The organism is Curtobacterium sp. Csp1 (genome assembly GCF_013347185.1).
Genome location: NZ_CP054594.1, coordinates 1,619,021 through 1,676,691, shown reverse-complemented (window position 1 = coordinate 1,676,691; position 57,671 = coordinate 1,619,021). Strand labels below are relative to the sequence as shown.

General features: G+C 72.8%; 53 protein-coding genes and 1 tRNA gene (1 of these 54 cut by a window edge). 38 read left to right on the top strand and 16 right to left on the bottom strand.

Annotation, left to right across the window (positions count from 1 at the left end; genetic code table 11):
- Both HUN58_RS08060 and HUN58_RS08055 read left to right on the top strand, forming a co-directional pair.
- Positions 1-206: the end of a sensor histidine kinase gene (locus HUN58_RS08060; RefSeq protein ID WP_180225614.1), read on the top strand. It extends 1,087 nt beyond the left edge of the window; 206 of the gene's 1,293 nt are visible here — the last part of the coding sequence; its start codon lies off the left edge, out of view; the stop codon is at positions 204-206.
- Positions 203-964, top strand: a complete 762-nt coding sequence (locus HUN58_RS08055) for a response regulator transcription factor (RefSeq protein ID WP_114848884.1) — start codon at positions 203-205, stop codon at positions 962-964. The genes HUN58_RS08060 and HUN58_RS08055 overlap by 4 nt, the downstream gene beginning before the upstream one ends.
- Before the next feature lie 28 nt (positions 965-992).
- Here HUN58_RS08055 and HUN58_RS08050 read toward each other — a convergent pair whose 3' ends face one another.
- The 3 genes from HUN58_RS08050 to HUN58_RS08040 are packed head-to-tail and all read right to left on the bottom strand — an operon-like array spanning position 993 to position 4,230.
- Positions 993-1,667, bottom strand: coding sequence for a class I SAM-dependent methyltransferase (locus HUN58_RS08050; protein ID WP_180225613.1), 675 nt, complete (start codon positions 1,665-1,667; stop codon positions 993-995).
- 50 nt (positions 1,668-1,717) lie between these two features.
- On the bottom strand, positions 1,718-3,157 hold the full coding sequence (gene uxaC / locus HUN58_RS08045) for a glucuronate isomerase (protein WP_180225612.1): 1,440 nt from the start codon (positions 3,155-3,157) through the stop codon (positions 1,718-1,720).
- An 11-nt stretch (positions 3,158-3,168) separates the two neighbouring features.
- Complete coding sequence (locus tag HUN58_RS08040) at positions 3,169-4,230, bottom strand: LacI family DNA-binding transcriptional regulator (RefSeq protein ID WP_180225611.1); 1,062 nt, start codon at positions 4,228-4,230, stop codon at positions 3,169-3,171.
- Positions 4,231-4,374: 144 nt separating this feature from the next.
- Between HUN58_RS08040 and HUN58_RS08035 the strand changes: the two genes are divergently transcribed.
- The 17 genes from HUN58_RS08035 to mfd all read left to right on the top strand — a co-directional run bounded on the left by HUN58_RS08035 (position 4,375) and on the right by mfd (position 24,137).
- The gene (locus tag HUN58_RS08035) at positions 4,375-5,727 is read left to right on the top strand and encodes an ABC transporter substrate-binding protein (RefSeq protein ID WP_141860480.1); all 1,353 of its coding nucleotides are present in this window, start codon (positions 4,375-4,377) and stop codon (positions 5,725-5,727) included.
- On the top strand, positions 5,727-6,713 hold the full coding sequence (locus tag HUN58_RS08030; protein ID WP_180225610.1) for a carbohydrate ABC transporter permease: 987 nt from the start codon (positions 5,727-5,729) through the stop codon (positions 6,711-6,713). Before HUN58_RS08035 ends, HUN58_RS08030 begins: the two co-directional genes overlap by 1 nt.
- Entirely contained in the window at positions 6,710-7,660 is a 951-nt protein-coding gene (locus HUN58_RS08025) for a carbohydrate ABC transporter permease (protein WP_058742280.1), read from the top strand. Before HUN58_RS08030 ends, HUN58_RS08025 begins: the two co-directional genes overlap by 4 nt.
- 80 nt (positions 7,661-7,740) lie before the next feature.
- Positions 7,741-8,580, top strand: coding sequence for a sugar phosphate isomerase/epimerase (locus HUN58_RS08020; RefSeq protein ID WP_180225609.1), 840 nt, complete (start codon positions 7,741-7,743; stop codon positions 8,578-8,580).
- Complete coding sequence (locus HUN58_RS08015; protein ID WP_254631462.1) at positions 8,577-9,806, top strand: Gfo/Idh/MocA family protein; 1,230 nt, start codon at positions 8,577-8,579, stop codon at positions 9,804-9,806. Before HUN58_RS08020 ends, HUN58_RS08015 begins: the two co-directional genes overlap by 4 nt.
- Positions 9,803-10,675, top strand: a complete 873-nt coding sequence (locus tag HUN58_RS08010) for a sugar phosphate isomerase/epimerase (RefSeq protein WP_114848891.1) — start codon at positions 9,803-9,805, stop codon at positions 10,673-10,675. The genes HUN58_RS08015 and HUN58_RS08010 overlap by 4 nt, the downstream gene beginning before the upstream one ends.
- The gene (locus HUN58_RS08005; RefSeq protein ID WP_180225608.1) at positions 10,672-11,955 is read left to right on the top strand and encodes a mannitol dehydrogenase family protein; all 1,284 of its coding nucleotides are present in this window, start codon (positions 10,672-10,674) and stop codon (positions 11,953-11,955) included. The genes HUN58_RS08010 and HUN58_RS08005 overlap by 4 nt, the downstream gene beginning before the upstream one ends.
- Positions 11,952-13,304, top strand: a complete 1,353-nt coding sequence (manD, locus tag HUN58_RS08000; protein WP_229666765.1) for a D-mannonate dehydratase ManD — start codon at positions 11,952-11,954, stop codon at positions 13,302-13,304. The genes HUN58_RS08005 and manD overlap by 4 nt, the downstream gene beginning before the upstream one ends.
- A 31-nt stretch (positions 13,305-13,335) precedes the next feature.
- Complete coding sequence (locus HUN58_RS07995) at positions 13,336-14,256, top strand: hypothetical protein (protein WP_180225607.1); 921 nt, start codon at positions 13,336-13,338, stop codon at positions 14,254-14,256.
- A 96-nt stretch (positions 14,257-14,352) separates the two neighbouring features.
- A complete protein-coding gene (locus HUN58_RS07990; protein ID WP_180225606.1) occupies positions 14,353-15,555 on the top strand; it encodes a sensor histidine kinase in 1,203 nt (400 codons plus the stop codon).
- On the top strand, positions 15,552-16,208 hold the full coding sequence (locus HUN58_RS07985) for a response regulator transcription factor (protein WP_114848895.1): 657 nt from the start codon (positions 15,552-15,554) through the stop codon (positions 16,206-16,208). The genes HUN58_RS07990 and HUN58_RS07985 overlap by 4 nt, the downstream gene beginning before the upstream one ends.
- A 9-nt stretch (positions 16,209-16,217) precedes the next feature.
- Complete coding sequence (locus tag HUN58_RS07980) at positions 16,218-17,174, top strand: hypothetical protein (RefSeq protein ID WP_180225605.1); 957 nt, start codon at positions 16,218-16,220, stop codon at positions 17,172-17,174.
- A gap of 355 nt (positions 17,175-17,529) precedes the next feature.
- Positions 17,530-18,171, top strand: coding sequence for a 50S ribosomal protein L25/general stress protein Ctc (locus HUN58_RS07975; protein WP_114848897.1), 642 nt, complete (start codon positions 17,530-17,532; stop codon positions 18,169-18,171).
- Positions 18,172-18,202: 31 nt separating this feature from the next.
- The gene (gene pth, locus HUN58_RS07970; protein WP_058742290.1) at positions 18,203-18,787 is read left to right on the top strand and encodes an aminoacyl-tRNA hydrolase; all 585 of its coding nucleotides are present in this window, start codon (positions 18,203-18,205) and stop codon (positions 18,785-18,787) included.
- Positions 18,784-18,966 (top strand): hypothetical protein, encoded by a 183-nt coding sequence (locus HUN58_RS07965; RefSeq protein ID WP_114848898.1) that lies wholly within the window; start codon positions 18,784-18,786, stop codon positions 18,964-18,966. The genes pth and HUN58_RS07965 overlap by 4 nt, the downstream gene beginning before the upstream one ends.
- A 95-nt stretch (positions 18,967-19,061) precedes the next feature.
- A complete protein-coding gene (locus HUN58_RS07960; protein ID WP_180225604.1) occupies positions 19,062-20,426 on the top strand; it encodes a hypothetical protein in 1,365 nt (454 codons plus the stop codon).
- Between the two features lie 99 nt (positions 20,427-20,525).
- A complete protein-coding gene (gene mfd / locus HUN58_RS07955; protein ID WP_180225603.1) occupies positions 20,526-24,137 on the top strand; it encodes a transcription-repair coupling factor in 3,612 nt (1,203 codons plus the stop codon).
- 149 nt (positions 24,138-24,286) lie between these two features.
- Here the strand turns inward: mfd and nhaA are convergent, their stop codons facing one another.
- Positions 24,287-25,465, bottom strand: a complete 1,179-nt coding sequence (gene nhaA / locus HUN58_RS07950; protein ID WP_180225602.1) for a Na+/H+ antiporter NhaA — start codon at positions 25,463-25,465, stop codon at positions 24,287-24,289.
- A 99-nt stretch (positions 25,466-25,564) separates the two neighbouring features.
- Here nhaA and HUN58_RS07945 point away from each other — a divergent pair, with 99 nt between their 5' ends.
- The 8 genes from HUN58_RS07945 to HUN58_RS07910 all read left to right on the top strand — a co-directional run bounded on the left by HUN58_RS07945 (position 25,565) and on the right by HUN58_RS07910 (position 33,840).
- Positions 25,565-26,212, top strand: a complete 648-nt coding sequence (locus HUN58_RS07945; RefSeq protein WP_167510017.1) for a MazG family protein — start codon at positions 25,565-25,567, stop codon at positions 26,210-26,212.
- Between the two features lie 412 nt (positions 26,213-26,624).
- Positions 26,625-27,869 carry a histidine--tRNA ligase gene (gene hisS, locus HUN58_RS07940; protein ID WP_141860492.1) on the top strand — a complete coding sequence of 415 codons (1,245 nt, stop codon included), beginning with the start codon at positions 26,625-26,627 and terminating at the stop codon, positions 27,867-27,869.
- A gap of 79 nt (positions 27,870-27,948) precedes the next feature.
- On the top strand, positions 27,949-29,232 hold the full coding sequence (eno, locus tag HUN58_RS07935) for a phosphopyruvate hydratase (protein WP_058728084.1): 1,284 nt from the start codon (positions 27,949-27,951) through the stop codon (positions 29,230-29,232).
- 396 nt (positions 29,233-29,628) lie between these two features.
- Positions 29,629-30,186: a septum formation initiator family protein gene (locus HUN58_RS07930; RefSeq protein WP_058743366.1), complete on the top strand. Its 558-nt coding sequence runs from the start codon at positions 29,629-29,631 to the stop codon at positions 30,184-30,186.
- Between the two features lie 35 nt (positions 30,187-30,221).
- Complete coding sequence (locus HUN58_RS07925) at positions 30,222-30,770, top strand: DUF501 domain-containing protein (protein WP_058743368.1); 549 nt, start codon at positions 30,222-30,224, stop codon at positions 30,768-30,770.
- A 43-nt stretch (positions 30,771-30,813) separates the two neighbouring features.
- Positions 30,814-32,289 carry an NAD(P)/FAD-dependent oxidoreductase gene (locus tag HUN58_RS07920; protein ID WP_114848905.1) on the top strand — a complete coding sequence of 492 codons (1,476 nt, stop codon included), beginning with the start codon at positions 30,814-30,816 and terminating at the stop codon, positions 32,287-32,289.
- A gap of 87 nt (positions 32,290-32,376) precedes the next feature.
- Positions 32,377-32,450 (top strand) — tRNA-Leu (locus HUN58_RS07915).
- A gap of 40 nt (positions 32,451-32,490) precedes the next feature.
- Positions 32,491-33,840, top strand: a complete 1,350-nt coding sequence (locus HUN58_RS07910) for a threonine/serine exporter family protein (RefSeq protein WP_141860496.1) — start codon at positions 32,491-32,493, stop codon at positions 33,838-33,840.
- A gap of 106 nt (positions 33,841-33,946) precedes the next feature.
- Here HUN58_RS07910 and HUN58_RS07905 read toward each other — a convergent pair whose 3' ends face one another.
- Positions 33,947-36,421 carry an Ig-like domain-containing protein gene (locus tag HUN58_RS07905; RefSeq protein ID WP_208745455.1) on the bottom strand — a complete coding sequence of 825 codons (2,475 nt, stop codon included), beginning with the start codon at positions 36,419-36,421 and terminating at the stop codon, positions 33,947-33,949.
- Positions 36,422-36,663: 242 nt separating this feature from the next.
- On the opposite strand from HUN58_RS07905, the gene HUN58_RS07900 reads away from it, so the two are divergent.
- Positions 36,664-37,245 carry a LemA family protein gene (locus HUN58_RS07900; protein WP_174778750.1) on the top strand — a complete coding sequence of 194 codons (582 nt, stop codon included), beginning with the start codon at positions 36,664-36,666 and terminating at the stop codon, positions 37,243-37,245.
- A 41-nt stretch (positions 37,246-37,286) separates the two neighbouring features.
- Here the strand turns inward: HUN58_RS07900 and HUN58_RS07895 are convergent, their stop codons facing one another.
- Positions 37,287-38,552: a winged helix-turn-helix domain-containing protein gene (locus HUN58_RS07895; RefSeq protein ID WP_208745454.1), complete on the bottom strand. Its 1,266-nt coding sequence runs from the start codon at positions 38,550-38,552 to the stop codon at positions 37,287-37,289.
- Positions 38,553-38,645: 93 nt separating this feature from the next.
- On the opposite strand from HUN58_RS07895, the gene HUN58_RS07890 reads away from it, so the two are divergent.
- The 3 genes from HUN58_RS07890 to HUN58_RS07880 all read left to right on the top strand — a co-directional run bounded on the left by HUN58_RS07890 (position 38,646) and on the right by HUN58_RS07880 (position 41,794).
- Complete coding sequence (locus HUN58_RS07890; RefSeq protein WP_114848908.1) at positions 38,646-39,884, top strand: AI-2E family transporter; 1,239 nt, start codon at positions 38,646-38,648, stop codon at positions 39,882-39,884.
- Between the two features lie 63 nt (positions 39,885-39,947).
- On the top strand, positions 39,948-41,207 hold the full coding sequence (ilvA, locus tag HUN58_RS07885; RefSeq protein ID WP_180225600.1) for a threonine ammonia-lyase: 1,260 nt from the start codon (positions 39,948-39,950) through the stop codon (positions 41,205-41,207).
- A 95-nt stretch (positions 41,208-41,302) separates the two neighbouring features.
- Entirely contained in the window at positions 41,303-41,794 is a 492-nt protein-coding gene (locus tag HUN58_RS07880) for a hypothetical protein (RefSeq protein ID WP_058742778.1), read from the top strand.
- 152 nt (positions 41,795-41,946) lie between these two features.
- Here the strand turns inward: HUN58_RS07880 and greA are convergent, their stop codons facing one another.
- On the bottom strand, positions 41,947-42,435 hold the full coding sequence (gene greA / locus HUN58_RS07875; RefSeq protein WP_058742779.1) for a transcription elongation factor GreA: 489 nt from the start codon (positions 42,433-42,435) through the stop codon (positions 41,947-41,949).
- Positions 42,436-42,502: 67 nt separating this feature from the next.
- Entirely contained in the window at positions 42,503-42,826 is a 324-nt protein-coding gene (locus HUN58_RS07870) for a DUF4307 domain-containing protein (protein WP_167510018.1), read from the bottom strand.
- Between the two features lie 224 nt (positions 42,827-43,050).
- On the opposite strand from HUN58_RS07870, the gene mca reads away from it, so the two are divergent.
- Positions 43,051-43,941, top strand: a complete 891-nt coding sequence (gene mca, locus HUN58_RS07865; protein ID WP_180225599.1) for a mycothiol conjugate amidase Mca — start codon at positions 43,051-43,053, stop codon at positions 43,939-43,941.
- On the top strand, positions 43,938-44,234 hold the full coding sequence (locus HUN58_RS07860; protein ID WP_141860508.1) for a hypothetical protein: 297 nt from the start codon (positions 43,938-43,940) through the stop codon (positions 44,232-44,234). The genes mca and HUN58_RS07860 overlap by 4 nt, the downstream gene beginning before the upstream one ends.
- Before the next feature lie 136 nt (positions 44,235-44,370).
- Here the strand turns inward: HUN58_RS07860 and HUN58_RS07855 are convergent, their stop codons facing one another.
- Complete coding sequence (locus HUN58_RS07855; protein ID WP_114848913.1) at positions 44,371-45,066, bottom strand: hemolysin III family protein; 696 nt, start codon at positions 45,064-45,066, stop codon at positions 44,371-44,373.
- Between the two features lie 69 nt (positions 45,067-45,135).
- On the opposite strand from HUN58_RS07855, the gene HUN58_RS07850 reads away from it, so the two are divergent.
- From HUN58_RS07850 to HUN58_RS07840, 3 genes are all read left to right on the top strand, one after another.
- Positions 45,136-45,921: an isoprenyl transferase gene (locus tag HUN58_RS07850; RefSeq protein WP_254631646.1), complete on the top strand. Its 786-nt coding sequence runs from the start codon at positions 45,136-45,138 to the stop codon at positions 45,919-45,921.
- Positions 45,922-46,051: 130 nt separating this feature from the next.
- A complete protein-coding gene (locus HUN58_RS07845; RefSeq protein WP_114848915.1) occupies positions 46,052-47,161 on the top strand; it encodes an aminotransferase class V-fold PLP-dependent enzyme in 1,110 nt (369 codons plus the stop codon).
- 255 nt (positions 47,162-47,416) lie between these two features.
- Positions 47,417-48,778: a PhoH family protein gene (locus HUN58_RS07840; protein ID WP_174778742.1), complete on the top strand. Its 1,362-nt coding sequence runs from the start codon at positions 47,417-47,419 to the stop codon at positions 48,776-48,778.
- An 86-nt stretch (positions 48,779-48,864) separates the two neighbouring features.
- Here the strand turns inward: HUN58_RS07840 and HUN58_RS07835 are convergent, their stop codons facing one another.
- The 5 genes from HUN58_RS07835 to xseA form a co-directional block, all read right to left on the bottom strand.
- Positions 48,865-50,259, bottom strand: coding sequence for an aspartate ammonia-lyase (locus HUN58_RS07835; protein ID WP_180226047.1), 1,395 nt, complete (start codon positions 50,257-50,259; stop codon positions 48,865-48,867).
- 131 nt (positions 50,260-50,390) lie between these two features.
- Positions 50,391-51,005, bottom strand: a complete 615-nt coding sequence (locus tag HUN58_RS07830) for a carbonic anhydrase (protein WP_141860512.1) — start codon at positions 51,003-51,005, stop codon at positions 50,391-50,393.
- 38 nt (positions 51,006-51,043) lie between these two features.
- The gene (locus tag HUN58_RS07825) at positions 51,044-51,682 is read right to left on the bottom strand and encodes a DUF4245 domain-containing protein (RefSeq protein WP_180225598.1); all 639 of its coding nucleotides are present in this window, start codon (positions 51,680-51,682) and stop codon (positions 51,044-51,046) included.
- Positions 51,679-51,948: an exodeoxyribonuclease VII small subunit gene (locus HUN58_RS07820; RefSeq protein ID WP_114849169.1), complete on the bottom strand. Its 270-nt coding sequence runs from the start codon at positions 51,946-51,948 to the stop codon at positions 51,679-51,681. The genes HUN58_RS07825 and HUN58_RS07820 overlap by 4 nt, the downstream gene beginning before the upstream one ends.
- Positions 51,949-52,076: 128 nt before the next feature.
- Positions 52,077-53,318, bottom strand: coding sequence for an exodeoxyribonuclease VII large subunit (xseA, locus tag HUN58_RS07815; RefSeq protein WP_141860518.1), 1,242 nt, complete (start codon positions 53,316-53,318; stop codon positions 52,077-52,079).
- 148 nt (positions 53,319-53,466) lie between these two features.
- Here xseA and HUN58_RS07810 point away from each other — a divergent pair, with 148 nt between their 5' ends.
- Positions 53,467-54,531, top strand: coding sequence for a 4-hydroxy-3-methylbut-2-enyl diphosphate reductase (locus HUN58_RS07810; protein WP_180225597.1), 1,065 nt, complete (start codon positions 53,467-53,469; stop codon positions 54,529-54,531).
- Entirely contained in the window at positions 54,528-55,196 is a 669-nt protein-coding gene (locus HUN58_RS07805) for a DUF6264 family protein (protein WP_058741755.1), read from the top strand. Before HUN58_RS07810 ends, HUN58_RS07805 begins: the two co-directional genes overlap by 4 nt.
- Positions 55,197-55,225: 29 nt before the next feature.
- Here the strand turns inward: HUN58_RS07805 and HUN58_RS07800 are convergent, their stop codons facing one another.
- Positions 55,226-56,482, bottom strand: coding sequence for a M18 family aminopeptidase (locus tag HUN58_RS07800; protein ID WP_180225596.1), 1,257 nt, complete (start codon positions 56,480-56,482; stop codon positions 55,226-55,228).
- Between the two features lie 104 nt (positions 56,483-56,586).
- Entirely contained in the window at positions 56,587-57,615 is a 1,029-nt protein-coding gene (fbaA, locus tag HUN58_RS07795; RefSeq protein ID WP_114849170.1) for a class II fructose-bisphosphate aldolase, read from the bottom strand.
- Positions 57,616-57,671 lie beyond the last annotated feature (56 nt).

The following is a 57,671-nucleotide window of genomic DNA, read 5'->3' as shown; positions in this document are numbered from 1 at the left end:
TCCAGGACCACCCGCTGCCCGGAGCCGTCCAGCGGTCGACCCGGCTCGGGGAGTCGGGCAACGGGCTCATCGGGATGCGCGAGCGCGCCGACGCGGTGGGCGGCACGATGACGGCCGGACCGACCCCGGACGGCGGGTGGCGGGTGGCCGCGCGCCTGCCCGTGCCGACGAACCGGCCACCAGACCGATCCGAGGAGCCAGCATGACCGACCCGAGCCCCGCAGGCCCGAGCCCCGCAGGCCCGACTTCCGCAGGTTCGACCTCCGCAGGCCCGACCCCTGCCGACGATGGGGGCGAGCAGATCCGCGTCCTGCTCGTCGACGACCAGGTGCTCGTCCGGGCTGGGCTCCGCGCGCTCGTCGACGCCGAACCGGGCATGACGGTGGTCGGCGACGCGGGCGACGGCGACGCCGCGGTCGACGCCGTCCGTCGGGAGCGTCCGGACGTGGTCCTCATGGACATCCGCATGCCGGGCTCCGACGGCCTCGAGGCGACGAGACGCATCGCCGCGGACCCGGAGCTCGACAGCGTTCACGTCGTCGTCCTCACCACCTTCGAGGAGGACGCCTACGTGTTCGAGGCGATCCGCGGTGGTGCCGCCGGCTTCCTCGTGAAGGACACCGAGCCTGCGGAGCTCCTCCGGGCGATCCGCACCGTGCAGGCGGGGGAGTCCCTGCTGTCCCCGGGGGCGACCCGGTCCCTCGTCGCCGCCTACGCCGCGCACGCGAAGCCGAGCGCCCTCGCCCCGTCGCTCGACGTGCTGACGGAGCGGGAACGCGAGGTCATGCAGCTCGTCGCCCTCGGACTCACCAACACCGAGATCGCCGAGCGCCTGTTCGTCAGCCCGATGACCACGAAGACCCATGTGTCCCGCGCGATGATCAAGCTCGGCGCCCGCGACCGCGCTCAGCTCGTCGTCTTCGCCTACGAGACCGGCCTGGCCACCCCCGGCTGGCAGCCCTGACGACCACCTGCCGCGACGGCGGGCGACATCACCCCGCCCGCACCGCGCTGACCGCCAGGTGCGGCCGCACCCCCTCGTCCTCGCGCTCCCGCACGTCGACGACGGTGAACCCCGCGTCCTCGACCGCCGCGACCAGGCGCTCCTCCGGCCACCGCCACGCCGTCGTCACCGCGTGGTCGAACGGCTCCAGGACGGCACCGGCGAAGGCGCCGACGAGCAGCCCGCCACCGGCGTCGAGCACCCGGTGGAACTCCGCGAGGGCGACCGGGACGGCATCCGGCTCGTGGTGCACGAGCGAGTACCACGAGAGCACCCCGCCCACGCTCCCGGCCGGCAGCCCGGTCGACTCGAGCGTGGCCCGGCGCACCTCCACGCCCGGTGCCGTCCGCCGTGCGATCGCGACGAACTCCGGGACCACGTCGAGCCCGACGACCCGGTGTCCGAGCCCGGCCAGGTGTGCGGTCCAGTGCCCGGGCCCGCATCCGGCGTCGACCACGACGCCGTGGCAGCCGGCCGCCCACTGCTCGACGTGGGTCCGGTCCGCCACGTGCACGGCCTCCATCGACCCGAGCACGGCCGCGTACTCGTCCGCCCGGGCGGCGTACGCCCGCTGCACCCGCTCGTCCGCCCGCTGCACCCGCTCGTCCGCCCGCTGCACCCGCTCGTCCGCCCGCTGCACCCGCGAAGCCGCCCGCTCGACCATCCGACGACCGTACCCGTCGGCCGCCGGATCGGCCGGCGACGAGCACCGGGTCAGAGCTTGAACGTCGCCCGCGGGATGTCCGACACGATCCGGTGGGCGGTGCGCACCGCGTCCTCCTCGCTGAGCTGGTGCGACACGACGAGCGAGGCCAGGTACGCCGCGTCCGCCCGCCGCGCCATGTCGTGCCGCGCCGGGATCGAGCAGTAGGCCCGGGTGTCGTCGATGAACCCGGACGTCTTCGTGAACGACGCCGAGTCGGTGACCGCGGCGCGGTACCGGCCGATCGCCGCCGGGGTGTCGATGAACCACCACGGCGCTCCGGCGTAGACGGCCGGGTAGAAGCCGGCGAGCGGCCCGATCTCGCGCGAGAACACCGTCTCGTCGACCGTGAAGAGCACGAGGTGGAACCCGGGGGCGGTGCCGAAGGCCTCGAGGAGCGGCCGGAGCGGCTCGGTGAAGGACCCGACCGCGGGCAGGTCGTGCCCGGTGTCCGGCCCGAAGCGCTCGAGCGTCGGCCGGTGGTGGTTTCGGTGCACGCCGGGGTGCAGCTGCATGACCAGCCCGTCCTCGACGCTCATCTCCGCCCAGCGGTAGAGCATGTCGTGCCGGTAGGCGACGGCGTCCGCCTCGGTCAGGGACGCCGGGCCGAGCAGCGCCGTGGTGTGGATGCGCTCCCGTGCCGCCGTGGAGAGCGGGGTCGAACCCGCGTCGAGCACGCCGGTGTCCGTCGCGGTCGCGCCGTGCTCGATGAAGTACCGCCGTCGCGCGCGCAGCGCGGCGAGCAGGCCCGCGTGGGTGCCCGTGTCGATGCCCGCGGCCTGACCGATGGACGTGACCACGTGCCTCCAGTCCGGTCGGGACGGGTCGAAGACCGCGTCCGCGCGGAAGGTGGGCAGCACCCGTCCACGGAAGGACGGGTCGGCGGCGAGCCGCGCGTGCGCGGCGAGGTCCGCGGTCGGGTCGTCGGTGGTGGCGAGGACCTCGATGCGGAAGGTGTCGAAGAGCGCCCGCGGACGGAACGCGGGCGTGGTCAGCAGCTCCGCCAGGTGGTCGTACTGCGCGTCGGCGTTCTCGGCCGACGGCTGCTCCGTCAGACCGAAGACGTCGTGCAGCTCCGTCTCGAACCAGTACCGGACGGGCGTGCCGGCGAAGTCGTCCCAGTGCGCGGCCAGCCGGTGCCAGATCTGTCGACCGTCGGGGACGGACCCGTCGCCGGAGCGGTCCGGTCGTCCCAGTTCGTCGAGGCCGACGCCGTTGGCGTGGAGCAGCCGCAGCACGTAGTGGTCGGGCGTGACGAGCAGCGACGCGGGGTCGGCGAACGGCTGGTCGTCCGCGATCAGGGCCGCGTCGACGTGCCCGTGGGGGGAGATGATCGGCGCGTCCGCGACGGCCTGGTACACGGTCCGGGCGACGGTCCGCGCGGCGGGGTCGGCGGCGAACAGCCGGTCGGGGTGCGGGGCGAGCGGGGTGGCGGTGCTGGTCCGGGTCATCGTCGACTCCTTCAGGACGGACGGCGGGCGGTGGCCGGTGCGGGGCCGGTGGACTCCCGCACGGTCAGGTGGGTGGGCAGGGCGACGGCGCTCGCCGGGTGGTCGCCGACCGGGTCGCCGAGCGGATCGTCGGACGGGGACGCGCCGAGCCGACCGAGCAGCATCCGGATGGCGACCTGTCCGGCACGCTCGATCGGCGACGTCATCGTGGTGAGCGGTGGGTTGCAGAAGTCGGCACCGAAGATGTCGTCGCACCCGACGACGGACATGTCGTCCGGGACGCGGACGCCGCGCTCCCGCAGTCGGGTGAGCATGCCGATGGCGATGAGGTCGTTGAACGCGACGCAGGCCGTCGCGCCCGCGTGGACGGCGGCGTCGGCAGCGGCGGCACCGGAGTCGACGAACGGCGCGTGCGGGCCGATCCGTGCGACCCGGACACCCAGGCGCTTCCCCACGCGGACGAGCGCCCGCCAGCGGCGTTCGTTCGACCACGAGCTGTCCGGACCGGCGACGTACAGCACGTCCCGGTGACCGAGCGACACGAGGTGCTGCACGGCCTGCTCGACCCCGCCGGGGGTGTCGATGAGCACCGAGGGGACCCCCGCCGGTCGGCGGTTCACGACGACGAGCGGCGTCCGCTCCGCGAACCGGGCGATCTGCGCGTCGGACAGGCGGGACGCGGTGAGCACCGCGCCGTCGGCCTTCGTCGCGATCGCGCTCAGGGCCGCGAGCTCCGCCTCGGCCGACTCCTCGGTGTCGACGAGCAGCTGCGTCCACCCGGCGGCGGCGAGCTGGTGCTGCGTGCCACGGATGACGTCGAAGTAGAAGGGGTTCGTGATGTCCGAGACGAGCACGGCGACGGCCCGGGTGCGACCGGACGTCAGGGCCCGTGCCTGCTGGTTCGGGACGTAGCCGAGCTCCCGCGCCGCGTCCTGGATCCGCTGCTGCGTGGCGCGGTTCACCCGGTCGGGCAGGGACAGTGCACGGGACACCGTCGACGGGGCCACACCGGTCGCGTCGGCGATGTCCCGGATCGTCACCCGCCGAGCGGTGTCGGTGTCTGCGCTGCTCACGGTGGTGACGCTAAGCCGCCGTGGCAACAAGTGGCAACCGGTTGCCGCATGTTGCCACGGAGCGGGACAGTGGGGCGCACAGCCGGCAGCGCCGCCGGTCGGCCGGGCTCAGCCCGGTGGAGGCTTCGAGGAGGAAACCCCCGCATGAGCACAGGAAGACGCAGGACCCGCGCCCTCGTCGGTGCCGCCGTCGTCGCAGTCGCCGCCCTCACGCTCCAGGGCTGCGCGATCGTGAACGGCAGCGGCGACGACCCGAACACCCTCCGCGTGATGATGGGCGCGGACACCACCTACCCCAAGGAGCGCAAGCAGTGGCAGCAGGAGACCGCTGCCGAGTTCGAGCGCACCACGGGCGCCCGGATCCAGTGGGAGACGTACTCCTCCGCGCAGGAGGAGCTGACCGCCATCCAGACGAGCGTCATCTCCGGACAGGGCCCCGACGTCTACGCGATCGGCACGACGTTCACCCCCACCGCGTACGCCACCGGCGCCTTCGTCGAGATGGGCAGCAAGGAGTGGCGGGCGGTCGGCGGCAAGGACCAGTTCGACGCCGCCTCGCTCGGCATCTCCGGGCCGAGCGCGTCGAAGCAGATCGGCATCCCGTTCGCCAGCCGGCCGTTCGTGATGGCGGTCAACAAGGACCTGCTCGCCCAGGCGGGCATCACCGACCTGCCGACCACCTGGGACGAGCTCACCGCGGACGCGAAGGCGACCACCCGTGACGGCCACTTCGGCATGGCGATCGCCTACGCCGACGGGTTCGACCCGTGGAAGTTCGTCTGGGGCATGGCGCAGAACGCCGGCAACACGATCGTCGACGGCTCGAAGGCGGAGATCTCCGCGGACGCCGTCGAGAACGCCTACCGCACCTACTTCGACTGGGTGACGAAGGACGGCGTCGTCGACCAGGCCGCGATCGGCTGGAACAACGCCCAGGCCCTCGCCCAGTTCGCGGACGGCAAGGCCGCGTTCTTCCCGATGACGACCACGACGTCGCTGAACACCCTCAAGGGCTCGGCGGTCGACGGCAAGTACGAGTACGCGCTCCTGCCGACGGTGCCCCCTGGTGCGACCGAGCGTCCGGCCGACGGGATCGAGGCGGCGAGCATCCTGTCCGGCGACAACCTCGTCGTCGCCGACTACGGCAAGAAGCAGGACCTGTCCTTCGACTTCGTCAAGCAGGTCTCGTCACCGGCGGCCCAGGAGCGCTACTTCGAGCTGTTCGGGCAGCTGCCGACCAACACGCAGGCCGCGCAGACCATCGCGCAGGAGAACCCCGACCTCGCTCCGATCGTCCAGGCCGGCAAGCTCTCGAAGCCCACCGCCTTCACCGGCGCGTGGTCCGACATCCAGCTCTCGCTCGTCGACGTCGTCGTGCAGTCCATCCCGTCGCTGAAGAGCGGCGAGGTGACCGACGACCAGCTCCGGAAGCGGCTCGACGCCGCACAACGGGACGCCCAGGCAACCCTGGACCGGCAGAAGAACGGAGGCCTGTGATGACGCAGGTCCGGCCACACGGCAAGACACCCCTCTACAAGCGCGAGCGCCCCCTGTGGATGCTCCTGCCCGGCGGTGTCCTCATGCTCGTCGTCATCGTCGTGCCGCTCCTGGTGGGCGTGTACATCGCGATGCTCGACCTCGACCAGTACACCCTCCGCGAGTGGTTCAGCGCCCCGTTCGTCGGCCTCGCCAACTTCGCCGAGGCGTTCACGGACTCGCCGCTCCTGCACTCGGTCTGGATCTCGGTGTCGCTGTCCGTGCTCGTCACGGCCGTCACCGTCCCGATCGGCGTCGCCGCGGCGATCTCCACGCAGAACCGGTTCCCCGGACGCGGACTCGTCCGCTCGGTCTACCTCATCCCGTACGTGCTCCCGGCCTTCGTCGTCGGCACGTTCTTCCGCACGATGCTCCAACCGCAGGGCGTCGTGAACACGGTGCTCGGCACGGACGTGCTGTGGCTGAACGGCTCGGCGTCCTACTGGGCCCTGGCCGGCGTGATGATCTGGACGAGCTGGCCCTTCGTCTACCTGCTCTCGCTCGCGGGGCTGCAGGCGGTCGACAACGAGGTGCACGAGGCCGCGGCACTCGACGGCGTCACGTGGTGGGCGAAGCTGCGGTACATCGTCTTCCCGTACCTCCGCGGACCGCTCAGCCTCGCGGTGATCATCTCGATCCTCCACAACATCAACAACTTCACGCTGCCGTTCGTGCTGTTCGGCATCCCGCTGCCCTCGAGCGTCGAGGTCATGCCCGTCCTGACGTACATCGCGAGCTTCCAGTCGTTCCGCTTCGGGCTCTCCGCGGCGATGGCGATCTGCTCGCTCGTGATCGTCGCCATCCCGCTGTTCGTGTACCTGCGGGCCGTCAAGCTCGACACCGGTGACGACGCCGACCCCAGCCGCAAGCAGCGCCGCAGCGACCGGCTGACCCTCGCAGCAGCGACCCCGGCCGCCGCCGCCGACCTCGACGGAGCCCGCGCATGAGCGCCTTCAGCACCACCCGCACCCGGCCCACCGCGACGCTCACCGAGAGCATCACCACCGGGGGCGCCCGGAAGCGCACCAAGCGCCCGTACGACACCGACGTCACCCGGCTCCTGCCCCGGTGGCTCCTGGTCGTCGTGATCGCCGTCATCATCGCGTTCATCGCCGCGCCGGTGCTCTACATCCTGTTCGGCTCGGTCAACTCGGACGTCGCGGTCGCCCGCGGCGAGTACTTCCCGTCCGAGTTCACGCTGGCGAACTACGTCGAGATCTGGAACACCGTCGCCCTCGGCCAGGGGCTGGTGAACTCGCTCCTGACCGCCGGGGCCGTGGCCGTCGCGAGCGCCGCGCTCGCCGTGTCGACCGCCTACGTCCTGGTCCGGTTCCGGTTCCTCGGCCGGCTCACGATCCTGCGCGGGCTCCTCGCCCTGCAGTCCATCCCCGGGACCCTCCTGCTCCTGCCGGTGTTCGTCGTCTTCGCGAACATCGCGAGCGCGACCGGTGTGCAGGTCATCGGCACCCGCTGGGGCCTCTTCGTCACCTACCTGACGTTCGCGCTGCCGTTCTCGACGTGGGTCATGGTGACCTACCTCCGCGGTCTGCCGAAGGAACTCGAAGAGGCGGCGCGCATCGACGGCGCCTCGAGCGGACGCATCCTGCGGAGCGTCGTCCTGCCGCTGTCGTGGCCCGGGATCGTCGTGTCGGCGATCTTCGCCTTCCTGCTCGGCTGGAACGACGTGCTGTTCAGCACGATCATGACGACCCCGAACACCCGCACCGTCGCGGTCGTCCTGCAGGTGCTCGGCACCACGCAGGAGGGCGGCGCCGTCCCGATCTACGGCCAGATGATGGCCGCCTCGATCGTGTGCGCCGTGCCGGTCGTCGCGCTCTACCTGATCTTCCAGCGCTACCTGGTCGGCGGCCTGACGGCCGGCTCCGTCAAGTAGCGAACGCAACCAGACGACGGACAGGAGGCGCGGTGCCAGCCCGCCCCGCGCCTCCCGTCCGGTCTCACGAAGGGAACGCAATGACCGACCAACCAACGTGGGAGCTCTCCGGCTTCGGCGACGAGATCGACGCCGACCCCACGATCCAGGTCGCCGTGCTGCAGGCGCTCGGCGCCTCCGCGATCGAGGTGCGGAGCGCCTGGGGGGTGAACGTCGTCGACCTCGACGAGGACCAGCTCGCCGGCCTGCACCGCCTGTTCCACGAGCGCGGTCAGACCGTCTCCGCCATCGCCTCACCGATCGGCAAGGTCGCCGTCGACGAACCCGTCGAGCACGAGGTGGGCCGGCTCGGCCGGGCGATCGCCGCCGCGCACGCCCTCGGCACGACGAACGTCCGGATCTTCTCGTTCTACTTCCCGGACCGTGCACCGGAGGACGTCCGCGACGACGTCCTCGTCCGGATGCGGGCGCTCGCCGACCTCGCCGAGCGCGAGGGCGTCACGCTCCTGCACGAGAACGAGAAGGACATCTACGGCGACGTGCCCGACCGTGTGCTCGACGTCGTCGAGAGCGTCGCGTCACCCGCGCTGCGGCTCGCCTGGGACAACGCGAACTACGTGCAGTGCGGGGTCCGCCCGTTCACCGACGGGTGGGCGCAGCTCGCCCCGTACGTCGACTACCTGCAGGTCAAGGACGCGCTCGCCGCGGACGCGTCCGTGCTCCCCGCGGGTGAGGGCGATGGCGAACTGCTCGACACCCTGACCGCACTCCGCGACGCCGGGTACGCCGGCTACGCGTCGCTCGAACCGCACCTCAGCGACTTCACCCACCTCGGCGGGTTCTCCGGCCCCGCGGCCTTCGGTCGCGCCGGTCGCGCCTTCCGCACCCTCACCGAGCAGATCGGAGTCACCCTGCGATGACCACACCACTCAAGCTGGCAGTCGTCGGTGCCGGCGTCATCGGTCGCCACCACGCCCGCGTCGCCGTCCAGCACCCGGACCTGCAGGTCGTGGCGCTCGTCGACGCCGTCCCCGCCGCGGCCACGAGCGCCGCCGACGAACTCGAGTCGACGGGAGCCACCCGTCCGATCACGACGTCCACGATCGAGGAGGCCATCGAACAGACCGACATCGACGTCGTCGCGATCTGCTCGCCGTCGGGCATGCACGTGCAGCTGGCCGAGGCGGCCCTCGCCGCGGGCAAGCACGTCGTCATCGAGAAGCCCCTCGACACGACCATGCCGCGAGCCCGGCAGATCGCGGCGCTCGCCGCGGACGCTCGCGAGCGCGGACTCGTCACGAGCGTCATCAGCCAGCACCGGTTCGACCCGGCGTCGGTCGCCGTCGCCGGTGCGGCACATGGCGGCGACTTCGGGACCGTGACCTCGGGGGTCGCGAGCGTGGCGTGGTACCGGTCGCAGGGGTACTACGACTCGGGCGACTGGCGGGGCACCTGGGAGCTCGACGGCGGCGGCGCCGTGATGAACCAGGGCGTGCACACCGTCGACCTGCTCGTGTGGGCCCTCGGTCGTCCGGAGGAGATCTCCGCCCAGGTCGGGCTGCTCGCGCACGACCGCATCGAGGTCGAGGACACCGCCGTCGCCACCGTCCGGTTCCGCGGCGGGGCGCTCGGCGTGGTCCACTGCACGACGGCCGCCTACCCGGGCCTCTCCGCGCGCTGGGCCGTGTACGGCACGCACGGTTCCGCGATCGTCGACGACGACCGGCTCGCGTACTTCCACGTCGCCCCCGACACCGCGACGCTCGAGTCCGCGGCGACGACGGCGAACACCACCGCGGTGGCCGACGCCGCCGACCAGAAGGACCGGGTCGTCCCGCCCGAGCACGTCGTCGGCGGGCCGGTCGAGCCGGACCACTTCGCCGCCGGGCACGCCCGGCAGTACACCGACATCGTCGCCGCGATCCGCGAGGGCCGGGACCCCGGCGTCACGGTCGACGCCGCCCTCGTCTCGCTCGCGACCGTCCGCGGGCTGTACGTCAGCGCCACGCTCGGCAAGCCGGTCCGGATCGACGACGTGATCGAAGGCCTGTACGACGACGTCGTGCCGGTCGTCGGAGCGCCGTCCCGCACCGTCGCCACCGCCACCACCGCCACCACCGCCGCCAGTGAAGGAGCAGGCCTATGAAGTTCTCCGTGTTCACGGCGTCCACCCCGGACTGGACCCCGTCGCAGGCCGCCGAGACCCTCGCCGAGCAGGGCTGGGACGGCATCGAGTGGCGCATCGTCGACGACCGCACCGAGGACGGCTCGTCCGGCTTCTGGGCCGGCAACCGGTCGACCTGGCAGTACAGCGGCATCACCGAGCAGGTCGGCGAGATCGCCCGGACCACCGACGCCGCCGGGCTCGAGTACTCGGGCATCGGCGGGTACCAGCCCGTGTCCGACCGTGCCGGCGTCGAGACGATGCTCCGGGTGACGAGCGAACTCGGAGCCCGTCAGGTCCGCGTCACGATGCCCTGGTACCGGCGCGAGCGCGAGCGCACGCACGAGACGTACGGGCAGATGTTCGACCGCACCCGGGCCGACCTCGAGTGGACGGCCGGTCGCGCGGCGGAGCTCGGGGTGAAGGCCCTGGTTGAGCTGCATCACATGACGATCACCCCGTCGGCCTCGGCGGCCCTGCGACTCGTCGACGGCCTCGACCCCGCGCACGTCGGTGTCATCCACGACCTCGGCAACCTGGTCATCGAGGGACACGAGGACCACCTCGCGGCCTTCGAGCTCCTCGGCCCGTACCTCGCCCACGCGCACGTCAAGAACGCCCGGTGGGTCGACACCGGCGACACCCGTGCCGACGGCAGCCGGGTCTGGCAGCACGAGTGGGCGCCGCTGCGTGACGGGCAGGCGTCCGTGTCCGAGTACCTCGATGCGCTCCGCCAGGTCGGCTACGACGGCTGGGTCACGATCGAGGACTTCTCGACCGACCTCCCGCTCGCCGAGCGCACCGCGGACAACCTCGCCTACCTCCGCTCCCTGGTCCCGGTGGCGGCATGACCGACCGTCGACCCGGCATCGTGCACCTGGGGGTGGGTGCGTTCGCCCGCGCACACCTCGCCTGGTACACGCAGCACGCCACCGGCGAACCGTGGGGGATCACCGCCTTCACGGGACGCTCGCCCGCGGCCGCCGACGCGCTCGCCGCGCAGGACTGTCGGTACACCCTGGTCACGCGGGCAGCGGACGGCGACGTCGCCGAGGTGGTCGACACGATCGTGGCCGCTCACCCCGGCACCGACGACACGGCCTGGAGGCGCGCGGTCGCGTCCCCGACGACGAGCATCGTCACGCTGACGGTCACCGAGGCCGGGTACCGCGCCGGTTCCGACGTCCCCGCCCGGTTGGTCGACGGGCTCGCCGCCCGGCGGGCGGCGGACGGCGGACGGATCGCCCTGGTGTCGCTCGACAACCTGACGCACAACGGCGACGTCCTCCGGGACGCCGTGCACGCCGCGACGGCGGACCCCGACCTCCGAGCCTGGATCGACGACCACGTGACCTTCCCATCGTCGATGGTCGACCGGATCACCCCGGCGACGACCGACGACGACGTGGCCGGGCTCGCCGACCTGCCGGGCGCCCTGCCCGGCGACCGTGTCCCCGTCGTCGCCGAGCCCTTCGTCGAGTGGGTGCTCGAGGACGCCTTCGACGGGGTCGACCGCCCCGCGTGGGAGACCGCCGGGGTGCGCCTCGTGCCCGACGTCACCCCGTTCGAGCAGCGGAAGCTCTGGCTCCTCAACGGTTCGCACTCGCTCCTGGCGTCCCTCGGACTCCTGCTCGGGCACGAGACCGTCGCCGAGGCGATGGCCGACCCCCGCTGCCGCGCAGCGGTCGAGCAGCTCTGGGACGAGGCCGCCGCCGAGCTCCCGCTGCCCGCTGCCGAGGTCGACGACGCCCGGGCCGCCCTCGTCGAACGCTTCGCGAACCCGCGGATCCGCCACACCCTGCGGCAGATCGTCGCCGGGAGCGCGGCGAAGCTGCCGGTCCGGGTGGTCGACGTCCTGCGCCGACGACTCGACCGCGACCCGGCCGCCGGCGTCGGACCCGGCGCCGCGACCGCCCTCGCGGCCTGGTGGCTGCACTGCACCGAGCAACCGGAGCTGGTGGACGACCCCGGGGCGCCCGGGCCAGACTCGGACGTGCACGACGTCCTCGCCGTGGTCGCGCCCGACCTCGACACCACCCCCGTGGTCGACGCCGTCACCGCGGCGGCCGACCGCATCCGCACCGCCGCGGCACCTGCTCGCGGCACCGTCGACGAAGGAGTCCTCCGATGAGCACGAGCACCACGAACCCGGCCGCGCCCGTGCCCGGCGCCGGCGACGGGGGAGCGGCGACCGACCCGACCGCCGGCCGCCCGGACACCTGGGCCTCGGCCGACCGCGGGCAGCTCATCGACCGGGCCGAGGTCGTCGTCACGAGTCCGAACCGCAACTTCGTCACGCTGAAGCTCACCACCGCCGACGGTGTCACGGGGCTCGGGGACGCGACGCTGAACGGCCGTGAGCTCGCCGTCGCCGCGTACCTGACCGAGCACGTCGTCCCGCTGCTCGTCGGACGGGACGCGAGCCGCATCGAGGACGCCTGGCAGTTCCTCTACCGCTCGTCCTACTGGCGCCGCGGCCCGGTGACGATGGCCGCGATCGCCGCCGTCGACATGGCACTCTGGGACATCAAGGGCAAGGTCGCGGGGATGCCCGTCTACCAGCTGCTCGGCGGTGCTTCGCGGACCGGGCTCATGGCGTACGGGCACGCTTCGGGCAAGGAGCTCCCGGAGCTGTTCGACTCCATCCGCGAGCACCAGGAGGAGGGCTACCGGTCGATCCGCGTCCAGACGGGGGTCCCCGGACTCGAGAGCATCTACGGCATCGCGTCGAACAAGACCACCGAGGGCAACGCCGGCGTCCGGTACGACTTCGAGCCGGCGCAGCGCGGGGCCTTCCCCGCGATGGAGGACTGGGACACCCGGGCGTACCTGCGCCACGTGCCGACCGTGTTCGAGGCCGTCCGGAACGAGTTCGGCCCCGAGCTGCCGCTGCTCCACGACGGCCACCACCGGATGACCCCGCTGCAGGCCGCGAAGCTCGGCAAGTCCCTCGAGCCCTACGACCTCTTCTGGCTCGAGGACTGCACCCCCGCCGAGAACCAGGAGGCGCTCAAGCTCGTCCGCCAGCACACCACGACGCCGCTCGCGATCGGCGAGGTGTTCAACACGATCTGGGACTTCAAGGACATCATCCGCGACCAGCTCATCGACTACGTCCGCGGTGCAGTGACGCACATGGGCGGCATCTCCCCGCTCCGGAAGACGATGGACTACGCCGCGATGTACCAGATCAAGTCCGGGTTCCACGGGCCGACGGACATCTCCCCGGTGGGACTCGCGGCGCAGATGCACCTCGGGATGGCGATCCACAACTTCGGCATCCAGGAGTACATGCAGCACGGGCCGCAGACGAACCAGGTGTTCCGGCAGACGTTCACCTTCACGGACGGCTACCTGCACCCGGGCGACGAGCCGGGCCTCGGCGTGACGCTCGACGTCGACGAGGCCGGCAAGTACCCGTACGAGCAGGCGTACCTGCCGTTCAACCGGCTGGCCGACGGCACCGTCCACGACTGGTAGCGCGCCCGCCCTGCCCGTGCATGCTGGGGGCGTGGAGTTCGCGGACGTGGCGAGGGAACTGCTCCTCGTCGCGCCCGCGGACTTCGTGCGGGAGCGCACCGCCCGGCAGCGTGCGGTCCGCGGGGACGACCGTGCGCTCGCGACCCGGATCGGCGGGCTCCGGAAGCCCGCCCCGGCCGCCTGGGTGGTCGACCTGCTCGCGCACGAGGGCGCCCTCGACGAGGCGGTCGCCCTCGGACCGACGATCCGGCAGGCCCAGGCGGACGCCGACCCGGACGCGATCCGACAGCTCCGACGCCAGCGGTCCGCGGTCGTCGCCGCACTCGCCGAGACCGGAGCCGACCGGGCCGCCGACGCCGGGCACCCGGTGACCCCGGCGGTCCTCGAGCAGGTCCGGGCAACCGTCGAGGCCGCGATGGCCGATCCGCACGCGGGCGCCGCGGTCCGGTCGGGGTTGCTCGTCCGTCCCCTCGAGAGCGCCGGGTTCGACGCCGTCGACCTGGACGGCGCGCTCGCCGACCCCGACGCGGTCCCGGAGGCCTGGTCCGGCAGCGGTGCGGAACCGGTCCCGATCGCGAGCGCGAGGAGCGCGCGGAAGCCGAGCCGCGCCTCCAGGCCGGCGAAGCCGTCGCAGCCGAAGACCGAGTTGAAGCCGAAGTCCGAGCCGGAGCCCGAACCACGCGTCGACCCGGCGGCGGAACGCCGGGCGGCCCGCGAGGCGGAGCCCCTCGCCCGCACGGAGCCCCGCGACGCGGACGCCGCGCTCGACGCCGCCGAGACGGACCTGGAGCGCGCGGAGGACCACCGCGCCGACCTCGAGCGGCAGCTCGCCGACGCCACGGCCGAGGTCGAGCGCGCCACCCGTGCCCGCGACGACGCCGAGGCGGCGAGCGACCGCGCACGTGAGCTCCTGCGCGCCGCACAGCGCCACCGCCGCGACGTCGGGCACTGAACCCCGACGACGGCCGGGATCGACCACTCATCCCCTCGGATGAAAGCCACCGCTCCCGCTCGCTCCCGCGCCGGAGCCCGCCCTACGCTCGCCGACATGACCTCCTTCCTCCGCCGCCGGGCACGGCACCTCCTGGCACCCGCCGCGGGCGCCGTGTACCTCGTGCTCTGGATCGTCGCCGAGGCCGGACGCGCCGACCTGACCGGCCACGTGCTCGTCGTCAGTGCGTTCGCCGTCGCGATCGCCCTGGCGTCCTGGATGCCCGCGACGGCCCTCGGCCTCGTGGTGGTCGTCCCGCTGCTGCAGGCGCTCCACCTGCTCGCCCGCCCGCGGGACACGACGTGGCCGGAGTACCTGGCGATCGCGATCGTCGTCGGGGTCGTCGGTGCCGGCCGGTCCGGGCTGCTGCGGTGGCTCGCGGTCCCGGTCCTCGGTGTCGCGAGCGTCGCGGCGGCCTGGGCGATGGCCGTGCCGACCGTGGCCGACCCGGACGTCTGGTCGAACTGGACCGCCTCGGGCGAGGGGACGCGCGGCAGCCTCGTCCTGCTCTCCCTCGCCATCGCGGGTGCGAGCGGCATCGCCTGGGCGGTGGGCGTCGCGATCGGTGCCGCGTGGCGGATCGGGCTCGCCCGCACCAGGGCCGCCGTCGCGGAGCGCGAGACCGCGGTGACGACCGCTGAACTGCGCGCCGAGCAGGACCGCGCCCGGATCGCCCGCGACGTCCACGACTCCCTGGCGCACTCGCTCGCGGTCGTGGTCTCGCAGGCCCAGGGCGCCGCGGCGGTCGCGGGGTCGGACGGCCCGACGGCGACGGCACTGCGCGACATCGCCGACGTCAGCCGCAGCGCGCTCGGGGACGTCCGGTCGCTCGTCGAGCGGATCCAGGGCACCGGTCCGGCCGCGGCGCACGGGCTCGCCGACGTGCCGGACCTCGTCGAGGACATGCGCGAACTCGGCATGCGGGCAACGCTCGAACAGCACGGGGACCCCGTCCGGCTCGGGACCGCGACGGACGGTGCCGTGCACCGGATCGTGCAGGAGAGCCTGACGAACGTCCTCAAGCACCAGGGGCGCACGGCCGAGGCGCGGGTCGTCCTGGACTGGCGCGGGCCGGGACTCGGCGTCGTCGTGACCTCACGCGGGGACGCGCCGCTCGTCGCCCTCGACGGCCCGGGATCCGGGGTCGACGGCATGCGTGAGCGCGCCCGGCTCGCCGGCGGCTGGCTCCGCGCGGGGGACGGCGACGACCCCGACGAGTTCGTCGTGACGGGCTGGCTCCCGACCGAGGCCGGCCGGTGAGCGCGATCCGCGTCGCGGTCGTCGACGACCAGCGCCTGTTCGCGTCCGGCATGCGGATGCTCGTCGACGCGCAGGACGACATGTCCTGCGTCGGCACCGCGGGCGACGGCCAGGCGGCCCTCGACCTCTGTGCCGCCGAGGACCCCGACGTGCTCCTCCTGGACCTCCGGATGCCGGTGCTGAACGGCATCGAGACCACGGCCCGGCTCGCCGAGCGCGGTGGGGAACGCCCGCGGGTGGTCGCCCTCACGACGATCCGGCGTGACGAAGCGGTGCTCGCAGCGCTGCGCGCCGGAGCCGCCGCGTTCCTGACGAAGGACGCGCTGCCGGAGGTCGTGCTCGCGACGATCCGAGACGTGCACGAGGGGCGCCCGGCGCCGACCGAGGCCGAGGCTCTCGACCTGCTCCGCACCGACGGGACCCTCGTCGAGACACCCCGTCCGGACGCAGTGCTCGACGCCCTGAGCGCCCGCGAGCGCGAGGTGTTCCTGCTCGTCGCCAAGGGCCTGAGCAACCAGGAGATCGCGTCCGCCGTGTTCCTCAGCGAGGCCACGGTCAAGACGCACGTCCGCGCGGTGCTGACGAAGCTCGGGCTCCGGAACCGGATCCAGGTCGTCATCACCGCACACGAACGCGGCCTCGTCCGCGCCTAGGGGGAAACCATGCGTCCGACCCAGCGTGCCGCGAAGACCGGCACCCTGCTCCTCGTCGTCGCCGGGCTCGGCGCGGCCGTCCTGCACCAGCTGCCCGAGCCGGCCGACCAGGCGATCCGACCCACCGCCGAGCGGGACCTGGAGACCTGGTCGATGCCGCTCGACGGCTACGTCCAACCCGGGTCCTCCGAGGAGACGTACGCCGTCAACCTGCTCGTGCAGCCGTGCCTGGTCGACCAGGGCATCGACTCCCCGATGCCCTGGGCGACGCTCGACGGTCTGCGAGCCCAGTCCGTCGTCGACGAGACGCCCGAGCGTGGCAACCCGTCGCCGGCGCTCGCCTGGTCACGACCACTGAGCGCTGATGATGCCGCTCGCCGCGGCTACCACGCGCCGTCGACGGACGGTGCGAACGCCTCTGGCATCCTGGCGTGGGGGCAGGACCCTGAGCGCAATGCCGCGTACACCGCGGCTGCCGGGGCGGAGGTCGACCGCTGCTACCGAGCATCTCGCCGGACGCTCGGCACGGGCAACGGTGCGGCACAGAGCGCCTCGCAGACCGCGAAGCGCCTGACGTACCTCGCGGCCGAGGACGCCCGCCGCACGCCCGAGGTCCGCGCCGCGGCGACGCGCTGGCGGCAGTGCCTCGCGCGGACGGCGACGCATGAGCTCCCCGACGACCCGCACGGCATGCCGACGACGGCGATGCGGCAGGCCTTCGCACTCGAGGCGCGGACGGTCGCGGGCGACGACGAGATCGCCCTCGCCGAGCACGACGTGGCCTGCCAGACCTCGTCCGGGTACCGCGCCGCGCTGTACGACGCGCAGTGGAACCGCCTCCTGCACGTGACGGCGACCGACGCCGCCGTGCTCCGGTCGGCGGACGGCGACCAGGCCGCGCTCGCGGACCGCGTCGCCGCGACGATCGAGCGGCTCGCGCCGCCGGCACCCGAGGGCGTCGACTGACGCGTCGCGCCGACGGACCGGCGGACGTGGGCAGGTGGTCCTGGGGGGACCGGCCCGCGTCCGCCGGGTGGGGAGCACCGGACGGGAGGATCGTGGCGGCGCCGCCACGATCCTCCCGTCCGGTCGTGGGCACCCGCGGACCGCAGCCCGGTCCTGGTGCGACACGCCCGGCTGCTCCTGCTAGACTCGCAAACCGACTTCGGCGAGGGCCGCGTACGCGCGGCCGTGATCGACGCGGTAGGGAGACCCGGCCCAGTCCTGGGAGCGTTCCTCACGCGTGCACGCGTTCGAGTTGCAACACCACAGACCCCCCGATGCCGGCACCCCGGCGTCGACCCCGACACCAGGAGGCACCATGGCCGACTACACCAAGCTCGCAGCGGAGAACCGCACCAAGTTCGGCAAGGGCGCTGCGCGCAAGCTCCGCGCTGCCGACAAGATCCCCGCGGTCGTCTACGGCCACGGCACCGAGCCGCAGCACATCACCCTCCCGGGCCACGAGACGATGCTGCTCGTCCGTACCGCCAACGCGGTCGTCGACCTCGACATCGAGGGTGCGGCCCAGCTCGCCCTCGTCAAGGACGTCCAGCGTGACCCGGTGCGCCAGATCATCGAGCACATCGACCTCGTCGTCGTGCGCCGTGGCGAGAAGGTCACGGTCGACGTGCCCGTCGTCGTCACCGGTGAGTCCTTCTCCGGCACCATCCACGTGCAGGACCTCTCCTCGGTCTCCCTCCTCGTCGAGGCGACCGCGATCCCCGAGCACGTGACGGTCGACGTCGAGGGCCTCGAGGACGGCACGCAGGTCCTCGCCTCGCAGCTCGAGCTGCCGGCCGGTGCCGAGCTCGAGACCGACGCCGAGGCGCTCGTCGTCCAGATCGTCACCCCGCGTGCGACCGCCGACGACATCGCCGCCGACGAGGAGTCCGCCGAGGCGGGTGCCGAGGCCGGTGCCGAGGGCGAGGCCGCCGAGTCGACCGACGCCGACTCCGAGTAGTCACTCCTCGCAGGACGTCTGGCCGACGCTGATGACAGGAACGACCCTCGTCGTGGTCGGGCTCGGGAACCCCGGGCCCGGCTACGCGGGGAACCGGCACAACGTCGGCCAGATGGTCCTCGATGAACTCGCCGCCCGCATGGGTGCGACGTTCAAGAAGCACAAGACCCCGAACCAGGTCGCCGAGGGGCGCCTGGTGCCGGGCGGCCCGAAGCTCGTCCTCGCGAAGCCCGGGTCGTTCATGAACACCTCCGGTGGTCCGGTCTCGAGCGTGCTCGGGTTCTACAGCGCCACCCCGGCCGACCTCGTCGTCGTGCACGACGAGCTCGACCTGCCGTTCGACACCGTCAGGCTCAAGGGCAGCGGCGGGCACGGCGGGCACAACGGCCTCCGCGACATCATCAAGGCGACCGGCACGAACGAGTTCACCCGGGTGCGGATCGGCATCGGCCGGCCCCCGGGACGCCAGGACCCCGCCGACTACGTGCTCCGCGACTTCTCGCCGACCGAGAAGAAGACGCTGCCGAACCTGCTCGCCGACGGCGCCGACGCGGTCGAGGCGATCGCTGAGCTCGGGCTCCTCGCCGCGCAGCAGCGCGTCCACGCTCCTTCGTGACCCCGGTCCTGCTGGCGGCGAACGGGCTCGTGCAGACGATCACGATCGTGGTCGTCGCCGTGGTCGGCCTGACCTTCGTGCTCACGGCCCGAGTCCTCACGCGAGGCGCGGTGCAGCCCCCGGACGACCACACGCGGCTCCCGGAACAGCCCGCGGACCTCGAACCCGGCAAGGACTGACCGCTGCGCCTCGGTCCCCGAACTGGGGGACCACGCCGTCCCCCGCCGATCAGTACGGTCGGCGCCGGGGGAAGGTCCTCCACGAGGGGGCCACCATGCACCGCACCGTCCGCGAGCCCGAGGGCGACGCGACCGTACGACCCAGCACCAGCGGAGGCCATCCCGCCCGTCGCGGTTCCGCCCGTCGCGGTCCGGGCATCCTCCTCGCAGCCGGTGCCGCGGCGGTCGCCGTGGTCCTCGCCGGGGCCGGCGTCGCGCTGGCGGACCCGGGCGCGACCGTCGTCGAGCGCTGGACGCCGCTCCGTGCGGACTCCTCCGCACCGCCCGTCGCGTCGACCTTCGCCGCGCCGAACGACGTCCACGTCGACGCCGACGGCTCCGTCCTGGTCGCGGACTTCGCCGGGAACGGCGTCCTCCGTCGATCGGCCGACGGTGTGTGGAGCGTCGTCGCCCCCTTCGGCACCGGGCCGCGAGACATGTGGAACCCGTCCGCCCTGGCGACGACCGCGGACGGCCGGGTGCTGGTCGCGGAGGCCGGTCGACCCGCCCTGGCGACGGTGGACCCGGGAACAGGGGCCGTCACACGACAGGATGCCCCGCCGGTCCGAGGGCAGGTCAGCGGCCTCGCCGTCGACGGTGCGACCGTGTTCGCCGCGGTGCCCGGCAGCGGTGCCCTGTGGACGGCGCCGCTCGGCTCGGACACGTGGACGACGGTGGACGGCCCGTGGCGGGACCCGTCCGGCGTCGCCCTCTCGGACGACGGCACGGTGCTCACGGTGGCGGACGCCGGTGTCGACGACGTCTGGCAGGTCGACCGCGAGACCGGGTCCGCGGTGGCGCTCGGGTTCCCGGGCGAGCCGGGCAGCACCCTGCGCGGCGTCGCCGTCGACCACGGCGACGTGTTCGTCGTGGACAACGGCGAGGGCAGTGTGTGGGCGAGGGTGCAGGGCTCGTGGCGGGTCGCCGTCTCTACCGCGCCGGACGGGTCGCCGCTCGTCGACCCGACCGGCGTCGCCGTCGGAGCGGACCGCTCGCTCGTCGTCGCCGACTACAACCGGCAGCGGATCGTGACGGCGGCGTCCTCGGGACGGGTGGCCCCCGCGCCGACCGCGGTCCCGACGTCCTCACCCACCGGCACCCCGACCACCACCGTGCCGGACGGTGACCCGACGACCGCGCCGCCCGTCGGTGCGACGAGCCGTCCCTCCAGCGTCCCCTCGGCGTTCCCCTCCGGGTCCGTCGCCGCGGAGCCGACCGCGTCGACGACGGGTGACGCGGGACGGGCCGGTCCCGTGCCTCCCGGCTCCGGCCCGTCGCGGCCGGCACCCACCGACGGGCCGGACCACGCGCGTGCCCTGGCCTGGACCGGCAGTGCACCGGTGGTCCCCGTTCTCGTGGTCTCCGGGCTCCTGCTGCTGCTCGGGGCGGCCGGCGTCGTGATCCGCCGCCGCCGGGCATGAGGCGCGGCCGGCCCATCGCGACGTGGGTCGGACGCGCTCCGTGTTCGCCGATCGCGCACGCCCCGACGCCTGTCGGAGGGCGCCGCTACCATCGTCTGAGTGACGATCTCGGGCATCATCCCTGCGCTCTCGCGCGCCTCCGCGTTCGATCGCGTCCTCCGCGCCGCCGGGCGTGACGCCGACTTCTCCGTCGTCGACGGCCTCCGCGTGCCGCTGCTCGCGGCGCTCCTGGCCGAGCGCGACGGCCCCCAGTGCCTCTTCGTGATCACGGCGACCGGGCGCGAGGCCGAGGCGGTCCGCGGTGCCTTCACGTGCACCGTGCCCGACGCCGAGGTCCTCGAGTTCCCGGCGTGGGAGACCCTGCCGCACGAGCGGCTCAGCCCGAGCGCGCAGACCGTCGGCACGCGCATCGCCACCCTCCGGAAGCTCGCCGCGTGGCAGGACGCCGCGCCGGCCGAGCGCCGCACGACCGTGGTCGTCGCGAGCGTCCGCGCGGCGCTGCAGCCCATCGCCGGCAACCTCACGTCGCTCGCACCCGTCGCGCTCCGCAGCGGTTCCCGCGGCAACGACCTCGGGCAGATCGCGTCGCAGCTCGTCGACCTGGCCTACGCCCGCGTCGACCTCGTGACCCGTCGGGGTGAGTTCGCCGTGCGCGGTGGCATCCTCGACGTCTTCCCCCCGGGGGCCGACCACCCGGTGCGCGTCGACTTCTTCGGCGACGAGATCGAGGCGATCAAGGCCTTCTCCGTGGCCGACCAGCGCACGACCGACGACGACCTGGGTGACGTCGACCTCACCGCATCCCGTGAGCTCCTGCTGAGCGACGACGTGCGGCAGCGGGCGCGCGAGATGCTGCACGAGTTCCCGAACCTGTCCCAGATGCTCGCGAAGATCGCGGAGGGCATCCCGGTCGAGGGCATGGAGTCGCTCGCACCGGCGCTCGTGCAGGACCTCGTCCCCGTCACGAGCTACCTGCCGGACGCCGCGACCGTGGCCGTGCTCTCCCCGGAGCGGGTCGCCGGGCGCGCGCACAGCCTGGCCGAGACGAACACCGAGTTCCTGCAGGCCGCGTGGAGCGCCGCGGTCGCCGGGGCACAGGCGCCGATCGACCTCGACGCGGGCAACTTCCTCACCGTGCAGCAGCTCAAGAACGGCCGCGGGGAGCGCACCTGGTGGACGGTCACGCCCTTCGACTCCGGGCTCGACGAGGGCGACCGCGACCGCGTGCTCACCGACGCCGAGGCCGCGGCCGAGGCGGGGGAGTACATCCGCGTGCGCGCCGAGGCCATCCCGAGCTTCGCTGGGAGCGCGGACGGTGCCGTCGAGCACGTCAAACACCTGGTCGACGACGGCTGGGCGGTCGTCGTCACGGCGCAGGGCAAGGGGCTCGTCGAGCGCGCGGTGCAGGTCCTGGCGGACGCCGGGGTCGCCGCCCGTGCCGGCGAGCTCACCGCCCCGCCGGAGCCGGGCGTCGCCGTCGTCACGACCGCCTCGGTCGAGGCCGGCTTCGCCACGCCGGACCCCCGGATCGCGCTCCTCAGCGAAGCCGAGTTCTACGGCCGCAGCGTCCAGCAGGGCGCCCGCACCGTCAAGAAGCTCGCGGCCCGCCGCAAGAACGTCGTCGACCCGCTGCAGCTCAAGGCCGGCGACGTCGTCGTGCACGCCACGCACGGCATCGGCAAGTTCGTGGAACTCGTCAGTCGCGAGGTCTCGAGCGGCGGCCGGAACGCCGTGAAGACGCAGCGCGAGTACCTCGTGCTCGAGTACGCGCCGTCGAAGCGCGGCTACCCGGGCGACAAGCTGTTCGTCCCCACCGACCAGCTCGACCAGCTCTCGCGGTACGTCGGCGGCGAGAGCCCGACGCTGTCGAAGATGGGCGGCTCGGACTGGGCGGCCGCGAAGTCGAAGGCGCGCAAGGCCGTCCGCGACATCGCGGTCGACCTGGTCAAGCTGTACTCCGCGCGCATGGCGTCGAAGGGGCACGCGTTCGGCCCCGACACCCCGTGGCAGCGCGAGCTGGAAGAGGCGTTCCCGTTCGCCGAGACCGCCGACCAGCTGACGACCATCGACGAGATCAAGCGCGACATGGAGCGCCCGATCCCGATGGACCGCCTGCTGTCCGGCGACGTCGGCTACGGCAAGACCGAGGTCGCGATCCGCGCCGCGTTCAAGGCCGTGCAGGACGGCAAGCAGGTCGCCGTGCTCGTCCCGACGACCCTGCTCGTCCGCCAGCACATGGAGACGTTCCAGGAGCGCTTCGCCGGGTTCCCGGTGCACCTCCGCGCACTGAGCCGCTTCCAGTCCGAGAAGGAGTCGAAGGAGACCATCGCGGGTCTCGCCGACGGCACCGTCGACATCGTCATCGGCACGCACCGGATCCTGTCGCAGAGCATTCAGTTCAAGGACGTCGGCCTCGTCATCATCGACGAGGAGCAGCGGTTCGGCGTCGAGCACAAGGACCAGCTCAAGAAGCTCAAGACCAACGTCGACGTCCTGGCGATGTCCGCGACGCCGATCCCGCGCTCGCTCGAGATGGCGGTCACGGGCATCCGCGAGATGTCCACGCTCGCCACCCCGCCGGAGGACCGCCACCCGATCCTGACCTTCGTCGGACCCCAGTCCGACCTGCAGGTCGCCGCGGCGATCCGGCGCGAACTGCTGCGCGAGGGCCAGGTGTTCTACGTGCACAACCGCGTCAAGGACATCCAGTCCGTGGCGTCGCACCTTGCCGAGATCGTCCCCGACGCCCGCATCCAGGTCGCCCACGGGCAGATGTCCGAGGGCGCCCTCGAGCAGGTCATGGTCGACTTCTGGGAGCGGAAGTTCGACGTCCTCGTGTCGACCACGATCGTCGAGACCGGCCTGGACATCGCGAACGCGAACACGCTCATCATCGACAAGGCGGACAAGTACGGCCTGTCCCAGCTGCACCAGCTGCGCGGTCGCGTCGGTCGTGGGCGGGAGCGCGGCTACGCGTACTTCCTCTACGACGCCGACAAGCCGCTGTCCGAGACCGCGCAGGACCGCCTCGAGACCATCGCCGCGAACAACGAGCTCGGCGCGGGCATGCAGGTCGCCATGAAGGACCTCGAGATCCGCGGTGCGGGCAACCTGCTCGGTGGCGAGCAGTCCGGCCACATCGCGGGCGTCGGGTTCGACCTCTACCTGCGGATGATCGGCGAGGCGGTGTCGCAGTTCCGCGGGGACGTCGCCGAGGGGCAGACAGAGCTCCGGCTCGAGATCCCGGTCGACGCGCACATCCCCGAGGACTACGTCGAGTCCGAGCGGCTCCGGCTCGAGGCGTACCAGAAGCTCTCAGCGGCCTCGGCCCCGACGGCGCAGCCCGAGGCGATCGACATGGTGCTCGACGAGCTCACCGACCGCTACGGTCAGCCGCCGCAGGCCGTGCTCACGCTGGTCGAGGTCTCCCGGCTCCGCCGCATGGCGCAGCAGGTCGGGCTGTCCGACGTCGTCGTGATGGGCTCGAACCTCCGGGTCGCCGGCAAGGAGCTCGCTGACTCGGCACAGGTCCGGCTCAAGCGGATGTTCCCGGGTGCGCGCTGGTTCCCGCAGCAGAACGCGTCGAGCATCCCGCTCCCCAAGCCGCACGGCGAGTCCCTGCCCGACGACGGCCTCATCCAGTGGGTGGAGAGCATCCTCACCGCCGTCTACGGGGCGTCGAAGACGCCGGCCGAGGCACCGGCCGCCTGAGCGGCGACCTCTGGACGACCGGGAGGCACGGTGCCAGCTGGCACCCCTTCCTCGCAGGCTCGGTCGGCGCGCCCCGCGCAACGCTTCGCGTTGCCGCTGAGCGGGGCGCGCCCGTCCGTCAGTGGGTCACCACCCGTGGGTCGTGACCGCTACTCGGTCGCCTCCGCCTCGAACAGTTCGCGCCGAGCGCGGTACCGCCGCGCACGCAGGCTGACGACGACCGCGGAGGCGACCATCGCGATGCCCGAGCCGACGAGGACGGCGAGCACGCCCTCGTCCAGGACCTCCTCGCTCCGCGCGAAGGCCAGTTCGTTCATGAGCAGCGAGACCGTGAAGCCGATGCCCCCGAGCACCCCGACGGTGACGATCGAGCCGAACGACAGCGTCGAGCGGCCGGGCGCGCGGAAGACCCGCGTCGCGGTGGCGCCGAAGACGGTGATGCCGATCAGCTTGCCCACCGGCAGGGCCAGGACGACCGCCCAGAACGTGGGGGAGAGCTCGCCGAGGCCGACGCTCGGCACCACGACCGCAGCCGAGGCGAACGCGAAGAGCGGCAGCACGACCGCGTTCGACCACGGCTCCACGCGCTCGTGCAGCACGTGGCCGGGCCGACGCGGGAGCACCAGGCCGAGGGCGACGCCGGCGATCGTCGCGTGCACGCCGGAGTGGTACACGAGCCACCACGTGACGACGCCGACCGCGACCATCGCGACGATGATCCACGACTGACCGGTGCGTCCCGGGCGGAGCAGCCGCCCGAGCAGGGCGAACACGAGGAGTGCGACGACCGCGCCCCCGAGGGCGGCGAAGTCAGTGCCGTGTGCGAACACCACGGCGATGATGACGATCGCGATGAGGTCGTCGAGCACCGCCAGCGCGAGCAGGAACACCCGGACGGTCGAGGGGAGCCCGCGGCCGAACATCGCGAGGACACCGAGGGCGAACGCGATGTCCGTCGCGGTGGGGATCGGCCAGCCGTGCTGGTACGACGTGCCCGTGGTCACGGCGAGGTACACCAGGGCCGGGACGACCACGCCGCCGACCGCTGCGATCGCCGGGATCACCGCCGTCCTCGGGTTCGAGAGCTCACCCTCGAGCAGTTCGTGCTTCAGCTCGATCGCGACGAGCAGGAAGAACACGGCGAGCAGGCCATCGCTGATCCAGTGCGACACCGACAGGTCGAGACCGACCACACCCCACGGCGAGTGGGCGTCGAGCAGTCGTTCGAGGCCTGGACCGAGCGCGGTGTTCGCGACGACGAGGCCGAGGACGGCGGCGGTCAGGAGCGCGATCGCGCTGAAGCGGGGGGAGCGGACGAGTGCCAGCATGGATCTCCGGGTTCGGGGTACGGGTCGACGACCGTCGACCAGACTTCCCGACACACCATGGCCAGGCTACCGGACCGGCCTGCGTGCGAGCATGGCGCCATGACCGCCGTGGAGGACCTCGTCACCGTCGTCGACCGACTGCTCGCGCCAGAGGGTGGGTGCGTCTGGAACCGGGCGCAGACCCACGCCTCGCTCGCGCGGTACGTCGTCGAGGAGTCGTACGAGCTGGTCGACGCGATCGACGCCGACGACCGCGATGAACTCCGGGAGGAGCTCGGCGACGTGCTGTACCAGGTGGTGTTGCACGCGGGGCTGTCGGCGGCCGCCGGGGGCTTCGACCTCGAGGAGGTGGCCGCCGGGGTCCGGGACAAGATGGTCCGCCGGCACCCGCACGTGTTCGGGGACGAGCGCGCCGACACCGAGGACGAGGTCGTCCGCGTCTGGCGAGCGGCGAAGGCGGCGGAGAAGGCCGGGCGACGGAGCGCGTTCGACGGGGTGCCGCGTGCGATGCCGCCGCTCGAGCGGGCCGTGAAGCTGCTCGAGCGGTTGGACGAGCGGGGGGACGCGGGGGCGGTGGTCGAGCGGGTCGGAGCCGGCGGTTCTGCTGCTCACCCCGGCCCGGACGAGCGGTGGGGGATCGAGATGCTCGCGCAGGTCGCGGCGGCACGGGCTGCAGGGGTGGACCCGGTGGCGGGACTCCGTGCTGCGGTGGCGCGGCTCGAGGAGGTCGGGCGCGAGGGGGAGTGACGGGCGTGTGCAGGCCAGGGCGATGCTCGCGACCGGGCGTCGCGCCGGCGACTGACGCGTCCGGGAACGACGGGCCCGGGAACGACGTGCTCGGGAACGACGCGTCCGGGAACGACGTGCTCGGGAACGACGCGTCCGGGAACGACGCGTCCGGGAACGACGCGTCCGGGAACGGAGAAGCGGGCGTCCTCCCAACCCGAAAAAGGAGGACGCCCGCGAGCGGGCCACGGCGCGCCAGGGAACGCGCCGACAGGGACACCCGCTCGAACCGCGGGGCCTGTTGCAGCACATCGGCCCCGCGAACGGCCCGGTGATCGGATCAGGAGACCACCGGACCGAGGTTCTGCATGCAGAGTATCAGTGGGTCGGCACTCGTGCAAGCGCGGCGTCGGACTCTGGCAGGATTGCGGGCATGGCGACGACCGTGACGGCTCCCCGTGGCATGCGTGACTTCCTCCCCGCGGAGAAGGCCCGTCGGGAGCACGTCCTCGGCGTGATCCGGGGCGTGTACGCGCGACACGGGTTCGACGAGATCGAGACGCCCGTGGTCGAGGACGCCGCACGCCTGCACTCCGGTCTCGGCGGCGACAACGAGAAGCTCGCGTTCGCGGTCATGAAGCGCGGACTGTCCACCGAGGACCTGCAGCAGGCTGAGGCGCCGCTCGACCTCGCCGACCTCGGGCTGCGGTTCGACCTCACGGTCCCGCTCGCCCGCTTCTACGCCTCCCACCGTTCGGAGCTGCCCACGGTCTTCCGCTCGGTGCAGATCGCGCCCGTCTGGCGTGCCGAGCGCCCCCAGAAAGGCCGCTACCGCCAGTTCGTGCAGTGCGACATCGACGTGCTCGGCGAGCCCGGGCAGCTCGCCGAGATCGAACTGATCCGTGCGACCACGGCGGCGCTCGACGCCCTCGGGATCGCGGGCACGACGATCCGGATCAACGACCGTCGGATCCTGCTCGGGCTCCTCGCCTCGTGGGGCATCACCGAGCCGGCGACGGCGGACCGGGCCCTCATCACGATCGACAAGCTCGACAAGATCGGAGCCGACGGCGTCGCAGCCGAACTGCGCGAGGTCGTCGGGGCCGAGCTGCCCGGGCTCGAGGACACGATCCGTGCGCTCGAGTCCGCCGACTGGGACGCGGTCCGGGGTGCTGCCTGGCTGGAGCCGGACGCGTTCGCCGACCTCCTCCGCCTGCGGGAGGCCCTGCCGGGGGTCGACCTGCGCTTCGACCCGACGCTCGTGCGCGGCATGGGGTACTACACGGGGACGATCTTCGAGGTCGCGCACCCGGACTTCGGCTACAGCCTCGGCGGCGGCGGCCGGTACGACGGCATGATCGGCCGGTTCCTCGGCCAGGACGTCCCGGCGGTGGGCTTCTCGCTCGGCTTCGAGCGGCTCGTCGACCTCGTGACGCTCCCGGAGTCCGCCGAGTCCGACGCCGTCGTGCTCGTGCACGACAAGGACGTCGACCCGGTCCGGCTCGCCGCGCTCAAGGCCGAGGCGCTCGGGTCGCACCGTCGGGTCCGCCTGGAGCGCCGGACGAAGAACACCAAGAACCTGCTGGCCGGACTCGCCGCCCAGGGCTTCGACGCCTTCGCCACGGTGCGCGCCGACACCGAGACGCTCGACGGCGTCGAGTTCCGTCCACTGGCCTGACGCACGACACCTCCGCTCCGCCGCGCGTCGGTAGGATCGGACCCGCAAACACCACCACCGAACTCGTAGGGAGTACCCCGTGGCCCAGATCGATGCCGTAGGAGCACGCGAAGTCCTCGATTCCCGAGGCAACCCGACGGTCGAGGTCGAGGTCCTCCTCGACGACGGCGTGGTCTCGCGCGCGCTCGTCCCGTCCGGTGCATCCACCGGCGCGTTTGAGGCGTACGAGCTCCGTGACGGCGACGCGAACCGCTACGGCGGCAAGGGCGTCCTGAAGGCCGTCGACGCCGTCCTCGACGAGATCGGCCCGGCGCTCGAGGGCTTCGACGCCACCGACCAGCGCCTCGTCGACGCCGCGCTCATCGAGCTCGACGGGACCGAGAACAAGTCGCGCCTCGGTGCGAACGCGATCCTCGGTGCCTCGCTCGCCGTCGCCCGCGCCGCCGCCGACTCGGCCGACCTGCCGCTGTTCCGCTACCTCGGCGGCCCGAACGCGCACACGCTGCCGGTCCCGCTGATGAACGTCGTCAACGGTGGTGCCCACGCGGACACCAACGTCGACATCCAGGAGTTCTTCCTCGTGCCCTACGGCGCCGAGAGCTTCTCCGAGGCGCTCCGCTGGGGCGTCGAGACGTACCACGCCCTCAAGGGCGAGCTGAAGAAGCAGGGCCTCGCGACCGGCCTGGGCGACGAGGGCGGCTTCGCCCCCGAGCTCGCCTCGAACCGCGCCGCGCTCGACTTCCTGCTCGCCGCGATCGAGAAGGCGGGCTTCACCCCGGGCAAGGACATCGCGCTCGGCCTCGACGTCGCCGCGACCGAGTTCTTCCACGACGGCAAGTACGCGTTCGAGGGCAAGCAGCTCTCGAGCGAGGAGTTCACCGGGTACTTCTCGGACCTCGTCGCGAACTACCCGCTCGTCACCATCGAGGACGCCCTGGCCGAGGACGACTGGGAGGGCTGGAAGCACCTCACGGCCGAGCTCGGCTCGAAGCTCCAGCTCGTCGGCGACGACCTGTACGTCACGAACCCGAAGCGCCTCCAGCGCGGCATCGACGAGCAGGCCGGCAACTCGATCCTGGTCAAGGTGAACCAGATCGGCACGCTGACCGAGACCCTCGACGCCGTCTCCCTGGCGCACCGCCACGGCATGACCGCGATCCTGTCGCACCGCTCGGGCGAGACCGAGGACACCACGATCGCGGACATCGCGGTCGCCGTCGACGGTGGGCAGATCAAGACCGGTGCCCCGGCCCGTTCGGACCGTGTCGCGAAGTACAACCAGCTCCTCCGCATCGAAGAGGAGCTCGGCGACGCCGCGGTCTACGCCGGCCGCACGGCGTTCCCGCGTGCAGCCGCGCTGTAACCCACGACACCACCGAGACGCCGTCCTCCTCCGGGAGGGCGGCGTCTCGTCGTTCCCGGGCTCCGCCCCCGCCCGTCGCGCGGGCCACATCTGGCACGCTCGGCCCCGAGCGGCGACAGGTTTCGCCCGCTCGACGGACCACCGGCGGCGTGTTGTGCCCGCTCGGGCCGACGGGGGTGACGGGGGCGACGGCGCGGCGGGGAGCACGGGCGGGAGCACGGGCCACGGAGCGACAGGGTGACAGGACGATGGCGAACGCGGTCGGCGGAAGCGACCACACGCCGGGACGGGACCGGCGGGGCGGGCCGGCACCGCGCCTCCAGGCCGGCTGGGAGGCGACCCCACGCCCGCGTGCCGGTCCCGGTCCGACCCGCCCAATCGGGTTATCGTCGTGACGTGCCCAGCCAGAAGCCCCGCGTCCGCCGCGTCCCCGTGGCCATGCCGGCGTCCGGTGGCCACGAACAGCCCTGGTACCGGACCATCCGGTTCTCCGGCTTCAGCCTGCTCATGCTCGCGATCATCGTGCTGTTCGTCGTGGTGCTCGCACCCTCGCTCCGGACGCTCGTGCAGCAGCAGGAGCAGATCGCCCAGCAGCAGCGCGAGGTCGCCGCTCAGAAGGCCGACGTCGCGCAGAAGAAGCAGGACGTGGCCCGCTGGGACGACCCGGCGTACATCGAGGCGCAGGCCCGCGACCGGCTGCTCTACGTCTACCCGGGCGAGGAGAGCTACCTCGTGATGGGGTCTGGCGAGGGCTCCGGGGACACGAAGGCCCGCACCGACTCGGGCAGCCCGGTGAGCTCGACCGTGCAGACGCCGAAGGTCGACTGGGTGCAGGCGATGCTGTCCTCGGTGCTCGAGTCCGGGCTGACGAAGAAGACCACCGACCAGCTCGTCGCACCGGACGTCTCGGGCACCGGCGACCCCACGGGCGCGGCCACCAGCGACACGAAGTAGGCCGAGCGCCGCGACTCGGGTAGGCTCACGTGCCCGTGACGACCCCTCCCTTCGACCCGCCCTCCGAGCACGACGTCCTGGTCGTGTCGGCGCAGCTCGGCCGACCGGCGCGCGACGTCATCGGGATCGCGGCACGCTGCGTCTGCGGCAACCCCACCGTCGTGTCCACGAAGCCGCGGCTGGGCAACGGCACCCCGTTCCCGACGCTCTACTACCTGTGCCACCCGGCGGCCACCGCCGCCGTGAGCACCCTCGAGGCGAACCAGGTCATGCCGGAACTGGCGGCCCTGCTCGAGGACGAGACCGTGGCGGCGCAGTACCGTGCCGCGCACGAGTCCTACCTGGCCGACCGCGAGTCGATCGAGCACGTCGACGAGATCGACGGCATCAGCGCCGGTGGCATGCCCACCCGCGTGAAGTGCCTGCACGCGCTCGTCGGCCACGCCCTCGCTGCCGGACCCGGCGTCAACCCCATCGGCGACCTCGCGCTCGAGCGCATCGAGTGGTCGCCCTCCCGGTGTGAGTGCCGGGCGTATGATGGCATGGCAGACGCTGGAGTCGGGGCGGGTGGCGGCGAACTCTGACCAGCCTCCCGGCAACCACCCCACTCCAAGGAGATCATCCCCCGTGCCCAAGATCCTCGTCGTCGGCGGCGGTTACGCCGGTTTCTACACCGCCTGGAAGCTCGAGAAGCACCTTCGTCAGGGCGAAGCCGAGGTCACCATGGTGGACCCGCTGCCCTACATGACGTACCAGCCGTTCCTGCCCGAGGTGGCCGCCGGCTCGATCGAGCCGCGTCACGCGGTCGTCTCGCACCGTCGTCACCTCAAGAAGACCCGCGTCGTCACGGCGAAGGTCACGAAGGTCGACCACGCCACCAAGACCGCGACGATCACCCCGGCCGAGGGCGAGGCGTGGGAGGAGTCCTACGACCAGATCGTCATGACCGCCGGTGCCGTCTCCCGCACCTTCCCGATCCCGGGCGTCGCGGACGAGGCCATCGGGCTGAAGACCATCGAGGAGGCCGCGGCGATCCGCGACAAGATCCTCGTGAACTTCCACAAGGCAGCGACCCTGCCGGCCGGTCCCGAGCGTGACCGCCTGCTCACGGTCGTCGTCGTCGGTGGTGGCTTCGCCGGCATCGAGGTGTTCGCCGAGCTCCGCTCCTTCGCGTCCGACCTGCTCAAGAGCTACCCCGAGCTGTCCTTCGACGACACGCACTTCCACCTCGTCGAGGCGATGGGCCGCATCATGCCCGAGGTGTCGCTCGAGACCTCGCACTGGGTGCTCGAGAACCTCGCGTCCCGCGGCGCCACCGTGCACCTCGAGACGCAGCTCGCCTCGGCCGAGGGCGGCGTCTGCCAGCTCAAGGCGAAGGACGACTCGATCGAGACCATCGAGTCCGACCTCATCATCTGGACCGCCGGCGTCATGGCGAACCCGATGGTCAAGGGCACCGACTTCCCGCTCGAGCAGCGCGGCCGCATCCGCGTCCAGCCCGACCTGCGGGTCGTGGACGACGAGGGTGTCGTCGCCGACGCGTGGGCCTGCGGCGATGTCGCGGCCGTGCCGGACCTCACCGGCGGCGGCGTGGGCGGCTTCTGCGTCCCGAACGCCCAGCACGCGGTCCGTCAGGCCAAGCAGCTCGCGAAGAACCTCGTCGCCGTGCTCCGTGGCGAGGCGACGAACGACTACAAGCACGAGAACCTCGGCGCCGTCGCGGGCCTCGGTCTCGGCATCGGTGTCTTCCAGTCCGGCAAGTTCGCGATGAAGGGCTTCCTCGCCTGGGGCGCCCACCGCGGCTACCACGGCCTGGCGATGCCGTCGTGGGAGCGCAAGTGGCGCGTCATCGGCGACTGGGTGGGTGGCTTCTTCCTCGGCCGCGACATCGCGTCGCTCGACGACCGCGAGACCCCTCGTGCTTCGTTCGAGGCCTGGGCCTCGCGGCCGAAGCCCGCGGTCGAGGCGTCGGCTCCGGCCGCCGCGGCGCCGGCCCCGGAGGAGGGCAAGCCCGCCGACGCGGCCGGCCCCGCGTACGCGACGCCCGCCGAGGACGTCTCGAAGGACGCGCAGCCGGTCGAGGCCGCTGCCGACGCCAAGTAGGCGTCGCACCGCACGCACGCACGACACGACGGCCGTCGCCCCGGTGGGGCGGCGGCCGTCGTCGCGTCGGTAGGCTGTTGCGGCTGCGCCCCCGTGGCCCAACCGGTAGAGGCATGCGACTTAAAATCGCCGAGTTGTGGGTTCGAGTCCCACCGGGGGTACGGAACGTCGCCACTGCGAGGACCACCTAGCATCGTGTCCGTGGTCGGACTCGGAAGCGCCCTCGCGAACCTGCGCAACGCCCTCGGACGCCCCGAGGCCCACGTCGAGGTCGTCGACGGCGAGACCGTCCCCACCGGCATGCTCCTCGGCACGCTCGGCGCCCTGCTCCTCGACGCCGGCAGCTCCGTCACCGACGTCCGCTCGGCGCTCGAGAAGGCCCGCGACGCCGCCGGGGTGGGGCCGACCCTCGCCGTGGGGGTCCTGCCCGCGCTCGTGATGGTGAGCGAGGTCGCGACGGGCGCCGCCACGATCGTGAACGCCGAGGGCATCGAGCTCTCCTCGCGCCAGGCAGCCCGCGCGAACCGGCTCGTGCTCGGCCTGGAGAGCGGGTCGATCGGCCTCGCCGAGATCCCCGCCCGCGTCCGGGCCATCCGCGCGGGCACCGTGCCGCCCCCGGCCCTGCCGTGGATCGTCGGCAACGCCCTGACCTCGGCTGGTCTCGCGGTGGTGTTCCGCTGCCCGTGGTGGGCGGTCCTGCTCGCGCTCGGCGTCGGCGCCCTCGTCGGGGTGATCAGCTTCGTGCTGCGCCGCTTCCGCGAGGCCGTCGCGATCATCCCGTTCCTCGGGGCGTTCGTCTCGACGAGCATCGTCGGCCTCGTCGCCGCCGGCACCGGCTTCGACCACGTGCCCCTGTTCGCCGTGTGCGCGCCCGTCGCGGTGTTCGTCCCGGGTGCGCTCATCACGAACGCGCTGCTCGAGCTCACCGCGGCGGACATCGTCACCGGGTCGTCGCGGCTCGTCCAGGGGCTCATCACGCTCGGGTTCATGGCCGCGGGCATCGCCGCCGGCAGCGCGCTCACCGGACTGCGGGTCGACCCGGCCTCCGCGGCGCTCGTGGGGGAGGTCGCCGGCGTCGGCACGGACCGCGGCGGGTGGGAGGCCGTGCCGTCCTACTGGGTGTCGTGGGTGGCGGTCGTCGGGCTCGCGGTCGGCCTCGGCCTGGTCTTCCGGTCCGGGTGGCGGCTGACGCTCGTGTCCGTCGCGGTCATGATCACCGCCTACGCGGTGGTGAGTGGCACGACGCCGGTGTGGGGAAGCGTCGTCGCGACGGGAGCGGCGGCGGCCCTGCTGTTCGTCGCGACCCGACTGCTCGAGCGGCTCGTGCCCGTGATCCCGGCGACCGTGTCGTTCTTCCCCGCGTTCCTGCTCCTCGTCCCCGGGACGGTCGGGCTGGTGGCGGTCGCGACGTTCGACCCGCAGGCGCTCGGCGTCCCCCTCGCGACGTTCGTGTCGCTGTGCATCGGGACGAAGATCGGCGGCCTCCTGCCCGGGCTCTTCGCACGTAACGCACCACACCCGCGCGCGGACGCGACCGACGCGGCCCGCTGAGTGCGGCGGTCGCCGGGACGGGACGGACGACGGACGGGAGGCGCGTGACGGGCCCGCCCCGTGCCTCCCGTCCGGTGTCCACGCACCACGTGACGGACGTCGCGGTTCAGCGTGCCGTGTCGCCGCCGACGGCGGCGCCGGGTCGGCGCTGCCACCACCAGCCGACGACCAGGAGGGCCACCGCGGCCGTCGCGAGGGTGGTGACGACCCCGGGACCCGTCGGCCGGATCGCCGAGCCGGCGTAGACCGCGGCCGCCAGGGCGAGGGACGCGACCGCGAGACCGACGTACCGGCCCCGGGCCGCGTCGAGCAGCGTGGCACCCGCGGAGCCGGCGAGCGGGACGAGCGAGACGACCAGCGCACCGATGCCGCCGACGCAGAGCGTGGTGGTGAACTCGGAGCCGAGCGCGGTCCAGAAGCCGGTGTCCGGGGTCACGGAGTGCAGCACCCAGCCGACCACGGTGACCACGAGGAGTGCGCCGGTGCGGGCGGTGGCGCTGCGGACACCCGCGGCCAGACCGGACCCGAGACGGAGTGCGCCGGTGTCGGCTCCCGGGCGGCCGACCGGGACGAGGACGGCGCCCACGACCAGGGCGGGGGAGACGTCCGTCGTCCGGGTGAGCGCGCAGGCGACGAGCGCGGCGAGGACGAGCCACGGCGAGACGCGGAAGCCGACCGTGCCGCGGTCGCGCCCCGCAGCCCAGTGGGTCGCGACCACCACGGCCGCGGTGAGCACGGCCGAGCCGGCGAGCACGGCGACGGCGAGGCGGACGTAGCGGGCCTCGAGACCGACCCCGACGCCGAGCAGCGTCGCGACCGTGACGATCCCGACACCGAGCGCGACGGCTGCCCAGGTGGGCAGCACGTCGTCGCCGAGGCGACGCTCGGCGCGCGTGCGGTTCCGGCCGAGGACGCCGGCGAAGGGGTTGCGGAGCCACGCGGTCCGGAGGCGTCCCCGCGCCGCCGCACCGACGAGGGCGAGCGGCGTCGTGACGAGGACCAGGAACCCGGCGGCGACCGCGGTCGCCACGAGGACGGTGCCCCACGAGAACGACGCTGCCAGCGACGGCACCCCGCGGTCGTAGGTCGTCGCGGCCGCCCAGTCGCCAGCGGGACCGGACCAGTCCGGGACGCCGCGGCTCCCGGGGTCGCCCGCGGTGCCGCTGCCACCCGTCGTGCCGCCGGGGCCGCTGCTCGCGCTGCCCGGCGCGCCGACGCCGCCCGCGGTCGGCGTCGTGCCGGGCGTGGCGCCCGCGGTCCGGCCCGGGGGACCGGTCGGCGATGCGTCCGACGCCGTGCCCGACGGGGTGCCCGGTGCCGTGCTCGGGGACGTGGTGGAGCCGCTCGCCCGGACACGGATCGCGGGGGAGGACGGGGACACGTTGCCCGCGGCGTCCTGCTGCAGGGCGGTGACCGCGTGCGTGCCCCCGCTCAGGACCGAACCCTCGGTCGAGCAGCGCCAGCGGCCGTCGTCGCCGACCCGGGTGCGGCAGACCGGAGCGCGGTCGACGTACGCCGTGACGGTGGCGCCCGGCTCGCCCGAGCCCGCGATCGTGGTCCCCGCGGCGTCGATCGTCGACCCGGACCGCGGCGTCTCGATGCGCGGGGCGGACGGCGGCGTGCGGTCGAGCGTGACGGTGCGCGGCGTGGACGCGGCACTGCGGAGGTCCGATCGGTAGCCGCCCGCGGTGCTCGCCGTCTGCGAGCCCGTCACGGTGAGGCGGCCGTCCTGCGCGGCGACCGACCCGAGCGCCACGGTCCAGGTGCCGTCGGCGCGCACGGTGGCGACCGCCTCGCCGCGGGCGCCGACGACGCCGACGGTGACCGTCGCGCCGGGCAGGCCCGTGCCCGAGAGCGGACCCGCGGTCGGACCGGCGGTGGTGACGGACGGCGGGACGACGACGTCCGAGGCGGGGGCGCTCGACGAGCCCAGTGCGGTGTCGTCGCGGTCCGTGACGCTGAACACCTGCTGCGGACCCGAGCGGACCGTCGCCATGCAGGCCCAGGAACCGTCGGTGCCCACCGTGGTCGTGCAGCCCGTCCCGCCCGGACCGGTGATCCGGACGGTGTGTCCGGGGGTGCCCGTCCCGTGCAGGCGGACGGTCGCGGTCGTGACGTCGCCCGGGTCGGCGATGGTCGGGCGGACGGCGGGGCGGTCGGTGGGGGTCGGTGTCGGGGAGCCGGAGCCCGAGCCGCCGGCGTCGGGTGGGAGCGAGCCGAGCAGGGGCGCCGGGGTGCCCGTGGGGGCGGGTGTGGCGGTGCGCTGCGCGGGTGTGGCGGCTGCTGCGGCTGTCGTGTCGGCTGTGCCGTCGGTCTCGGTGGTGGTGGCTGCGGGTCTGGTGGCGTCCGGCGTGGCTCCGTCGGGCGTCGCGGTGCTGGTCGTGGACGTGGACGTGGACGTGGTCGTGGTGGCGGCCGTCGCCTCGGCCGGGGTGCCCAGCACGAGTGCGCCGGACAGGGCCAGCGCCGCCGCCGCGGACAGGGCGGCGACCGTGCCGACGAGTCGCCGGGCGCGGGGTCGACGGACGCGGCCGTCGCCCCCGACGGCCGTCTCGTCCACGTTGTCCCCGAGCGTGTTCACCGCCTCCATCAGACGTGATCCGCGCGCCGTGGTCAATCCGCCGCACGGATGATGTGTCCGACGGTGCACGAGCCCGCACGGCGCCCGGGCGCCCGGTGGACGCCACTCGGGAATCACCCGTGAACCGTGGCCGCGGTCGGTCCTCCCGGGAGCGCCTCGGTAGGATCGTGGGCGGCCCTCGCACGGCCACGCACCGCCCGCGGCACGCCGCGCGGTACCCGACGCGCAAAGGAGTACGCCCGATGGACACCGGACTCGTCACGACGCTCATCGTCGTCGCCGTGGTGGTGGTCCTGCTCGTCGTGGTCGGGATCGCCCTCTGGTCGAGCTACCGGTCGCTGATGTCCCTCACGGGACGGGTCGACGCCTCGTGGAACGACGTCGCCACCCACCTGCAGCGTCGCGCGGACCTCATCCCCACGATCGTCGAGACCGTGCAGGGCTACGCCACGCACGAGAAGGCCGTCTTCGCGGACGTCACGAAGGCCCGGGCGGAGACGCTCAGTGCCGCGGACGCCCCGAGCGCCTCGGTGGCCGAGGGCCACATGCAGAAGGCCCTGAAGAGCGTGTTCTCCGTCGCCGAGGGCTACCCGCAGCTCCAGTCGAGCCAGGCGTTCCTGCAGCTGCAGTCCGAGCTCGTCGAGACCGAGGACCGCATCCAGGCCGCGCGACGCTCGTACAACGGCGGCGTCCGCGAGCTGAACACCAAGATCAAGCACTTCCCCACGTCGACGTTCGCGAAGAGCAAGGGCGTGCAGGAGGCGTCGTTCTTCGAGACCGCCGAGCCCTCGGCCATCGCCGAACCCCCGCGCGTCCAGTTCTGACCGGGTCGGTCCCGGTCGCCCCGCAGCGCGACCGGTGACCGTCAGGCCGCGTCGTCCGTCGGCGTCGACTCGGGAGCGTCGGCGTCGTCCGCTGCGACGTGCGGCACGAGCGGCAGACCGAGCGCCCCGGCAACGGCTGCCGCAGCGGTGCCGCGGTCGGTGACCTCGACGCCGTCGAGTCCCTGCCACGCCGCGGTCCGCCGCAGGGTCTCCGCGAGCCGCTCGGCGTCCAGGTGCTCCCCGGGCTCCTGCCACGCCGTCCGGACCCGGAGCACCCCGCGTTGCCGGTCGCTCTTCAGGTCGATCCGCCCGGTCAGCCGGTCGTCCTGCAGGACCGGCAGCACGTAGTATCCGAACACCCGCTTCGGCGCCGGCGTGTAGATCTCGATCCGGTAGTGGAAGCCGTACATCCGCTCGGCCCGGCGACGGAACCACACGACCGGGTCGAAGGGGCTCAGCACGGCGTCCGCGGCCGCGCGCCGCGGGACCCGGGCATCGGCGTGCAGCCAGGCCCGATCCTTCCACCCCTCGACCGTCACCGGCACGAGCTCGCCGCGTTCGACGAGCTCGGTCACGGCCGCGGCAGTGTCGTCCGAGCGCAGTCGGAAGTAGTCGGCGAGGTCCGCGCGCGTCGCGACCCCGAGCGCACGGCCCGCGCGCCGCACGAGCTCGGTGACGGCGGAGGTCCGGTCGGGGGCGGTCTCGAGGGCCCCGGGTGCCAGGACCTGCTCGGGCAGCGCGTAGACGCGTTCGAAACCGGACCGTCCGGCGCTCACGACCTCGCCCCAGCGGAACAGCTGCTCGAGCCCGGTCTTCACGTCGCTCCACCCCCACCACGGGCCTCGGCGGACGTTCGCCTCGTGCTCGACGGCGCTCGCGGGCATCGGCCCCTCGGTCCGGAGCAGGGCGAGCAGCTCGCGTCGGACACCGGCGGTCCGCTCGACGCCCTCGACCCGGTTCGGCCGAGCGTCGCGCTCCCGGAACGCGTCCATGCGCCAGCGGAACAGCGGCAGGTCGGTGCGGGCGACGAACGCCGCCTCGTGCGCCCAGTACTCGGCGTACGGACCGCGACGGGTCATGGTCAGACGGTCCAGCGTGGCCCGGTCGTACGACCCGAGCCTGGCGAAGAGCGGCAGGTAGTGGCTCCGCTCGAACACGTTCACAGAGTCGATCTGCAACAGCCCGAGCCGCGCGAACCCGGCCGTGAGCGTCCGGGTCGACACGGTGTCGGCGGGGGCGGCGCCGAAACCCTGCGCCGCGAGCGCGACCCGTCGTGCCTCGGCGGCGGAGAGCGTCGTCCTGACCATGAGGACGACGCTACCGAGCCGCGCCGACACGGCCCACTGACGGGTATGCCGCATCTGGAACGTCCGATGTGCCGCGTCGGTACACTCGCTGGCATGGCCTGGGGCAAGAAGACGCATCCTGATCCCGTCGTCGAGGACTCGGTGCCCACCGGCATGCGGATCGCCGGCGCCTGGTCGTGGCGCGTGCTCGTCGTGCTCGGGGTCGTCGCGGTGGTCATCTACCTCGTCACGCTGTTCAGCGAGGTGCTCATCCCGTTCCTCATCGGCATCGTCGTGGCGGCGCTCCTCGTCCCGCTGTCGAACTGGATGCAGCGGCACCACGTCCCGAAGTGGATCGCGGTCGTGGTCAGCCTGGTCGGCGGGCTCGCGGCGGTCGCTGGTCTGATCTGGCTCGTCGTCGACCAGATCGCCGCGTCCTACCCCTCCCTGCGCGACCGGACGCTGTCGCAGTACGACACCATCCGCGAGTTCGTCACCAACTCCGGACTCGGGATCAGCCAGGGCGACCTCAACAAGTACCTCAGCCAGGCCACCGACTGGCTCTCGAGCAACTCGGGGTCGATCCTGTCCGGCGTCGCCAGTGCCGGGTCGTCGCTGACGCACCTGCTCGCCGGGCTCTTCGTCGTGATCTTCACCGTGATCTTCCTGCTGATCGACGGCAAGAACGTCTGGCGCTGGACCGTCCGGCTCTTCCCGAAGAAGGCGCGCGCGGCCATCGACGGCGCCGGGGTCGCGGGGTGGACCACCCTGACGAGCTTCATCCGCGTGCAGATCTTCGTGGCGTTCGTCGACGCCGTCGGCATCGGCATCGGTGCGGCCGCTCTGCAGCTGCCGCTCGTCATCCCGATCGCGGTGTTCGTGTTCCTCGGCGCGTTCATCCCGGTCGTCGGCGCGATCGTCACCGGCTTCCTCGCCGTCTTCATCGCGCTCATCTTCAACGGCTGGGTCGCCGCGGTGATCATGCTCGGCGTGATCCTCGTCGTGCAGCAGGTCGAGGGGCACATCCTGCAGCCGCTCGTGATGGGCAGCGCGGTCAAGGTGCACCCGCTGGCCGTCGTGCTCGGTGTGACGGCGGCGTCCGGGCTCGCGGGCATCGCGGGGGCGTTCTTCGCGGTGCCGCTCATCGCGACCGTCAACTCCATGGTGACGACGATCGCGAGCGGGCGGTGGAAGGGCCTCGACTCGGACCACGTGCTCGAGGCGAAGCAGCGCGACCACCACGCGAGTGTCGAGGCGAAGCGGAAGCGGCGCTGGCGGAAGCGGCACCCCGACGGCGTGCCCGCTCCCGGCAGCGACGAGCAGCCGACCGCGGCGAAGGGCACCGCGGGCTGAGCGCCTCCACAGGCCGCTCGTCACGAGTTCGCCGTGCGGCCCGGGAGCGACGATGATGGTCCCGTGACCGACACCACCACGCCCCGACCGCAGACCGCCGCGTACCCGACGCTCGCGGACATCGAGGCAGCGCGGGAGACCATCGCCGGGGTCGCACGCGTCACGCCGATGGAGACGTCGCAGTTCCTCGCCGAGCTGCTCGGCTCACCGGTGCACCTGAAGTGCGAGAACCTGCAGCGCACCGGCGCGTACAAGGTCCGCGGCGCGTACAACCGCCTCTCCGCGCTCAGCCCCGAGCAGCGTGCAGCGGGCGTCGTCGCCGCCAGCGCCGGCAACCACGCGCAGGGCGTCGCGCTCGCCGCCCGGGAGCTCGGCATCCCCGCCACCATCTTCACGCCGGTCGGCGTCGCCCTGCCGAAGCTGCAGGCGACCAGGCACTACGGCGCCGAGGTCGTCCTGCGCGGGCACTCCGTCGAGGAGGCGCTCTCGGCCGCCAAGGACTTCGCCGCCCGGACCGGCGCCGTGTTCATCCCGCCGTTCGACCACCCCGCCGTGATCGCGGGCCAGGGCACGCTCGGCCTCGAGATCATCGACCAGGTGCCGGACGTCGACACCGTGGTCGTGCCGATCGGCGGCGGCGGCGTGATCGCCGGCATCGCCCTGGCCGTGAAGGGCACGGCGGAGCGGCTCGGCCGCGAGATCAAGGTCATCGGCGTGCAGGCCGAGAACGCCGCCGCCTACCCGTCGTCGATCCGAGCGGGGGAGCCGGTCACGGTCGCGACCACGCCGACGATCGCCGACGGCATCGCCGTGGCCCGCCCGGGCGACCTCAACTTCCCGATCATCCGCGACCACGTCGACGAGATCGTCACGGTCTCCGATGACGACACCGCCCGCGCGCTGCTCGTGCTGCTCGAGCGGGCGAAGCTCGTCGTCGAGGCAGCGGGCGCGGTCGGCGTCGCGGCGATCATGTCCGGCGCGGTCAGGGACACCGGCCGCACGGTCGTGCTGCTGAGCGGCGGCAACATCGACCCGCTCATGATGGAGCGCGTGATCACCCGCGGGCTCGTCGCGGCGTCGCGGTACATCGGCATCCGGATCATGCTGCCGGACCGTCCGGGACAGCTCGCCCGTGTCGCGCAGGTCATCTCCGAGGCCGGCGCGAACGTCGTCGAGGTGCTGCACACCCGGCACGGCCAGGGCCTCGTCATCAACGAGGTCGCGCTCGACCTGTCGATCGAGGCCCGCGGCCCCGAGCACGCGCAAGAGGTCATCAAGCGCCTGCACGAGGTCGGGTTCCGCCCCGAGCTCCTCGAGCACTAGAGAACCCGTCAGCGGTCCGCACGGACCGCGCGCGTGGCCGTCAGCGTTCCGTCTGCGACGGGGCGGACGGCCGGGAGGCGCGTGATGCTGCCGTCATGACCCTCACGTCGATCCTCCCCTCGCTCCGCGCTTCGCTCCCCGATCCCCTCGACCCGGTGCTCTGGCCGGCGAGCACCGAGGCGACGACCGACGACGTCCGGGTGCGTGCGGTGTCCATGCAGCGACTCGCGGCGGTCGCGGGGACACCCTGCGTACACACCGCGGAGCAGGCACCGCCGCGGTACCGCCCGCGCGACTGGGTGCCGCGCGACGTCTGCGTCGCCGTGGCCGCCGTCACCCGGGTCCGGCGGCCCTGGGGCGTGCTGCTCGTCGAGCTCGACGCGGTGCTGCCCGACTGCGCCGTGCTCACCGAGGCCCGGCTGATCGGCCGCCGGTCGGTGGCCCCGGCCGCGGCGGTCACCGTGACGACGAACCCGACGGGGACCGCCGGCCGGGACGCGGTGCTGCCCGGGGACGTCGCGGTGGGGGACCTGGTGTGCTTCCCGTGCGCCCGAGCGCTGACGCACCGCGAGGTCGCGACGCTCTGACGCGCGCGCCGGGCGCCGACGCTCCCGCGTCGATGCCCGTCGAACCGGAGATGCCCGTCGAACCAGAGAACCGACGTGGAACCAGGGCGGGTGCCCGGTTCGACGTCGGTTCTGTGGTTCGTCACGTCCCGCACGGTGCGGGGCCGATCGGGCTACGGCTCGTAGCGCTCGACCTTCGTGACCGTGACGGCGATCTCCTTGCCGTTGGGCGCCGTGTACGTGGTCTCGTCGCCGGCACGCATGCCCACGATGGCCGCGCCGACCGGGCTGACCGGGCTGTAGACGGTGAGGTCCGAGCCGTCCGCGACGATCTCGCGGTTGCCGACGAGGAACGTCGACTCGTCGCCGGCGATCACGGCGGTGACGACCGTGCCGGGTTCGACGGTGCCGTCGAAGTCCGCTTCGCCGACCGTGGCGTGCTTGAGGAGCTCGGTGAGCTGGCGGATGCGCGCCTCGATCTTGCCCTGCTCGTCCTTCGCGGCGTGGTAGCCGCCGTTCTCCTTGAGGTCGCCCTCTTCACGTGCCGCCTCGATGCGGTCCGCGATCTCCTTGCGGGCGGGGCCGGAGAGCTGCTCGAGCTCGGCCGTCAAGCGGTCGTGCGCCTCCTGGGTCAGCCAGGTGACCTGGGGGTCGTTGCTCATGTGGGTTCCCTTCGACAGAGAACGAGACCGGCCGGTGTGGCCGGTCTCGCTCGCGAATCAGACGAGTCTAGGGAACCCAGCAGTCGTGGATCAAGCCGGTCACGCCGCGCGTCGTGGTGTTCACAGGCGTCGTGATGCTGCGGGTGCGTTCGTTCGACGGCGGCAGCGTGACGACCTTCCACCCGACGATCGAGTACGACTTGTCGAGGGCCTGCACGGCGCACTTCGCCTCGGTCCCGGGGTCGACGGACACCTGGGAGTGCACGACGGTCTCGTGGTCGGAGACGACCTGGTAACCGACGTCCGTGCTGTCGAGCCCGTGCGAGCTCTGGTCGAGCCCGGCCCAGACCACCCAGGCGGCGAACACCACGACCACGGCGGCGGCGGCCACGATCGCGAGCAGTCGGGAGCGCTTCCGGTTGCCCGCGGTGCGACCGTAGCGGTCGTCCAGGGTCGCCGCGGTGGCGCCGGCCGGAGCGGTGCGGGTGGCGTCGGGGGCGACGGGGGGAAGCGGTTCGGACAGTTCGGGGCTCCTGGGGTGATTATCCTGGTCCCAGGGTAGGCCACGCCCCGCTGTGCACCGCCCGAATCCCACTCGTCTCCGAAGGGACCCCCGTGCCGTTCCGCCTGCTGGCCGTCCACGCCCACCCCGACGACGAGTCGAGCAAGGGAGCGGCCACCGCGGCGAAGTACGTCGCCGAGGGCCACCAGGTCATGGTCGTCTCGTGCACGGGCGGCGAGGCCGGGGACATCCTCAACGACCAGCTCGGCGAGCCGGCGACGAGCCGCGCGCACCGCGACATGGCCGGGTACCGCCGCACCGAGATGGCCGCCGCGCAGGCCGCGCTCGGGATCGAGCACGTCTGGCTCGGGTACCACGACTCCGGGTTGCCCGACGCCGAGCAGGGCGAGACGGTCCGTCCGGGCACGTTCTCCACCGTCCCGCTCGAGTACTCGACCGAGACGCTCGTCCGCGTGGTCCGTCGGTTCCGTCCGCACGTGCTCGTCACCTACGACGAGAACGGCGGCTACCCGCACCCGGACCACATCCGCACGCACGAGGTCTCGGTCGCCGCCTGGCGCGACGCCGCGGACCCGACGAGGTACCCGGCGGCCGGCCCGGCGTGGGCGGTGTCGAAGCTCTACTACGAGCGGACGATGAACCCACGGCGCTTCCGGACGATCTACGACGCCATGCGGGAGCGGAACCCGGAGGACACGGCGCTCGTGCAGCTCGGCGAGTGGGTCGAGCGCTTCGCGGACCGACCGGACCTGTCCACGTCGCACGTCGACGTCCGCGACCACTTCGACGCCCGTGACGCCGCGCTCCGTGCGCACGCGAGCCAGGTGCCGCCGGACAGCGCCTTCTTCTCCTGGCCGAACGACCTCCTCGCGACGGTGTGGCCCACCGAGGACTACCAGCTCGTCGAGGCACGCGTGCCCACCGACCTGCCGGAGTCCGACCTGTTCGCGGGGATCCCCGAGGACGAGGACACCACCGCGTGAGCACCATCACGGCGACGATCATCGCCGCCACGAACCCCAGCCCGAGCCCGTCGACCGTCCCGGACGTCGACGTCACCCCCGGCGTCGCGGGCTTCATCGCCATCGCGGTCGTCGCCGTGGTGACGATCCTGCTCGTGGTCGACATGACCCGTCGCATCCGGCGGACGCGCTACCGCGCCGAGATCCGGGAGCGCCTGGAGCAGGGCGACGCCGGGACCGCGACGGACGAGCCGGAGCGGCGGTCGGCCGAGGACGGCCGCACCGACGTGGGCGACGACACCGAACGCGGGTAGAAGGCACCACCGACGGACTGGCGCGGCCCGCTCAGCGGTGACGCGCCAGCGGCACGCGGGCCGCGCCGACCGAGCTTGCGAGGGAGGCGTGGCGGGACCGCCACGCGCCTCCCGTCCGTGACGCGCCCCGGAACGGTCAGCGCACCGGGTGCAGCGCCACGATGAGCACACCCACCCACTGTGCGGCGAACGCCACGACCGTCAGGGCGTGGAAGACCTCGTGGAACCCGAACACCGTCGGGGCGGGGTCGGGACGCTTGAAGCCGTACACGAGCGCCCCGAGGATGTAGGCGAGCCCGCCGGAGAGCACCAGGACCGTCATCGGGACGCTCGCGGCGAAGAACTGCGGCAGCAGGCCGAGCGCGGCGCACCCGAGCACGAGGTAGATCGGGACGTACAGCCAGCGCGGCGCACCGATCCACAGGACGCGGAACGCGATGCCCAGCGCCGCGCCGGACCACATCACCCAGAGCACGACGACCATCAGCGTGTGCGGCAGGGCGCAGATCGCGATCGGCGTGTACGTCCCGGCGATGAGCAGCAGGATGTTCGTGTGGTCGATCCGCTTGAGGACCTTCTTGACCGTCGGCCCCCACGGGAACCGGTGGTACGTCGCGGAGACGCCGAACATCAGCAGGGACGACGCCATGAAGACGGCGCTGCCGGCCTTGGCGGCCGCGCTGTCGGCGAGGGTGATGAGCACGACGCCCATCGCGACGGCGAACGGGAACGTGCCGAGGTGGATCCACCCGCGCCAGGCCGGGCGGGGCGGCTCGGTGGCGGCTTCCTCGGTGAACGGGACGTGGGGGAGGGTTGCGGTCTCGTCCTGCATGGGACGACAGTAGGAGGCCTGCCCGAACGGGAGCCGAACATCCGAAGATCGGTGCACTACAGTCGTGCCGTGAGCGGCAGGGTGCAGTGGGCCGGGCGCGGGATCCTCTACCGCGCCTACCAGCGTCGTATCCGTCGCCAGATCGACGGACAGGCGATGCCGAAGCACGTCGCCATGATCGTCGACGGGAACCGCCGCTGGGCGAAGCAGCTCGGACTGGAGTCCGCGGCGCACGGGCACCGGGCCGGCGCGGCGAAGATCCCCGAGTTCCTGGACTGGTGCGACGACCTCGGCATCGAGGTCGTGACGCTGTACCTGCTGTCGTCGGACAACCTGACCGGCCGTGGCGGCGAGGAACTCGAGCAGCTCATCGGCATCATCGCCGACCTGGCCGGCACGCTCGCCGACCACCGCGACTGGCGCGTGCAGCACGTCGGGGCGGACGAGGGGCTGCCCACGGCGCTCGTCGACGCACTCGAGACCGCCGAGGCGGAGACCGCGGAGCACGCCGGCCTGCACGTCAACCTGGCCGTCGGGTACGGCGGCCGCCGTGAGATCGCCGACGCCATGCGGAGCATCGTGCGGGCGCACGGCGAGGGTGGCGGCACGCTCGACACCCTGGCCGAGGTGCTGACCCCGGAGCTCATCGGCGACCACCTGTACACGCAGGGGCAGCCGGACCCGGACCTCGTGATCCGGACGTCGGGCGAGCAGCGGCTCTCCGACTTCATGCTGTGGCAGAGCGCGCACAGCGAGTTCTACTTCGTCGAGGCCTTCTACCCGGACCTGCGCGAGGTGGACTTCCTCCGCGCCGTCCGCGACTTCGGTCTGCGGTCCCGACGCTTCGGCGGCTGAGGGCGCGCCGGAGCCGTCCTGCGGTCGCCGCTCGTGCCGCGTCCTCCGGTGCGTCCGGTGGCCTGCGTTCGCCCGCGCCCGGGCATCCCAGTACACTCACAGGGTTCTCCACCCACGGAAGGTTGCCCCTGTGAACACCACCGAGTACGCCGCCGGCTTCGCCGAGGAGCCCGGCTACCTCGACCACGCCGCGTTCGGTCCCGTGCAGACCGCGGTGCTCGAGGAGCAGCGCGTGCTCGGGACGATCCAGGAGCACATGCGCTTCGGCGCCATGGAGACGCTCGACGAGCAGGACGCCCGTGTCCGGACGGTCGCCGCGCGGCTGGTCGGCCGGCGTGAGGACCAGGTCGTCTCCCAGACCGCGACGACCCCGGGGCTGCTGCACACCGCGTTCGGCCTGACCGGTGGCGTGCTCGTCGCCGCGGACGAGTACCCGTCGCTGCCCCTCGCCCTCGCGAGCGCCGCCTCGGCCACGGGCGGCCGCGTGCAGCCCGTCGTCGTCGAGTCCGGCGCCGGGTGGATGACGCCGTCGCTCATCGCGTCGCGGCTCTCGGACGACGTCACCGCGGTCGCGGTGTCCCTCGTGGACTGGCAGACCGGGTACCTCGCCGACCTCGCCGCGATCCGCGAGGTCATCGGCGACCGGCTCCTGATCGTCGACGCGATCCAGGGCTTCGGCGTCGTGGACGCCCCGTACGAGCTCGCGGACGTCGTCGCGACCGGCGGGCAGAAGTGGCTGCACGCCGGCTGGGGCACGGGCTTCACGGCCTTCAGCGACCGCGCCCTGAACCGCCTGCGCCCGGCGCTGTCCGGCCCGCAGGGCACCACCGGCTGGCCGACCGAGGTGCCCTCGGTGAAGCCCGGGGCCGCCGGGTTCCAGATGACCAGGACCGACCCGGTCGCCCAGGCCCGCACGGCCGTCGCGCTCGAACGGCTCGTGTCCGTCGGCGTGGCCGCGGTGCAGGAGCGGGTCGCCGAGCGGGTCGAGCGGGTCTTCGACATCGCCGACGAGTTCGGGCTGTCCGTCGAGTCGAGCCGCGACCCGCGCGAGCGCGCCGGGATCGTCGTGCTCCGGCCGCCGCAGGGCCGCCTCACCGCGCTGTCCGCCGCCTTCCACAACCACGGGGTCACCGCCACGACGCGGCTCGGGGTCGCCCGGGTGTCGGTGTTCGCGTCCACGACGGACGAGACGCTCGACATGTTCCGCGACGCCTGCCTGTCCTACGCGACCATGCAGTGACGCCGGTCGCGCAGGTGCGCGCGGACCGACGCGAGCCGCGCGGCGGCGTCGCCACGAGCCTCCAGGCCGGAACTGTCCCGTTCACGTGACCGTAACCTGCCGAACAGCGTGTCGGGATGCCGCTGTCGGAGGGCGGACGTAGCTTGGCCCCATCGGGCACCGCGCCCGATCGAAGCGGCCACAGTCGGTGCTTCGGGACCCGCTCCACGGCCGCGTCGAGGACAGTGACCGGGCCGCGCGCGGCCCGGGGATGGAGTGGTCGTGACCTCTCAGAACGTCTCTCGCGGAACTCAGCAGCACCACACCGCGGACTCGTCCACCTCGGTCGCCCAGCGCACGTTCGTGCTCGACACCTCGGTGCTCCTCAGCGATCCGCGGGCGTTGTTCCGCTTCGCCGAGCACGCGGTCGTCCTGCCCGTCGTCGTCGTCAGCGAACTGGAGGCCAAGCGGAACGACCCGGAGATCGGGTACTTCGCGCGGCAGGCCCTCCGGCTCCTCGACGAACTGCGCATCGAACACGAACGACTCGACTTCCCGATCGCCCTCGCTGACGGCGGGTCGTTCCGGGTCGAGCTGAACCACTCCAACCAGTCGGTGCTGCCCTCGGGCCTGCAGCTCGGCGACAACGACTCCCGCATCCTCGCGGTCGCGATGAACCTGGCGAACGATGGGCTCGACGTCGTCGTCGTGTCGAAGGACCTGCCGCTCCGGGTCAAGGCGTCGTCGATCGGCATGGCGGCCGAGGAGTACCGCGCCGAGCTCGCCGTCGACTCGGGCTACACCGGCATCACCGACCTGCAGGTGTCCGGCGAGCAGATGGCCGACCTGTACGAGCGCGAGGAGATCCCGTCGTCGCAGCTCGCCGGCGTCCCGGTCAACACCGGGGTCGTCATCCACTCGGAGCGCGGGTCCGCCCTCGGTCGCGTGCACACCGCCGGGTCCGTCGCCCTGGTGCGCGGGGACCGCGAGGTCTTCGGGCTCCGCGGGCGCTCGGCGGAGCAGCGGCTCGCGATCGACGCCCTGCTCGATCCGGAGATCGGCATCGTCTCGCTCGGCGGGTCGGCCGGCACGGGCAAGTCGGCGCTCGCGCTCTGCGCCGGCCTCGAGGCCGTGCTCGAACGGCAGCAGCACAAGAAGATCATGGTGTTCCGGCCGCTCTACGCGGTGGGCGGCCAGGAGCTCGGCTTCCTGCCGGGCGACGCCAACGAGAAGATGAACCCGTGGGCGCAAGCGGTGTTCGACACCCTCGGCGCGCTGGTGTCCGACAACGTCCTGGACGAGGTCGTCGAGCGCGGCATGCTCGAGGTGCTCCCGCTGACGCACATCCGCGGGCGCTCCCTGCACGACGCGTTCGTGATCGTCGACGAGGCACAGTCCCTGGAGCGCAACGTCCTGCTCACCATGCTCTCGCGCATCGGGCAGAACTCGCGGGTGGTCCTGACGCACGACGTGGCGCAGCGGGACAACCTGCGGGTCGGGCGGCACGACGGGGTCGCGTCGGTCATCGAGCGGCTGAAGGGGCACCCGCTGTTCGCGCACGTCACGCTGACGCGCTCCGAGCGCTCGGCGATCGCAGCGCTCGTGACGGACCTGCTCGACTCGCCGGACCTGGTGTAGCGCGCGGGGCGGACGCGACCCCGGGACGGACGGGAGGCACGGTGCCAGCCGGCACCGTGCCTCCCGTCCGTCGGTGGGTGCGCCCGTCAGTTCGGGTGCGTCATCGACAGCACGTCCAGAGCGCTGTCGAGCTGCTCCTCGGTGACCTCGCCCCGCTCGACGTGGCCGAGGGCCACGACGGCCTCGCGCACGGTGATGCCCTGCGCGACGGCGTACTTCGCGACCTTCGCGGCGGCCTCGTAGCCGATGACCCGGTTGAGCGGCGTCACGATCGACGGCGAGGACTCGGCGAAGGCCCGCGCGCGCTCGAGGTTCGCCTGGAGCCCGTCGATCGTCTTGTCGGCGAGGACCCGCGAGCTGTTCGCGAGCAGGCGGATCGACTCGAGCAGCGCGGTGCCCATCACCGGGATCGCGACGTTCAGCTCGAAGGCGCCCGAGGCGCCGGCCCACGCGATGGTGGCGTCGTTGCCGATCACGCGCGCGGCGACCATGAGCGTGGCCTCGGGGATGACCGGGTTGACCTTGCCGGGCATGATCGACGACCCCGGCTGCAGGTCGGGGATGTGCAGCTCGCCCAGGCCGGTGTTCGGGCCGGAGCCCATCCAGCGCAGGTCGTTGTTGATCTTCGTCAGGCTGACCGCGATGACCTTGAGCGCGCCGGACGCCTCGACCAGGGCGTCACGCGCGCCCTGCGCCTCGAAGTGGTCGAGCGCCTCGGTGATCGGCAGCCCGGTGTCGGACGCCAGCTGCGCGATGACGCGCTGCGGGAAGCCCTTCGGGGTGTTGATGCCCGTGCCGACCGCGGTGCCGCCGAGCGGGACCTCGGCGACGCGGGGGAGCGTCGCCTGCACCCGCTCGACCCCGAGCCGGACCTGGCGCGCGTACCCGCCGAACTCCTGGCCGAGGGTGACCGGCGTCGCGTCCATCAGGTGCGTGCGGCCGGACTTCACCGCGTCGGCCCAGAGCGTCGCCTTGGCCTCGAACGACTCGGCGAGGTGCTCGAGCGCCGGGACGAGGGTGCGGATGAGCGCCTCGGTCACGGCGACGTGCACGGAGGTCGGGAACACGTCGTTCGAGGACTGCGACGCGTTGACGTGGTCGTTCGGGTGCACGTCCGACCCGGCGATCCGGGTGGCGAGCGTCGCGAGGACCTCGTTCATGTTCATGTTCGACGAGGTGCCGCTGCCGGTCTGGTAGACGTCGACCGGGAACTGGTCGTGGTGCTGCCCGCCGATGATCGCGTCCGCAGCCTGCGCGATCGCGTCCGATACGGCCGGGTCGACGATGCCGAGCTCGCCGTTGACGACCGCGGCGGCGCGCTTGATCCGGGCGAGCGCGACGATCTGCGCCGACTCGAGGCCGGCACCGGAGATCGGGAAGTTCTCGACGGCACGCTGGGTCTGGGCGCGGTAGAGCGCCGACGCCGGCACCCGGACCTCGCCCATGGTGTCGTGCTCGATGCGGTAGTCGCCCTCGGGGATGCTGTCCGGGGCGGTGGTCGCGGTGGTGTCGGTCACGTCGTCGTGGTCCTTCCTGTCGTGCTCGCCGGCGCGGTCGCGTCGACGCGGTCGTACGGTCCCGTCGGTGTCGGGGCCTGCGTCGTCGGGGCCGGTCAGGCCTGCCCGACGACGGTGTCGATGGAGACCTCGCCGGTCCCCAGGTCGTAGGTCGCGCCGACGACCGCGAGCCGTCCCTCGGCGATCGCGTCCGAGACGGCGCCGGAGCGCTCGATCACCTGGCGGAGCGTGGCCTCGAGGTGGGCGGCGCCGACGGCTTCCTGCGGCAGGTCGGCGTCGGTGGTGCGGACCTGCTCGACGCTCGGCGCGATGGCGTCGACGAGGGCCTGCAGGTGCGGCGCGGGCACCGGCTCACCGGACCGGGCGGCGGCGACCGCTCCGCAGCGGGTGTGGCGGAGGACGACGACGAGCGGCGTGCCGAGCGCCACGACCGCGAACTCGATCGAGCCGAGGACGACGTCGTCGACGATCTGCCCGGCGTTGCGGATCGCGAAGAGGTCGCCGATGCCGGCGTCGAAGACGTGCTCGAACGGCACGCGCGAGTCGGAGCACCCGAGGACGGTGGCGAACGGTGCCTGCGAGCCGGTGAGCTCGCCGCGGCGGTCCGGGTCGATCCGGCCGGTGCGGCGCTTGTCGGCGGCGAAGCGGGCGTTGCCCTCCACGAGCAGGCGGAGGGCCTCGGACGGGGTGGCGGCGGCGCGGTCGGGCATGGGCTTCCTCGGGGTCGGGTCGGGCTGCGTCGGGTGGGTCACTGCTGCGTGAACTGCTTCGACACGGCCGCGGCGACGGTCGTGAAGGACGCGTCGTCGGCGGTGCCGGACAGGACGATGGTGTTCCGGTCGAAGGTACCGACCAGCGAGTACGCGTGGTTGCCCGCGTTCTTGCCCTCGGCTCGCCGGTCGTACACGGTCCACTTCGTGCCCGCGATGGTGCGGTCACCGGTGGACGGCTTCTGGTCGAGCTGGTTCGCGACCCACGAGGCGTTCGCGTCGATGCCCTGCTGCAGGCCGATGTACTGCTTGTCGGGCGTGATCAGGCCGACCGTCCAGACCTTGACCCCGTCGGAGGTCTTGTCCTGGAAGTCGGCGCGGTTGGCGCTGTAGTCCTTCGGCAGGTCCGGGGCGGCGAGGGTCACGCCGGGGACGTTCGCCTGCGACGCGATCTGCTGGTAGTCGACGGTCCGGTCCACGGTCTGGTCGGGGCGGACCACGACGAGCACCAGGAACAGCACGATGCCGAGCGAGGCGATGAGGGCGAGCACGAGGTTGAACGCCGTCTGGTGCTCACGACGGGTGCGGCGTGCGGCGTCCTTGCGCGCCCAGGTCTCCTCAGCCGTCTCGGGGCGGCCGAGCTCGGCGACGATCGGGCGGCCGTCGGCGTCGGTCACCGGTCCGCTCCGTCCTGGTCGCCCGCACCGTCAGCGTTCGGACCGGCGGTGGACGCACGGGCGGCGTCGAGCCGGGCACGGGCGCCGACCAGCCACTCCTCGCACCGGGCGGCGAGGGACTCCCCGCGCTCCCACAGCGCCAGCGAACGCTCGAGCGTCGCGGACCCCTGCTCGAGCTCCGTGACGACGCGCACGAGTTCGTCGCGCGCCGCTTCGTAGCTCAGCGACTGCACGTCGGACGGCACGGGTTCCTGCTGGGTCGACACCACTCGATCCTACCGAGCACCCTCCGACGCGGCGTACCGGCGGCCGGACCGGTGGAGAACGGTGCGGCGCCGGATCTCGCGGCCCGCGGCGCCGGGCGCGTCCGGCTCGGCGGCAGGCCCCGGACCCGTCAGGCCCCGGACCCGTCCGGCCCCGGCCCGTCGGGCTCGAGCGTGCCGGTCGCCGTGCCCGCCCCGAGCGTGACGTGCACGGGCGTCGGTCCGGACAGGTCGTCGGTGCCGCGGACGACCCCGCCGTCCGCGGTCTGCACGATGGCGTAGCCCCGGCGCAGCGTGTCCCGGGGGGAGAGGGCGCGGAGCCGGCCGGTCAGGTGCCCGACGTCGCTGTGCGAGCGCTCGAGTCGACGGTCGAGCAGCTCGCGGGCGCGGGAGAGGTCGCGCGCCACTTCCTCTGCCCGGGTGTCCACGAGCCACGCGGTCGACGCCAGGGCGGGGCGGGAGCGGAGCGCGGCGATCCGGTCCGCCTCGACGGACAGGGTGTGCGACAGCCGCAGGCCGAGGCGTGCCCGGGCCTGCCGGACGTTGGCGAGCTCCTCGGCCACGTCGGGCACGACCCGCTTCGCCGCGTCCGTCGGGGTCGAGGCTCGGAGGTCCGCGACCTCGTCGAGGATCGGTCGGTCGGCCTCGTGCCCGATCGCCGAGACGATCGGCGTCGACGCGGCCGCCGCGGTGCGGACCAGCCCCTCGTCGCTGAAGCCGAGCAGGTTCTGGAAGTCGCCGCCGCCGCGGGCCACGATGATCACGTCGACGGTGGGGTCGGCGTCGAGCTCGACGATCGCGGCCGTGACCTCGCCCACCGCCCGTTCGCCCTGCACAGCGGTGTGCACCGTGCGGAACTCCACCTGCGGCCACCGCAGCTGCGCGTTCCGCTTGACGTCCTTCTCGGCGTCGGAGTCCTTGCCGGTGATCAGGCCGATCCGGTGCGGCAGGAACGGCAGGCGCTTCTTGCGGGCGGGGTCGAACAGCCCCTCGGCCGCCAGGGTCCGGCGCAGCCGTTCGAGGCGCTCGAGCAGGTCACCGAGCCCGACGTGCTTCATCTCGACGACCTGCATCGTCAGCGAGCCGCCCTTGACCCAGTAGTTCGGCTTGACGGCCGCGACGACGCGGGCGCCCTGCTTCAGGTCCGCCGGCACCCGGGAGCGCACGCTCGACCAGATCGAGAAGGACACGGTCGCGTCGACCTCGACGTCCTTGAGCTTGCCGTAGACGTTGCCGCCGGCGACGTTCCACTGGGTGATCTCGCCCTCGACCCAGGCGACGCCGAGCCGGTCGATCCAGTCGCGGATCTTCGCGCCGAGCAGCGCGACGGGCCACGGGTTGTCGGCCGTCGGTGGGCCCTGCTCGATCGCCATGCCCCCATGCTGCCGCATCCCGGCGACACCGCCGGGCAGAGCGACCGCCGACCGGCGACACCGCGTGGCCGCGCGTCCGGCGACACCGCCCGGCCGCGCACCCCGCCGTCCCAGGCCCCGTGCCGCCCGCGCACCTATCATCGGGGGCGTGACGATCACCAACGGCCGAACGGTCCCGCTCGCCCCGCCGCGCGTGCACGCAGCGCGGGGTCGCCTGCGGGACGAGCCGGTCCCGGGCGACAAGAAGGTCCTGCTCGCCGCCCCGCGCGGCTACTGCGCGGGGGTCGACCGGGCGGTCGTCGCGGTCGAGAAGGCGTTGGAGCAGTACGGCGAGCCCGTCTACGTGCGCAAGCAGATCGTCCACAACGTCCACGTCGTCTCGACGCTCGAGCAGCGCGGCGCGGTGTTCGTCGACGACGTCGCCGAGGTCCCGCACGGCGCCCACGTCGTCTTCAGCGCCCACGGGGTGTCCCCGGCGGTCGTCGCCGGCGCCGCCGAACGTGACCTGCACGCCATCGACGCGACCTGCCCGCTCGTCACGAAGGTGCACCGAGAGGCCACCCGGTTCGCGAAGGCCGAGCGCACGATCATCCTCATCGGCCACGCCGGGCACGAGGAGGTCGAGGGCACGATGGGCCACGCCCCCGAACGCACGATCCTGGTGAACGGCCCCGAGGACGTCGCCGTGCTCGAGGTCCCGGACCCCGACAACCTCGTCTGGCTGTCGCAGACCACGCTGAGTGTCGACGAGACCATGGAGACCGTCCGCCGGCTCCGCGAGAAGTTCCCGTCCATCGAGAACCCGCCGTCGGACGACATCTGCTACGCCACCCAGAACCGCCAGGTCGCGGTGAAGAAGGTCGCCCCCGCCGCCGACCTGGTCATCGTGGTCGGCTCGGCGAACTCCTCGAACAGCGTCCGACTGGTCGAGGTCGCGCTCGAGCACGGCGCGAAGGCCGCGCACCGGGTCGACTACGCCGAGGAGATCCGCCAGGAGTGGCTCGACGGCGTCGCCACGGTCGGTGTGACGAGCGGCGCCTCGGTGCCCGAGGAACTCGTCGCCGAGGTGCTCGAGCAGCTCGCGGACGCCGGCTACGGCACCGTCGAGGAGATCGTCACCGCGCACGAGGACCTCATGTTCTCGCTCCCGAAGGAACTGCGCACCGACGCGTCGGGCAACCCGACGCGTGCGCTCGGCGGGCGTCGCCGGTGAGCGGCGGGGACTGGTCCGCGGCCCCGGCCCGCGAGCCGGGTCACGTCGACGAGACGGCGCTCGGCCGGGAGGCACGCCCCGCCTCCGCCGGGTCGGCTGCCGGTCCCGCGGTCGGCCGGGTCCACGGCCGTCCGGCACCGGAGTACGGCGAGTACGCCCCGGAGGGGTGGGTGAACCCGGTCCTGGAGGCCCAGCGCCGCGAGGACGAGCGTCGAGCCCAGGAGCGCCGCGAGGAGCAGCCGATCGCGACGGCGAAGTCCGCGGCGGCCGCCCAGCAGGTACCGCGCAGCCGGTTCGGCGCGTCCCCGCTCGACTTCGTGCTGACGGTCGGACTGCTCGTCACCGGGCTGTTCTCGACCGTGCAGTCGCTCTCGGTGTCGCAGGTCGCGTCCTCGGTGCGCGAGACCTTCGAGCAGCAGTACACGACCTTCGCGGACCCAGCAGCCCTGTCCACCGCGGCCGTGGTCGGTGCGATCGGCAGCGTCGTCGTGTTCGCGCTGGTGACGTGGTGGTCGATCCGTCGCCTCCGGGCACGCCGACGGACCTTCTGGGTGCCGCTCCTCGGCGGGGTCGTCGCCACGGCGATCAGCGTCACCGCGTTCATCGTGGTCGTGCTGCAGGACCCCAGGTTCCTGCAGGCCGTGATGCAGCACTCCGGCGGCTGAGCCCGCCCGACGAGTGCGCCCGACGAGCCCTACCCGGCCAGGAAGGCGGCGACCGCGCCGTGCAGTGCCGCGAGGTCGTCGACGTGCACGAGCTCACGGACCGAGTGCATCGACAGCAGGCCGACGCCGATGTCGATCGTCGGGATGCCGAGCCGCGTCGCCGCGATCGGGCCGATCGTCGAGCCGCCCGGGATCGTGTTCACGTTGACGAACGGCTGCCACGGCACGCCGGCGGTGTCGCACGCGGCAGCCCAGACCGCCTCGCCCTTCGCCTCGGTCATGTAGCGCTGGTTCGCGCTGATCTTCAGGAGCGGACCGCCGCCGGGACGCGGGCGGTTCGTCGGGTCGTGCTTCTCCGGCTGGTTCGGGTGCACGAGGTGCCCGGCGTCGCTCGACAGCAGCCACGAGGCACGGAACGCCCGGGCAGCCTCGGACCGCGAGGCGCCGAGGCCCTCCTGCAAGCGTCCGAGCACGTTCTCGAGGAACGGACCACCGGCACCGGACGGCGTCGAGGAGCCGATCTCCTCGTGGTCGAACGCGGCGAACACGGGGATGTGCGCGCCGTCCGCGGGGGCGTCGACGATCCCGCGGAGTCCCGCGTGCACGCTCGTCAGGTTGTCCATCCGTCCGGACGCCAGGAACTCCCGCTCGATGCCGATCCGCGCCGGGGCCTGCGTGTCGGCCAGGAAGAGGTCCCACGACACCGCGTCGCCCACCCGGGCACGCAGCCACGCGGTGACGTCCGTGCCGCCGTCGTCGCCGCCCACGCCGACGATCGGGATCGTGTGGCGCTGCCGGTCGATCTCCTTGCCGTCGTTCACCCCGCGGTCGAGGTGGATCGCGAGGTTCGGGATGCGCGCGACGGGCCCGGTGGACACGAGCCGTACGCTGCCGTCGGCGTCGACCACCCGGCCGGCGATCTGCAGGTCGCGGTCGAACCACGTCGACAGGAGCGCTCCGCCGTAGACCTCGACGTTGAGCTGCTCCCACCCGAGGGTCCGCACGGCGGGGTTCGGCTTGACGCGGAACGTGGGGGAGTCGGTGTGCGCGCCGAGGATGCGGAACGGGGTCGTCGCGGTCGCGCCCTCCGGCAGTCGCCAGGCGATGAGTGCGCCGTCACGGACGACGACGTAGGCGCCGGCCTCGGTCGGCCACGCGTCGAGCTCGGACAGCTCGGTGAAGCCCGCCGCGACGAGTCGGTCGCGGGCCGCCGCTGCCGCGTGGAACGCGGTGGGGGACTCGGTGACGTACTGGGCGAACTCGGAGGCGATGGCGTCGGCGGTCACCCGACCATCGTGGCACGGCCCGCGGTGCACGACGCCCAGTGGTGACCGGACGCAGGACGGGGCGCGTCCGTCGGACGCGCCCCGTGCCTCCCGTCCGGTGTGGACTAGCCCTTGGTGTGCCCGGCCGAGCCGAGGACCTTCGCCGCCTCGCCGACGCGGGCCGCCATGGCCGTCTCGGCCACCTTGCCCCAGGCGCGGGGGTCGTACTGCTTCTTGTTGCCGACCTCGCCGTCGACCTTCAACACGCCCTCGTAGTTCCGGAACATCGAGTCGGCGATCGAGCGCGTGAACGCGTACTGCGTGTCCGTGTCGATGTTCATCTTGATGACGCCGTTGCGGACGGCCTCGTGGATCTCGTCGTCGGTCGAGCCGGAGCCGCCGTGGAAGACCAGGTCGAGCGGGTTCTCGCCGGTGCCGTGCTTCTCGGCGACGGAACGCTGGATCTCGCCGAGGAGCTCCGGACGCAGCTTGACGCCCCCCGGCTTGTACACGCCGTGCACGTTGCCGAAGGTGAGCGCCGCGATCCAGCGACCCTGGTCGCCCAGGCCGAGCGCGTCGACGACCTTCTCGACGTCGTTCGGGGTCGTGTAGAGCGCGTCGTTCGTGCCCTCGTGCTGGACGCCGTCCTCCTCGCCGCCGACGACGCCGATCTCGACCTCGAGGATCGCGTTGATGTTCCGCGTCTTCTCGATCATGGTCTTGGCGATCTCGATGTTCTCGTCGAGCGGCACCGCGGAGCCGTCCCACATGTGCGACTGGAAGATCGGGTTGCGGCCCTGGCGGACCTCTTCCTCGCTCGCGGCGATGAGCGGCAGGACGAAGCCGTCGAGGGCGTCCTTCGGGCAGTGGTCGGTGTGCAGCGCGACCGTGATGTCGTAGTTCTTCGCGACCTCGTGGGCGAAGCGCGCCATCGCGAGGGCGCCGGCAGCGCGGTTCTTCACGGTGTGGCCGGCGAAGTAGTCGGCGCCGCCCGTCGTCACCTGGAGGATGCCGTCCGAGCCGGCTTCCTGGAGTCCCTGGAGGACGGCGTTGATCGTCTGCGAGGAGGACACGTTCACCGCGGGGTAGGCGAACTTGCCGGCCTTCGCTCGTTCGAGCATCTCGGCGTACTGTTCCGGCGTTGCGATGGGCACTGCGATCTCCTTCGACGTGGTGGTGTCCACGCCGAGCCTAGTCAGGCGGACTGGAG

Coding starts and splice junctions, on each gene's coding strand:
- HUN58_RS07855 (WP_114848913.1), bottom strand. CDS start 45,066: ATGCAGGACGAGACCGCAACCCTCCCCCACGTCCCGTTCACCGAGGAA.
- greA (WP_058742779.1), bottom strand. CDS start 42,435: ATGAGCAACGACCCCCAGGTCACCTGGCTGACCCAGGAGGCGCACGAC.
- HUN58_RS08020 (WP_180225609.1), top strand. CDS start 7,741: ATGACCGACCAACCAACGTGGGAGCTCTCCGGCTTCGGCGACGAGATC.
- HUN58_RS08035 (WP_141860480.1), top strand. CDS start 4,375: ATGAGCACAGGAAGACGCAGGACCCGCGCCCTCGTCGGTGCCGCCGTC.
- HUN58_RS07890 (WP_114848908.1), top strand. CDS start 38,646: ATGGCCTGGGGCAAGAAGACGCATCCTGATCCCGTCGTCGAGGACTCG.
- HUN58_RS08050 (WP_180225613.1), bottom strand. CDS start 1,667: ATGGTCGAGCGGGCGGCTTCGCGGGTGCAGCGGGCGGACGAGCGGGTG.
- HUN58_RS08010 (WP_114848891.1), top strand. CDS start 9,803: ATGAAGTTCTCCGTGTTCACGGCGTCCACCCCGGACTGGACCCCGTCG.
- HUN58_RS07960 (WP_180225604.1), top strand. CDS start 19,062: ATGCACCGCACCGTCCGCGAGCCCGAGGGCGACGCGACCGTACGACCC.
- HUN58_RS07990 (WP_180225606.1), top strand. CDS start 14,353: ATGACCTCCTTCCTCCGCCGCCGGGCACGGCACCTCCTGGCACCCGCC.
- HUN58_RS08005 (WP_180225608.1), top strand. CDS start 10,672: ATGACCGACCGTCGACCCGGCATCGTGCACCTGGGGGTGGGTGCGTTC.
- nhaA (WP_180225602.1), bottom strand. CDS start 25,465: ATGCTGGCACTCGTCCGCTCCCCCCGCTTCAGCGCGATCGCGCTCCTG.
- HUN58_RS07945 (WP_167510017.1), top strand. CDS start 25,565: ATGACCGCCGTGGAGGACCTCGTCACCGTCGTCGACCGACTGCTCGCG.
- HUN58_RS07895 (WP_208745454.1), bottom strand. CDS start 38,552: ATGGTCAGGACGACGCTCTCCGCCGCCGAGGCACGACGGGTCGCGCTC.
- HUN58_RS07980 (WP_180225605.1), top strand. CDS start 16,218: ATGCGTCCGACCCAGCGTGCCGCGAAGACCGGCACCCTGCTCCTCGTC.
- pth (WP_058742290.1), top strand. CDS start 18,203: ATGACAGGAACGACCCTCGTCGTGGTCGGGCTCGGGAACCCCGGGCCC.
- HUN58_RS07975 (WP_114848897.1), top strand. CDS start 17,530: ATGGCCGACTACACCAAGCTCGCAGCGGAGAACCGCACCAAGTTCGGC.
- HUN58_RS07830 (WP_141860512.1), bottom strand. CDS start 51,005: ATGCCCGACCGCGCCGCCGCCACCCCGTCCGAGGCCCTCCGCCTGCTC.
- HUN58_RS08055 (WP_114848884.1), top strand. CDS start 203: ATGACCGACCCGAGCCCCGCAGGCCCGAGCCCCGCAGGCCCGACTTCC.
- hisS (WP_141860492.1), top strand. CDS start 26,625: ATGGCGACGACCGTGACGGCTCCCCGTGGCATGCGTGACTTCCTCCCC.
- uxaC (WP_180225612.1), bottom strand. CDS start 3,157: ATGACCCGGACCAGCACCGCCACCCCGCTCGCCCCGCACCCCGACCGG.
- HUN58_RS07880 (WP_058742778.1), top strand. CDS start 41,303: ATGACCCTCACGTCGATCCTCCCCTCGCTCCGCGCTTCGCTCCCCGAT.
- manD (WP_229666765.1), top strand. CDS start 11,952: ATGAGCACGAGCACCACGAACCCGGCCGCGCCCGTGCCCGGCGCCGGC.
- HUN58_RS08025 (WP_058742280.1), top strand. CDS start 6,710: ATGAGCGCCTTCAGCACCACCCGCACCCGGCCCACCGCGACGCTCACC.
- HUN58_RS07900 (WP_174778750.1), top strand. CDS start 36,664: ATGGACACCGGACTCGTCACGACGCTCATCGTCGTCGCCGTGGTGGTG.
- xseA (WP_141860518.1), bottom strand. CDS start 53,318: ATGGCGATCGAGCAGGGCCCACCGACGGCCGACAACCCGTGGCCCGTC.
- HUN58_RS08015 (WP_254631462.1), top strand. CDS start 8,577: ATGACCACACCACTCAAGCTGGCAGTCGTCGGTGCCGGCGTCATCGGT.
- HUN58_RS08030 (WP_180225610.1), top strand. CDS start 5,727: ATGACGCAGGTCCGGCCACACGGCAAGACACCCCTCTACAAGCGCGAG.